The sequence below is a fragment of the Octadecabacter temperatus genome (genome assembly GCF_001187845.1).
In the GTDB taxonomy this organism is placed as follows: Bacteria; Pseudomonadota; Alphaproteobacteria; order Rhodobacterales; family Rhodobacteraceae; genus Octadecabacter; species Octadecabacter temperatus.
Genome location: NZ_CP012160.1, coordinates 334282 through 391069, shown reverse-complemented (window position 1 = coordinate 391069; position 56788 = coordinate 334282). Strand labels below are relative to the sequence as shown.

General features: G+C 55.1%; 57 protein-coding genes and 2 tRNA genes (2 of these 59 running past the window's edge). 21 read left to right on the top strand and 38 right to left on the bottom strand.

Annotation, left to right across the window (positions count from 1 at the left end; translation table 11 throughout):
- Positions 1-898: the 5' portion of a taurine ABC transporter substrate-binding protein gene (locus OSB_RS02085; RefSeq protein WP_049833424.1), read on the bottom strand. Its footprint begins 104 nt before the window's first position; only the first 898 of its 1002 coding nucleotides appear in the window; the start codon lies at positions 896-898; its stop codon lies off the left edge, out of view.
- A gap of 342 nt (positions 899-1240) precedes the next feature.
- Here OSB_RS02085 and OSB_RS02080 point away from each other — a divergent pair, with 342 nt between their 5' ends.
- Entirely contained in the window at positions 1241-2281 is a 1041-nt protein-coding gene (locus OSB_RS02080) for an aromatic ring-hydroxylating dioxygenase subunit alpha (RefSeq protein WP_049833423.1), read from the top strand.
- Between the two features lies 1 nt (position 2282).
- Here OSB_RS02080 and OSB_RS02075 read toward each other — a convergent pair whose 3' ends face one another.
- The 5 genes from OSB_RS02075 to OSB_RS02055 all read right to left on the bottom strand — a co-directional run bounded on the left by OSB_RS02075 (position 2283) and on the right by OSB_RS02055 (position 9079).
- Positions 2283-3389 carry an aminodeoxychorismate synthase component I gene (locus OSB_RS02075; protein ID WP_082166401.1) on the bottom strand — a complete coding sequence of 369 codons (1107 nt, stop codon included), beginning with the start codon at positions 3387-3389 and terminating at the stop codon, positions 2283-2285.
- Positions 3390-3409: 20 nt separating this feature from the next.
- On the bottom strand, positions 3410-3703 hold the full coding sequence (locus OSB_RS02070; protein ID WP_049833421.1) for a Dabb family protein: 294 nt from the start codon (positions 3701-3703) through the stop codon (positions 3410-3412).
- Between the two features lie 96 nt (positions 3704-3799).
- Positions 3800-7108, bottom strand: coding sequence for an error-prone DNA polymerase (locus OSB_RS02065; protein WP_082166400.1), 3309 nt, complete (start codon positions 7106-7108; stop codon positions 3800-3802).
- On the bottom strand, positions 7105-8571 hold the full coding sequence (locus OSB_RS02060; RefSeq protein ID WP_074202174.1) for a Y-family DNA polymerase: 1467 nt from the start codon (positions 8569-8571) through the stop codon (positions 7105-7107). The genes OSB_RS02065 and OSB_RS02060 overlap by 4 nt, the downstream gene beginning before the upstream one ends.
- Complete coding sequence (locus tag OSB_RS02055) at positions 8498-9079, bottom strand: ImuA family protein (RefSeq protein WP_049836005.1); 582 nt, start codon at positions 9077-9079, stop codon at positions 8498-8500. Before OSB_RS02055 ends, OSB_RS02060 begins: the two co-directional genes overlap by 74 nt.
- A 134-nt stretch (positions 9080-9213) precedes the next feature.
- Here OSB_RS02055 and OSB_RS02050 point away from each other — a divergent pair, with 134 nt between their 5' ends.
- Positions 9214-10032, top strand: a complete 819-nt coding sequence (locus OSB_RS02050) for a bifunctional allantoicase/(S)-ureidoglycine aminohydrolase (protein ID WP_049833418.1) — start codon at positions 9214-9216, stop codon at positions 10030-10032.
- Between the two features lie 35 nt (positions 10033-10067).
- Here OSB_RS02050 and bhcR read toward each other — a convergent pair whose 3' ends face one another.
- On the bottom strand, positions 10068-10919 hold the full coding sequence (bhcR, locus tag OSB_RS02045; RefSeq protein ID WP_049833417.1) for an HTH-type transcriptional regulator BhcR: 852 nt from the start codon (positions 10917-10919) through the stop codon (positions 10068-10070).
- A 165-nt stretch (positions 10920-11084) separates the two neighbouring features.
- On the opposite strand from bhcR, the gene bhcB reads away from it, so the two are divergent.
- From bhcB to bhcD, 3 genes are read left to right on the top strand one after another with little or no spacing between them, the layout of a single operon-like run.
- Complete coding sequence (gene bhcB, locus OSB_RS02040) at positions 11085-12035, top strand: beta-hydroxyaspartate dehydratase BhcB (RefSeq protein ID WP_049833416.1); 951 nt, start codon at positions 11085-11087, stop codon at positions 12033-12035.
- Positions 12036-12048: 13 nt separating this feature from the next.
- Complete coding sequence (gene bhcC, locus OSB_RS02035; RefSeq protein ID WP_049833415.1) at positions 12049-13212, top strand: 3-hydroxy-D-aspartate aldolase BhcC; 1164 nt, start codon at positions 12049-12051, stop codon at positions 13210-13212.
- A 9-nt stretch (positions 13213-13221) separates the two neighbouring features.
- Entirely contained in the window at positions 13222-14187 is a 966-nt protein-coding gene (gene bhcD / locus OSB_RS02030) for an iminosuccinate reductase BhcD (protein ID WP_049833414.1), read from the top strand.
- 5 nt (positions 14188-14192) lie between these two features.
- On the opposite strand, the gene OSB_RS02025 is transcribed toward bhcD, so the two are convergent.
- The 4 genes from OSB_RS02025 to puuE form a co-directional block, all read right to left on the bottom strand.
- Positions 14193-16157, bottom strand: a complete 1965-nt coding sequence (locus tag OSB_RS02025; protein ID WP_049833413.1) for a PEP/pyruvate-binding domain-containing protein — start codon at positions 16155-16157, stop codon at positions 14193-14195.
- A 153-nt stretch (positions 16158-16310) separates the two neighbouring features.
- Positions 16311-17621 carry a uracil-xanthine permease family protein gene (locus tag OSB_RS02020; RefSeq protein ID WP_143831164.1) on the bottom strand — a complete coding sequence of 437 codons (1311 nt, stop codon included), beginning with the start codon at positions 17619-17621 and terminating at the stop codon, positions 16311-16313.
- 23 nt (positions 17622-17644) lie between these two features.
- A complete protein-coding gene (locus OSB_RS02015; RefSeq protein WP_049833411.1) occupies positions 17645-18172 on the bottom strand; it encodes an ureidoglycolate lyase in 528 nt (175 codons plus the stop codon).
- Entirely contained in the window at positions 18169-19575 is a 1407-nt protein-coding gene (gene puuE, locus OSB_RS02010; RefSeq protein WP_049833410.1) for an allantoinase PuuE, read from the bottom strand. The genes OSB_RS02015 and puuE overlap by 4 nt, the downstream gene beginning before the upstream one ends.
- Positions 19576-19717: 142 nt before the next feature.
- On the opposite strand from puuE, the gene uraH reads away from it, so the two are divergent.
- Positions 19718-20074, top strand: a complete 357-nt coding sequence (gene uraH / locus OSB_RS02005; RefSeq protein ID WP_049833409.1) for a hydroxyisourate hydrolase — start codon at positions 19718-19720, stop codon at positions 20072-20074.
- On the opposite strand, the gene OSB_RS02000 is transcribed toward uraH, so the two are convergent.
- Positions 20059-20991: a LysR family transcriptional regulator gene (locus OSB_RS02000; RefSeq protein ID WP_049833408.1), complete on the bottom strand. Its 933-nt coding sequence runs from the start codon at positions 20989-20991 to the stop codon at positions 20059-20061. The genes uraH and OSB_RS02000 overlap by 16 nt on opposite strands.
- Before the next feature lie 105 nt (positions 20992-21096).
- On the opposite strand from OSB_RS02000, the gene OSB_RS01995 reads away from it, so the two are divergent.
- The 5 genes from OSB_RS01995 to OSB_RS01975 all read left to right on the top strand — a co-directional run bounded on the left by OSB_RS01995 (position 21097) and on the right by OSB_RS01975 (position 25928).
- Positions 21097-22332, top strand: a complete 1236-nt coding sequence (locus OSB_RS01995) for a urate hydroxylase PuuD (RefSeq protein WP_049833407.1) — start codon at positions 21097-21099, stop codon at positions 22330-22332.
- 107 nt (positions 22333-22439) lie between these two features.
- The gene (locus OSB_RS01990; RefSeq protein ID WP_049833406.1) at positions 22440-23357 is read left to right on the top strand and encodes a metal ABC transporter substrate-binding protein; all 918 of its coding nucleotides are present in this window, start codon (positions 22440-22442) and stop codon (positions 23355-23357) included.
- Positions 23354-24250, top strand: a complete 897-nt coding sequence (locus OSB_RS01985; protein WP_049833405.1) for a manganese/iron ABC transporter ATP-binding protein — start codon at positions 23354-23356, stop codon at positions 24248-24250. The genes OSB_RS01990 and OSB_RS01985 overlap by 4 nt, the downstream gene beginning before the upstream one ends.
- The gene (locus tag OSB_RS01980; RefSeq protein WP_049833404.1) at positions 24247-25098 is read left to right on the top strand and encodes a metal ABC transporter permease; all 852 of its coding nucleotides are present in this window, start codon (positions 24247-24249) and stop codon (positions 25096-25098) included. The genes OSB_RS01985 and OSB_RS01980 overlap by 4 nt, the downstream gene beginning before the upstream one ends.
- A complete protein-coding gene (locus tag OSB_RS01975; RefSeq protein WP_049833403.1) occupies positions 25095-25928 on the top strand; it encodes a metal ABC transporter permease in 834 nt (277 codons plus the stop codon). Before OSB_RS01980 ends, OSB_RS01975 begins: the two co-directional genes overlap by 4 nt.
- Positions 25929-25946: 18 nt before the next feature.
- Here OSB_RS01975 and ccoS read toward each other — a convergent pair whose 3' ends face one another.
- The 9 genes from ccoS to fnrL all read right to left on the bottom strand — a co-directional run bounded on the left by ccoS (position 25947) and on the right by fnrL (position 34543).
- Positions 25947-26087 (bottom strand): cbb3-type cytochrome oxidase assembly protein CcoS, encoded by a 141-nt coding sequence (gene ccoS, locus OSB_RS01970; protein ID WP_049833402.1) that lies wholly within the window; start codon positions 26085-26087, stop codon positions 25947-25949.
- Positions 26084-28201 carry a heavy metal translocating P-type ATPase gene (locus OSB_RS01965; protein ID WP_049833401.1) on the bottom strand — a complete coding sequence of 706 codons (2118 nt, stop codon included), beginning with the start codon at positions 28199-28201 and terminating at the stop codon, positions 26084-26086. The genes ccoS and OSB_RS01965 overlap by 4 nt, the downstream gene beginning before the upstream one ends.
- A complete protein-coding gene (locus OSB_RS01960; RefSeq protein WP_049833400.1) occupies positions 28198-28647 on the bottom strand; it encodes a FixH family protein in 450 nt (149 codons plus the stop codon). Before OSB_RS01960 ends, OSB_RS01965 begins: the two co-directional genes overlap by 4 nt.
- Positions 28647-30053: a cytochrome c oxidase accessory protein CcoG gene (gene ccoG / locus OSB_RS01955; RefSeq protein ID WP_049833399.1), complete on the bottom strand. Its 1407-nt coding sequence runs from the start codon at positions 30051-30053 to the stop codon at positions 28647-28649. The genes OSB_RS01960 and ccoG overlap by 1 nt, the downstream gene beginning before the upstream one ends.
- Positions 30054-30221: 168 nt before the next feature.
- On the bottom strand, positions 30222-31085 hold the full coding sequence (gene ccoP / locus OSB_RS01950; RefSeq protein WP_049833398.1) for a cytochrome-c oxidase, cbb3-type subunit III: 864 nt from the start codon (positions 31083-31085) through the stop codon (positions 30222-30224).
- Entirely contained in the window at positions 31078-31311 is a 234-nt protein-coding gene (locus OSB_RS01945) for a CcoQ/FixQ family Cbb3-type cytochrome c oxidase assembly chaperone (protein WP_049833397.1), read from the bottom strand. The genes ccoP and OSB_RS01945 overlap by 8 nt, the downstream gene beginning before the upstream one ends.
- Before the next feature lie 9 nt (positions 31312-31320).
- Entirely contained in the window at positions 31321-32046 is a 726-nt protein-coding gene (gene ccoO / locus OSB_RS01940) for a cytochrome-c oxidase, cbb3-type subunit II (protein WP_049833396.1), read from the bottom strand.
- 11 nt (positions 32047-32057) lie between these two features.
- Entirely contained in the window at positions 32058-33674 is a 1617-nt protein-coding gene (gene ccoN / locus OSB_RS01935) for a cytochrome-c oxidase, cbb3-type subunit I (RefSeq protein ID WP_049833395.1), read from the bottom strand.
- Between the two features lie 119 nt (positions 33675-33793).
- A complete protein-coding gene (gene fnrL, locus OSB_RS01930; RefSeq protein ID WP_049833394.1) occupies positions 33794-34543 on the bottom strand; it encodes a transcriptional regulator FnrL in 750 nt (249 codons plus the stop codon).
- Positions 34544-34597: 54 nt separating this feature from the next.
- Here fnrL and hemN point away from each other — a divergent pair, with 54 nt between their 5' ends.
- The gene (hemN, locus tag OSB_RS01925) at positions 34598-35953 is read left to right on the top strand and encodes an oxygen-independent coproporphyrinogen III oxidase (RefSeq protein WP_049833393.1); all 1356 of its coding nucleotides are present in this window, start codon (positions 34598-34600) and stop codon (positions 35951-35953) included.
- 64 nt (positions 35954-36017) lie between these two features.
- On the opposite strand, the gene OSB_RS01920 is transcribed toward hemN, so the two are convergent.
- The 12 genes from OSB_RS01920 to OSB_RS16760 form a co-directional block, all read right to left on the bottom strand.
- Positions 36018-38207 carry an NADP-dependent isocitrate dehydrogenase gene (locus OSB_RS01920; RefSeq protein ID WP_049833392.1) on the bottom strand — a complete coding sequence of 730 codons (2190 nt, stop codon included), beginning with the start codon at positions 38205-38207 and terminating at the stop codon, positions 36018-36020.
- A gap of 190 nt (positions 38208-38397) precedes the next feature.
- Positions 38398-38472: transfer RNA gene (locus OSB_RS01915), tRNA-Phe, on the bottom strand.
- A 97-nt stretch (positions 38473-38569) separates the two neighbouring features.
- On the bottom strand, positions 38570-38767 hold the full coding sequence (locus OSB_RS01910; RefSeq protein ID WP_049833391.1) for a DNA gyrase inhibitor YacG: 198 nt from the start codon (positions 38765-38767) through the stop codon (positions 38570-38572).
- Complete coding sequence (locus OSB_RS01905; RefSeq protein WP_049833390.1) at positions 38767-39795, bottom strand: ribonuclease E/G; 1029 nt, start codon at positions 39793-39795, stop codon at positions 38767-38769. Before OSB_RS01905 ends, OSB_RS01910 begins: the two co-directional genes overlap by 1 nt.
- Positions 39792-40361 (bottom strand): Maf family protein, encoded by a 570-nt coding sequence (locus OSB_RS01900; protein WP_049833389.1) that lies wholly within the window; start codon positions 40359-40361, stop codon positions 39792-39794. The genes OSB_RS01905 and OSB_RS01900 overlap by 4 nt, the downstream gene beginning before the upstream one ends.
- 6 nt (positions 40362-40367) lie before the next feature.
- Positions 40368-40586, bottom strand: coding sequence for a translation initiation factor IF-1 (gene infA, locus OSB_RS01895; RefSeq protein WP_008186030.1), 219 nt, complete (start codon positions 40584-40586; stop codon positions 40368-40370).
- 121 nt (positions 40587-40707) lie between these two features.
- Positions 40708-41166 carry an arsenate-mycothiol transferase ArsC gene (locus tag OSB_RS01890; protein ID WP_412457884.1) on the bottom strand — a complete coding sequence of 153 codons (459 nt, stop codon included), beginning with the start codon at positions 41164-41166 and terminating at the stop codon, positions 40708-40710.
- A gap of 2 nt (positions 41167-41168) precedes the next feature.
- Positions 41169-41648 (bottom strand): UPF0262 family protein, encoded by a 480-nt coding sequence (locus OSB_RS01885; protein ID WP_049833387.1) that lies wholly within the window; start codon positions 41646-41648, stop codon positions 41169-41171.
- Between the two features lie 4 nt (positions 41649-41652).
- On the bottom strand, positions 41653-42957 hold the full coding sequence (hisD, locus tag OSB_RS01880; protein WP_049833386.1) for a histidinol dehydrogenase: 1305 nt from the start codon (positions 42955-42957) through the stop codon (positions 41653-41655).
- A 127-nt stretch (positions 42958-43084) separates the two neighbouring features.
- Positions 43085-43561 carry a DUF2948 family protein gene (locus tag OSB_RS01875; RefSeq protein WP_049833385.1) on the bottom strand — a complete coding sequence of 159 codons (477 nt, stop codon included), beginning with the start codon at positions 43559-43561 and terminating at the stop codon, positions 43085-43087.
- Positions 43558-44829 (bottom strand): UDP-N-acetylglucosamine 1-carboxyvinyltransferase, encoded by a 1272-nt coding sequence (murA, locus tag OSB_RS01870; RefSeq protein ID WP_049833384.1) that lies wholly within the window; start codon positions 44827-44829, stop codon positions 43558-43560. Before murA ends, OSB_RS01875 begins: the two co-directional genes overlap by 4 nt.
- A gap of 5 nt (positions 44830-44834) precedes the next feature.
- Positions 44835-44984: a hypothetical protein gene (locus OSB_RS16760; RefSeq protein WP_169750360.1), complete on the bottom strand. Its 150-nt coding sequence runs from the start codon at positions 44982-44984 to the stop codon at positions 44835-44837.
- 86 nt (positions 44985-45070) lie between these two features.
- Between OSB_RS16760 and OSB_RS01865 the strand changes: the two genes are divergently transcribed.
- The 9 genes from OSB_RS01865 to ureG all read left to right on the top strand — a co-directional run bounded on the left by OSB_RS01865 (position 45071) and on the right by ureG (position 50969).
- Positions 45071-45145, top strand: a tRNA-Thr gene (locus tag OSB_RS01865).
- A gap of 378 nt (positions 45146-45523) precedes the next feature.
- The gene (locus OSB_RS01860) at positions 45524-46285 is read left to right on the top strand and encodes an urease accessory protein UreD (protein ID WP_234967335.1); all 762 of its coding nucleotides are present in this window, start codon (positions 45524-45526) and stop codon (positions 46283-46285) included.
- 3 nt (positions 46286-46288) lie between these two features.
- Positions 46289-46591 (top strand): urease subunit gamma, encoded by a 303-nt coding sequence (locus OSB_RS01855; RefSeq protein WP_049833382.1) that lies wholly within the window; start codon positions 46289-46291, stop codon positions 46589-46591.
- Between the two features lie 9 nt (positions 46592-46600).
- Positions 46601-46906 carry an urease subunit beta gene (locus OSB_RS01850; protein ID WP_049833381.1) on the top strand — a complete coding sequence of 102 codons (306 nt, stop codon included), beginning with the start codon at positions 46601-46603 and terminating at the stop codon, positions 46904-46906.
- Positions 46907-48616, top strand: a complete 1710-nt coding sequence (gene ureC / locus OSB_RS01845; RefSeq protein ID WP_049833380.1) for an urease subunit alpha — start codon at positions 46907-46909, stop codon at positions 48614-48616.
- A gap of 10 nt (positions 48617-48626) precedes the next feature.
- Positions 48627-49238, top strand: coding sequence for a hypothetical protein (locus OSB_RS01840; RefSeq protein ID WP_049833379.1), 612 nt, complete (start codon positions 48627-48629; stop codon positions 49236-49238).
- Between the two features lie 9 nt (positions 49239-49247).
- Positions 49248-49715 carry an urease accessory protein UreE gene (locus OSB_RS01835; RefSeq protein ID WP_049833378.1) on the top strand — a complete coding sequence of 156 codons (468 nt, stop codon included), beginning with the start codon at positions 49248-49250 and terminating at the stop codon, positions 49713-49715.
- Positions 49705-50352, top strand: coding sequence for an urease accessory protein UreF (locus OSB_RS01830; protein ID WP_049833377.1), 648 nt, complete (start codon positions 49705-49707; stop codon positions 50350-50352). Before OSB_RS01835 ends, OSB_RS01830 begins: the two co-directional genes overlap by 11 nt.
- Positions 50349-50969 carry an urease accessory protein UreG gene (gene ureG, locus OSB_RS01825; RefSeq protein WP_049833376.1) on the top strand — a complete coding sequence of 207 codons (621 nt, stop codon included), beginning with the start codon at positions 50349-50351 and terminating at the stop codon, positions 50967-50969. Before OSB_RS01830 ends, ureG begins: the two co-directional genes overlap by 4 nt.
- Here ureG and urtE read toward each other — a convergent pair.
- The 5 genes from urtE to urtA all read right to left on the bottom strand — a co-directional run.
- The gene (gene urtE, locus OSB_RS01820; protein ID WP_049833375.1) at positions 50961-51656 is read right to left on the bottom strand and encodes an urea ABC transporter ATP-binding subunit UrtE; all 696 of its coding nucleotides are present in this window, start codon (positions 51654-51656) and stop codon (positions 50961-50963) included. The two genes, ureG and urtE, sit on opposite strands and share 9 nt — an antisense overlap.
- A 3-nt stretch (positions 51657-51659) precedes the next feature.
- A complete protein-coding gene (gene urtD / locus OSB_RS01815) occupies positions 51660-52400 on the bottom strand; it encodes an urea ABC transporter ATP-binding protein UrtD (RefSeq protein WP_049833374.1) in 741 nt (246 codons plus the stop codon).
- Positions 52397-53629 carry an urea ABC transporter permease subunit UrtC gene (gene urtC / locus OSB_RS01810; RefSeq protein WP_049833373.1) on the bottom strand — a complete coding sequence of 411 codons (1233 nt, stop codon included), beginning with the start codon at positions 53627-53629 and terminating at the stop codon, positions 52397-52399. Before urtC ends, urtD begins: the two co-directional genes overlap by 4 nt.
- Positions 53630-53633: 4 nt before the next feature.
- Positions 53634-55583 carry an urea ABC transporter permease subunit UrtB gene (gene urtB, locus OSB_RS01805; RefSeq protein ID WP_049833372.1) on the bottom strand — a complete coding sequence of 650 codons (1950 nt, stop codon included), beginning with the start codon at positions 55581-55583 and terminating at the stop codon, positions 53634-53636.
- Positions 55584-55651: 68 nt separating this feature from the next.
- Positions 55652-56788: the 3' portion of an urea ABC transporter substrate-binding protein gene (gene urtA, locus OSB_RS01800; protein WP_234967388.1), read on the bottom strand. 84 nt of this gene lie beyond the right edge of the window; only the last 1137 of its 1221 coding nucleotides appear in the window; its start codon lies beyond the right edge, outside the window; it ends in the stop codon at positions 55652-55654.

Here is a 56788-nt window from a genome sequence, read left to right as displayed (position 1 = left end):
CCTTAAGGTAAGCCGGAGCAGATGCACCAAGCCAAGCTGCGCCGAGCTGCTCTTCAACAGTTGGGAACACGAATGTCGCCATTGTCGCTGCAGTCGCTTCAGCGTCCATACCAGCGTCTTGTGCGATGACAGGCAACATAGTGTCCATCATGTCACCAGCATTCCACATTGCGTTGGCTTCTGCAGTCACCGCGAGGAACTTGGAAACGGTCTCGCTGTTTTCAGCAACCCATGCTGTTGGTGCGGAAGTTACGTCAAACACAAGAATGCCGAGTGCTGTTTTCTCGTCGCCGGACATCAACGTGTTACCGCTTTCAAGTGCGCGACGCAGCGAACCGCCCCAACCACACATCATGTCGATAGAACCCTGAGCCAGTGCAGCAGCACCGTCTGGTGGTGACATGTCGACAACATCCAAGGAAGACACGTCAACGCCGAAGTGGTCCATCTGGCGCAAGAAGCCATAGTGCGCAGCTGTACCGAGTGGAACAGCAACTTTGGAACCCGCCAGATCGGCTACGGAAGATGCATCAATTTCGAGGTCGGAACGTACAACGCAGTTGTCGTTGTCAGCGTAAGACACAGCAACGTCGAGCATCTGAAGATCTTGACCCGCGGATGTTGCAACTACGAACGGTGGAACGCCTTGGGAAACGGACAGATGAACGTCGCCGGATGCCATAGCAGCGGACATCGCAGTACCGGTGTCGAAAGACACCCAGTTGATTTCCATGCCGAGGGCTTCTTCGTATGTGCCCTGAACTTTTGCGTACTGGAATGGCATTGGCCACTCAAGGAAGTAGCCGACAGTGATTGCGTGGCCGTCTGCCATAGCTGTTGAGCCAGTCAAAGCAGCGACTGCGCTAAGAACGATAGCGCCAGTTGTTTTCTTGAACATTGAGATTCCCCTGTTGGTTGGAGTGTCGCCCGCTTAAGTTGGGTGACTTTATTGTTGTGCCTCACCTTGTGAGACTTGCTTTTCGCGTGATCAGCGTAGGAAGCGAATGGACAACTCGTCAAATGGTTTCTAGAAATTGGCCTTATTCCTGCTCGTATGCTGGCACTATAAATACCGCAGATTTTGCGTGCCGTCGCTAAAAATAAGACGGAACGCAGCAAATCCTCAATGAATTACCCTTTGGGTACGCGTAACCTTATCTATACAGTTAGTTTCGCGGTCAGCTTGATAGTTTGCCCGAATCCTGAATTATTCAGTCTTCGAATTCTCAAAGGACTAACGATGTTTTTAAAGAACGCTTGGTACGTCGCAGCATGGGGCCATGAGGTCACACGCGAGTTGCAGCAGATTACCGTTCTAGGTGAAAACATTTGTGTATTCCGTTCCGAAGCGGGTGAGCTTGTCGGACTTGAGGACGCCTGCCCCCACCGCAAGCTTCCCCTTTCAAAGGGCCGGATCAAAGGCGACACAGTCGAGTGTGGTTATCACGGGCTGACATTCAACTGCGTCGGTCAGTGTGTCTGGGCACCGGGTGCGAGTGGCATTCCGTCAAACGCAAAAGTCCACGCCTATCCACTACATGAAAAATACGGTCTGGTTTGGGTTTGGATGGGTAATCCAGCGCTGGCAGACATCAACGAGATCTTTGAAATCGAGAACTACGGTGACCCCGCTTGGGGCATTAACCGCGGTGCCGCGATGGAGCTGGACTGCAACTACCTGCTGATGTGCGATAACCTATTGGACCCGACCCATGTCGCATGGGTACACCAATCCAGCTTTGCCACCGATGCGACCAAAGACACGCCGCTGCGCGTTTCCAAAACCGATGACGGCGTGATCGTACATCGCTGGATGATGGATCATGAGCCTGCACCGTTTTACAAAAAGGTTGTCGAATTCGAAGGTAATTGTGACCGCCTACAGCACTATGAGGTCCGCTACCCGTCCCACGCGTTGATTAAGGCTGTGTTTACGCCTGCGGGAACTGGTGGCCCTGATGGCCCGCTGCATGAGAAGACGTTCATCATGGACAGCTACAATTTCATGACCCCAACGACCGAGGGCAAGACGCGCTACTATTGGTTCCAATTGCGCAATATCCGCCCAGATGATGAAGCACTTTCGCAGATGATGAGTGAGGACGTGCAGCACGCCTTTGAAGAAGACCGTGACGTTCTGAACGCGGTGCAAAAAGGGATGAGCAACAAGACGTCCCCACACATCGACCTACCGATTGATGGCGGCCAATTGCGGTTCCGACGTCAGTTGCAGGCCATGATCAACGAAGAACAGCAGGTCGACAAACAGATGGCAGAATAGCCTAGCTGAGTTTCGCGAATTGCGCCTTTAGCAGCGCTTCATCGTATTCATCCTGTGCGGTGCTGTCATAGACAACACCACCGCCAACGTTCAGCTGCACAGTTCCATCTTGCCGATACATCAACGTGCGGATCGCGACGCTAAATTCCATCGCGCCGCTCGGGGCAATCCATCCGATGGATCCACAATACGCACCGCGAGCTTGCGTCTCGACTTCGGAAATAATCTCCATCGCACGTACTTTGGGCGCGCCAGTGATCGATCCACACGGAAACAACGCCATGAACAGGTCTTTGATGTTGGTTCCGTCGACCACTTTCGATGTGATCGTTGACGTCATCTGATGCAAAGTCGCGAAACGCTCGACCGCGAACAATTCCGGCACCTTTACGCTGCCGATCTCAGACACACGCGACATGTCGTTGCGCAGCAAATCAACAATCATCAGGTTCTCGGCGCGGTTCTTTTCTGATGCTTTCAAACCATCGCGCAGTGCATCGTCCTCACCCGGTGTGTTCCCACGCGGGGCTGTGCCTTTCATCGGCTTTGTTTTCAGTTCGCCCTTTGCGGACAGCGAGAAAAACAGCTCAGGTGAGCGGGACAACAATGCCACGCCTTCCAGGTCCACCAGCGCACCGTGCGGCACGTTTTGGCGGTGCGTTAGGCTAGCATAAAGTGCGTTAGATGAGGCGGACGAACGTGTGGCAATCGGGAATGTCAGGTTAACCTGATAGATATCGCCCGCACCGATGTAGTCATGAACGACGTCAAAGGCTGTCCCGTACTGCTGCGCGCTCCACTGCGGCTGAAGCGCGTCCAGTTCTGCATGTGTTTCGGTGTTCTCAGCCCTTTGTGACTGCGGCGCATCAAAAACCCCAAAGTGAATTAGCGGGGTTTCGCGGTTCTCGGGCATCAGCTTTTCAAGCTTATGCGACGTTAGATACCCAAACTCGTATGAGACATATCCGGCCAGCCATTTGCCGTCCGCCTGCGCCTGCTGCATGGCGGTGAACGCCGCATCGACCTCATCCGGCGTATCCGCGCGGATGATATCCGCTGGCTGCGAAAACTCCGCTCCATTCCCGTTTGGCCCTTTGTCAAAGACCACTCTTGATGGGCGAACCTGCGTCAAAAGTCAGCTGCGATCCGCATTTCGCGCAAGGGGCGCACGACGGCAATCGCGTCCTGATAGAGTTGATGGGATTTGTAGGCCTGAAGTGCTGCGTCATCGACGAATTCAGCGTAAACGACGACATCGATCTCACCGGACAGAGCGTCCACTTGGCTGTTTTGCACGACCTCAAACGTTGAAGCGTGCGGGATGTCTGCCAGCATGGAAAGCCCGTCAACAATTCGCGCAACGTCTGCCTTGTCCTTGGCACTGAAAAGGACAACGTGGCGAATGAATGATCTGTCTTTCATGGCGAAACCTGTTCTCAAAGGGCATCAATGGTTGGCGCACATGTGGCTTAGATGGATCGTGGTTTCAAGGTGTGAGTGTGTGTTTGAATGCGCGGGTCAGTGAAAGTCCCGACTTGGGAACAGACGCTTTGCCTGATCGCGGGGGTGCATGGCGCGGGCTTGCGGCTTGCGGGGGCGCGGTGTGTCATCGGCTTGGGGTTGTGTTTCGCCAATTGCATCGTCCATCGGGTGGCCAAGCTCGCTTAGGCAATGGGACATGTCCTCGATGTGCTGCGCGATCAGATGAACAACGATGCCTTCACGCTGCAAAAACCCGTGCACGCGCAACAAACGCCCCCCCATCACGGTGCGGCGATATTGTTCATAGACCTTGGGCCACACGATCACATTGGACACACCGGTTTCGTCCTCAAGCGTCAGAAAGACGACACCCGATGCCGTTCCGGGGCGTTGGCGGGTGATGACCAATCCGCAAACCGAGATACGTTTCAGGGGCGCGTTGACCAGTTCCGCATGGGACGTGATTTCACCCATCGACGGGCGCAACAATTCCATCGGATGGGCGCGCAATGACATCCGGATAGAGACATAGTCCTCAACAACTTCCTCGCCCAAGTTCATCGTTGGCAGATTCACCTGTGGTTCAACGATCCCTTCCCCCTCAATAGAATTGTCAAACAACGGCAAAGGATTCGTCCCCTTGATCGCTTTGACATGCCAAAGCGCATCGCGCCGATTAAGGCCTGTGTCACAAAACGCATCCGCCTCGGCCAGCTTTTCTAATGTTGCAGGCGCGATGCCGGCCTGTAGCCATATGCCTTCGGGGTCCGAATACCCGTTCCCACGTGCAGCAACGATCCAATCGGCGTCTTCTTCTCTAAACCCTTTGATCTGGCGAAACCCAAGCCGCAGCGCCAAGGCCCCGTCCATGCGGCGTTCCAGCGTATTGTCCCATGTGCTGTGGTTCACGCTAATCGGGCGCACCTCAACCTGATGTTCACGGGCATCGCGCACGATCTGAGCAGGCGCATAAAATCCCATCGGCTGGGAATTCAGCAAAGCGCAGGCAAAGACCGCCGGATGGTGACATTTCAACCAAGCAGACACATAGGCCAGCATCGCAAAGGCGGCAGCGTGGCTTTCAGGGAACCCGTATTCAGCGAACCCTTCGATTTGACCAAAACACCGTTCTGCCACGTCGAGTGGGTACCCATTGGCGAGCATCCCGTTGATGAATTTATCCCTGAACGTCCCGATGGTGCCCATCCGCCGAAACGACGCCAGTGACCGGCGCAGATGGTCGGCTTCTTCCGGCGTGAACCCTGCCCCGACAACGGCGATCTGCATCGCCTGTTCTTGGAACAGCGGCACCCCAAGCGTCTTTCGCGTGACCTCAGACAATGCACTGCCAAAGGGTTCCGGTTTCTCACGCCCTTGGCGGCGGTTGATATAGGGATGCACCATGCCGCCCTGAATGGGGCCGGGCCGCACGATGGCGACTTCGATTACCAGATCATAAAACTCGCGTGGTTTCATACGTGGCAGGAAATTCATCTGTGCACGACTTTCCACCTGAAACACACCCACTGCATCCGCAACACACAGCATGTCATAGGTCGCAGTATCGGCCTGCGGAACCTTCGCAATCGACAGTGTTTGTTTCTCGTGCTGCTGCAACAAATCAAACGACTTTCGAATACAGCTGAGCATTCCAAGACCCAAAATATCAACCTTCAGAATCCCCAGCGTGTCGATGTCATCCTTGTCCCATTCAATGACCGTGCGATCCTCCATCGCGGCGTTTGAAATCGGACACAATTCATCAAGCCGCCCCTTGGTGATGACAAAGCCGCCGACATGCTGGGACAGATGACGCGGAAATCCGATGACCTCCCCGATAAGACGGATGGTTTGCGCAAGGCGACGATCGGTTGGATCAAGGCCAAGCTCGCGGATACGATCAGGGTCCGCGCCGCCGTTTGATAGCCCCCAAATCTGGCTCGAAAGACCGGCCGTCACATCCTGACTAAGCCCCATCACCTTACCGACCTCGCGGATCGCCGCGCGAGATCGGAAATGGATCACCGTTGCGCACAGCCCAGCGCGATGGCGGCCGTATTTCTCATAGATATGCTGGATGACTTCTTCGCGACGCTCATGCTCAAAGTCGACATCGATGTCAGGCGGCTCACCCCGAAACTCAGACACAAAGCGTTCGACCACCATCGTGATGGTTTCAGGGCTGACGTCCGTGATCCCCAGAAGGTAGCACAAAATGGAGTTCGCCGCCGACCCGCGCCCTTGGCACAGGATGCCTTGGGAGCGCGCGAATTGGACGATGTCATAAACGGTGAGGAAATAGGCCGGAAATTCCAACTTCTCGACCAGTGCCAGTTCCTTTTTCACCTGTGCATGGGCCTTTTCAGTGGCCCCGTTCGGGTAACGTCGCTTTAACCCCTCAGCCGCAAGGCGCGTAAGGCGTTCTTGCGGGGTTTCCGCCTCGGAAATCTCGTCGGGGTATTCATAGGACAGCTCACTCAAGCAAAACGTGCAGCGTGCGGCGATTTCCATTGAGCGACGGATCGCGGCGGGATGGTTGCGGAACAGACGCGCCATATCGCCATGCCCCTTAAGGCGCCGTTCAGCGTTGGGAAGCGCGCGGGTGCCGATCTGATCAATCGTGATGTGTTCGCGCATGCAGGTCAGCACATCGACCAACTGACGACGGCTGCCGCGGTGCATCAAGACATCCCCCACGGCGACCATCGGGGCCGCGATTTTGCGGGCTTGATACGCGCAGGCATCAAAATACGCTTGGTCACTGCCATCATATCGCGGGGCCGCGCCTAGGAACACACAGCTTGGGTAACGCTGCTGGATCGCCTGAATGTGCCGGGTGCCTGCGCTGACATTTCCTTGCGGGAGGGCGATCAGGATCATGCCTTTGCCGTTTTCCAGCAGGTCACTGTGTTGCAGGTGGCAGTCACCCTTTTCGGCGCGTCGTTTGCCCAGTGTTAACAACCGACTGAGCCGTGCGTAGGCGGCGCGATCACAGGGCAGCGCGATCCATTCAACAGGGCTGTCGGTGAGGACCAAACGGCAACCAACAATAAGCTGTGGCACGCGCGCGGCGGTGGGGCGTTCAATCGGGGTGGTCGGTCCGGTTTCTTGCCGCGAGGAAGCGTCAATCTGATGTTGCGAGCGAATGCGGATGGCATCCTCGGCCTCACGCTTCAGCTCTTTCAGGGCGCTATAGGCCCGCACGACCCCTGCCAGTGAATTACGGTCGGTAATGGCGACTGCTGCCAGCTCAAGCTCGGCAGCACGCGCGACCAGTTCTTCGGGATGCGACGCCCCCGTGAGGAAGGTAAAATTCGTGGTGACACTGAGTTCCGCATAGCTCATGGGAATTGCCCCTGCACGAACCAGCCGGGGTTCTGCGGCGTGTAAAACAGCCACAGCCGCCGCCCCTGTTTGGTTTCCACCTTCCAATAGTCCCGCACGCCTGAGCGCCAGTTCACGTCTGTCAACCACCACTCCGGTGCGATCCGTTCTGGGCCCGTGGCGCGTTCCACCCGAAATGACATGCGTCGCCAGCGCAGATGACGCGGTGGCGCAGGGCCTGTTCCCATAATCGGTTCAGGCGGGAAAAGCTGGATTGGACGTTCACGCAGGGCCACCCATGATCCGGTGGGTTCCGAAAACGCGGCGGGCGCGATGATGTGGCTGCGTTCGGGGATGTGGCTGTCTGCGGGCAAGAACCGTTGCACGTTTTCCAACCCGATCCGGTTGCCGATCCGCGAGATCAGATCGTCCAACTTACCGTCGTTACGCCCCTGTGAATGGATCAATTGTTGAACGGGCAGCGGTTCCACGGACGTGGCCACAAGGCGCAATTGGTCAATCCCAAACCCTGCATCAATCGCACCTACGCCGCGTTCAAACAGGGGCAAAATGCGCAAAGGGTCACGCAACGGGCGGGCAAGGCGCACCTCAACCTCTTGGTTCTCTTTGTCGACGCGGCGCATAATCAACGACAGCACCCGCGCACCCATTTCTTGGGCCTTTAGCTTTTCGCAGAGCTTCTCAAGCAGACGACCCGTGCCGGCCATCACGTCGGCCTCTAGCCCGATGGGGTCCGGCAGGGTTAGCCGCACCTGATACCTAGGTGGGTCCGGCAAGGGTGAGACGTGTTCGGCCTGCTCTCCGGTTGCCTGATCCAACCGCAACAAGACCTCTGCGCCAAATCTGCGGGCAACTGTGGCGCGGGGCAACGCCACCAATTCAGCGATGGAACGCACACCAAGGCGTTGCAGGCCAACGCTGCTTTTATCATCCAGACGCAGCGCGGCCACGGGCAGCGGGCCAATGGCATCAAGGGGCTGATCCTGCGGCGCAATCCCCTCGCCGTAATGCGCCAGCGCCCACGCCGCCCCGCGCGTGTCTGCAATGCCGCTGCGCACGGACAGGCCCGCGCGTTTCAGGCGTAGGTGAATGTCGTGCAGCATGCGCGGCTCACCGCCAAACAAATGGGTGGAGCCCGTGACGTCCATGACCAAACCGTCTGCACCATCCAGCCCGACCCACGGGCAATACCGTTTCGCCCAGCGCGCCAAGATGTTCAAAAACTTCTGATCCCCCACGGGGTCCGCCGGGTGGCTTTGCAGATCGCGGCAAAACGCCCGTGCATCTGAAAACCCCATGCCTGCTTGCAGCCCGTGCTGCGCCGCTTGTTGGTTCAGACAATAAACCCGCTCGGTATTGCTTTGTCGTTGGGTCAGCGCAAAGGGCGCATCAACCGGACGCGCCCTGAGAAACCGGTCGCTCGCCAGCCTCGGAAACCACAATGATACGACGCGTCTCGGCATTCCAGCGCAAAGTCCAAGCTGTTAATGTTCCTGATTTGTTCTTAATAATTTCCCAGCGCTGAAGAGTCGAGTCCACTGCATCAAAGATCGGTTCACAACGCCAGCGGGTTTGTGCAGCATTGCTGCCCATTCCATCAGGCAAAATGCACAGGCCTGTCGATTTCCCCGTTTCAGCCGCCAGCTGCAAACGTCGCCCTGCCGTCAGGCCGATTGGCTTGGTCAATTCGATTACGGTCAGGCCAACAGCGCCCGAGCGCAGGGATTCTTCCGCCGTGGCGAGCACCTCAGTTTGATCCTTGCCCTTAGCAAGCAGCAGTTTGTGTGGATTGACATACTGGTTGAACCCTACGGGATTGATTTGATCCGCCAGCCACGCCTCGCGGATCCATAAAACAGACGCCTGCTGCTGGCCTGCCAGTGCAAATGCAAAGCTGAACGCACTTGGCCCGCAGGCCTCATGCACGCGCTTGTTTTGCAGTGGGAAATATGTCGAAAAATCAAAGCTCATGGCGAACGTTATCAAATTGGTCGTGGATTTGAACAGGGGCTCCAAGGTGTACACAATGATTATCAACCTTTTCAAACGAGTGTTGTGGCGCGTTGGGGGCTTGGTGCTACGAAAGAGCCGTTTATGTTAGATGTATGAAAAAGCCCACGTATTACGCCCCGCAGGGTGGCCATCCACCCCAAACACAACTGCTGACCGACCGTGCCATTTTCACGGAGGCCTATGCCGTAATCCCAAAAGGGACGATGCGTGATATTGTGACCAGCAACCTGCCGTTCTGGGACAAAACCCGCGCGTGGATTTTGGCGCGCCCCCTGTCTGGCTTTGCTGAAACGTTCAGCCAATACATTGTCGAAGTCGCGCTTGGTGGCGGATCCGAGAAACCTGACACCGACCCAGAGGCACAGGCGGTGATCTTCGTTGTTGAAGGCGGCGCGACGCTGACGATCGATGGCACAGCGCACACTCTGACCGAGGGCAGCTACGCCTACATTCCCGTCGACACACCGTGGACGTTTAAGAATGACACTGATGCGCCTTGTCGGTTCCATTGGATTCGCAAGGCTTATGAATGGGTTGAGGGGATCGAAGCCCCCCCTGTTTTGGTCACCAACGACAATGACGTAGAGCCGACCTATATGCCTGACACAGACAACGCGTGGGGCACCACGCGGTTTGTGGATCCAAGCGATATGCGCCACGACATGGCCGTCACGATTGTAACATTCCAACCGGGCGGGGTGATCCCTTTCCTTGAAACGCATGTCATGGAGCACGGGCTTTATGTGCTTGAAGGTAAGGCGGTCTATAACCTGAACAACGATTGGGTTGAGGTTGAGGCCGGCGATTTCATGTGGCTACGCGCGTTTTGCCCGCAGGCCTGTTACACAGGCGGCCCCGGCCAGTTCCGTTACCTTCTTTATAAAGACGTGAACCGGCACCCCGGGTTGTAGGCAAATCCTACTAAAAGAAATGAAACAACGTTTTATTAAACCTCTGTTGGCGGCACCCCGCCAAGCGTGCGCGTAAGGGCGTTTGCTTCTGAGCGCACGATCGCACCGATGTCGCTGATGCGATTATCGGTGATGCGCGCGACGGGCCCCGAAATAGACAGGCCACCAATAGCCTCTCCGTAGATGTCAAAAACAGGGGCCGCAATACAACGCATACCGATATTTTTCTCTTCCGCATCAAAGGAATAGCCGCGCGCCCGTGTCTCGGCCAAGTCCGCCGTTAAAGCAGCTGCATCAGTCAAAGTATGCTCAGTAAACTGCTCGATTTTTTGCGCCGCAAGCAAGGCGTTTACCCGTTTCTCGCTCCATAGTGCGAGCAGCGCTTTACCGATGCCGGACGCATACATCGGTGACACCGTACCTGGCGGAAAGAACGCGCGGATCGCATGGTGGGTTTCAGATTGGCTCAGGAATAGAACATTCGCGCCTTTGGCGATGCCAAGGTTCGCTGTTTCTTCAGTTGCTTCCATCAAGCGCCTCAAATGAGGTCGTGCGCGTTCCACCATAGACGAGCGACGCAGGAATTTTGCCCCCGTCAAAAAAGCCCCTGCCCCGACGGACCATACTTGGCGGGTTGGGTTAAACTCTGTGAAGTCATGGGCCTGAAACGTTGTCAAAACACGATAGACCGTCGCGGGTGACTGGCTCAGCGCACTTGAAAGCTCGCTTAACGTGGCCTCTTCCATATCCCCAAGACGCGACAGGATCTGCAAAGCGCGGTCCAACGATTTGATCGTGTTCTGGTCCGTTTTATCAGTCCAAGCTTTAGGCCGCCCACGTGCGCGTGTCGCTGAAGAAATAGGGTTGTCTGACACGGGCCACTCCATTTTTGAAAATCGTTTTCAATATATGAAAAAATCTAGCGCTCTGACAAGACAAGGATTTTTTCCGCCGCGCCCAAACGGAAACCCAAGTTCGAAAAAATTGTTCGATAACTTTCACCACCGTAAAATGAACATGACAACACCAACTGCCAGCCAAGGAGGTTGCCAATGTATATACCGACCTACCAAGACATGCTGGATGCCCACTCCCGAATTGAGCCGCACATCTTGCGCACGCCTATTCGGACATCGCCATTCCTGAATGAGCTAACGGGTGCCGAACTGTTCTTTAAATGTGAAAATTTCCAGACACCGGGTGCGTTTAAGGTGCGCGGTGCGTCCAATGCTGTTTTTGGTTTGGACGATAAGCAAGCCGAGCTTGGGGTCGCGACTCATTCATCTGGCAACCACGCATCGTGCCTGTCTTACGCGGCAATGTTGCGCGGCATTCCGTGCAATGTCGTGATGCCGAATACGGCACCACAAGCCAAGAAAGACACCGTCGCGCGGTATGGTGGCAAAATCACCGAGTGCGCGCCGTCGACCACGTCGCGCGAAGAAATCTTCGCCAAGGTTCAGGCAGCAACGGGTGGTGATTTCGTACATCCCTACAACGACCCGCGCGTGATTGCGGGTCAAGGCACTTGCGCGCGTGAGTTCATGGAACAAACCGATGGTTTGGACATGGTTGTCGCGCCCATCGGTGGTGGTGGTATGATTTCGGGCACCTGCCTGACGTTGTCGAACCAAGCCCCTGAAGTGCAGATCATCGCCGCCGAACCCGAACAGGCCGACGATGCCTATCGCAGTTTCAAAGCAGGACACATCATCGCCGACGATGCACCCAAGACCATCGCAGATGGGCTGCTGGTGCCGCTGAAAGACCTCACATGGCATTTCGTGTCCAAACACGTCACTGACATCCTGACAGCATCCGAAGATGAAATCATCGATGCCATGAAGCTGACGTGGAAGCATCTTCGCGTCGTCATGGAGGCCAGCAGCGCAGTGCCCTTGGCAACGATCCTTAAGAACAAAGAACGGTTCGCAGGTAAGCGGGTCGGTATCATCATCACAGGCGGGAATGTCGATCTCGACAAACTGCCTTGGCTCAAGTGAAGGAAACACGCACATGAACACGCAACCAAACTTCGATGACTTTGAGGTTGGCTATGACATTCCGGCAAAACCGGGAATGGATGAAGCGAACATTCAGACGCCGTGCCTGATCCTTGATCTAGACGCGCTTGAGCGCAATGTTAAGAAAATGGGCGATTACGCTAAGGCCCACGGCATGCGCCACCGTGCCCACGGGAAAATGCACAAATCCGTCGACGTGTTGAAGCTGCAACAAGACATGGGCGCCGCGATTGGCGTGTGCTGTCAAAAGGTGTCCGAGGCCGAAGTGTTCGCACGTGGCGGCATCAAGGACGTGATGGTATCCAACCAAGTGACAGAGCCTGCAAAAATCAAACGCCTTGCTGAAATGCCAAAACATGGTTGCCGCGTGTTGGTTTGTGTCGATGACCCAGAAAACGTGCGGGCCCTTTCGGACGCCGCTGTTGCCGCGGGCACCGAGATTGAAGCGCTCGTCGAGATCGACTGCGGCGCGGGGCGTTGCGGCGTCAGCACAACGCAGGACGTTGTGAACATTGCCAAGCTGATCGATGCGGCGCCAAATCTGAAGTTCGCAGGCATCCAAGCCTATCAAGGTGCGATGCAACACATGGATCTATATGCGGACCGTAAAGAGAAACTCGACATCGCCATCGCGCAGGTCGGCGATGCAGTGCAGGGCCTGAAATCCAACGGGTTGGACTGTGACATCGTTGGTGGTGGGGGCACTGGATCGTACTATTTTGAAAGCGCATCTGACGTTTACAACGAGCTTCAATGCGGGTCCTACGCCTTTATGGATGCGGATTACGGCCGCATTTTGGATAAAAACGGCAAGCGGATTGATGACGGCGAATGGGAGAACGCGCTGTTCATCCTAACCACCGTAATGAGCCACTCAAAAGCCGACAAAGCCATCGTCGACGCAGGCCTAAAGGCCCAATCTGTTGATAGTGGACTGCCAACAATCTACGGGCGCGATGACGTTGAATACCTGAAATGCAGCGACGAACACGGCGTGGTCGGGGACCCGAACCAAGCGCTGAAAGTCAACGACAAGCTAAAGCTGGTCCCAGGGCACTGCGACCCGACCTGCAACGTGCATGATTGGTATGTTGGGGTTCGCAATGGCAAAGTCGAAACCGTTTGGCCCGTATCCGCACGCGGCAAAGCATTTTAAGGAATCCCAATGTATATCGTCCCTGAAGCCGCCATCGCGGACATTCTAACGCGCGATGCGGCGTTTGACGCTGTTGAGAACGTCTTTGCGGCCATGTCGGCAGGCGATGCCTACAATTTCCCAGTCATCCGCGAGGCCATCGGCCATGAAGACGCACTGTATGGGTTCAAAGGTGGGTTTGACGGCAAGGGGATGTCTCTTGGGCTTAAGGCTGGCGGGTACTGGCCCCATAACCTTGCGGAACGCGGGCTGATCAACCACCAGTCCACAGTGTTTCTGTTCGATCCCGACACCGGCAAGGTCGCCGCGATGGTCGGGGGCAACTTGTTGACGGCATTGCGCACCGCTGCCGCGTCTTCGGTTTCGATCAAGCACCTCGCACGCAAAGACAGTAAGGTGATGGGCATGATCGGCGCAGGGCATCAGGCGAAATTCCAACTGCGTGCTGCGTTGGAAACGCACCAGTTCGAGAAAGTCATCGGCTGGAACCGTAATGCTAATGCGCTATCCACGCTTGCCGACGTTGCCGCCGAGTTCGACCTGCCATTTGAGGCCGTATCGCTTGAAGGTATGGTTGAGGCCGATGTTGTTATCTCAATCACCTCCGTGTTCTCGCCCATCTTTGGCGCGGCGCACATCAGCGATGGCACGCATGTCGCCTGCATGGGGACCGACACAATTGGCAAACAAGAAGCCGATACCGATCTGGTGACGAAGGCAACGGTATTTACTGATGAGGTCGCCCAGTCAGTAACGCTGGGCGAGGCACAGCACGCGGTTGGCGCTGGGCTGAAATCCCGCGAAGACATTCATGAGCTTGGCGCTGTTATCAATGGCACGCATAAAGGGCGAACATCTGATACCGAGATTACGTTGTTTGACGGCACTGGAGTTGGCCTGCAGGACCTCGCTGTGTCCGCATCCATCGTCGAAATTGCCAAAGCCAAGGGCATCGGCCTGGAAGTTGATTTCTAATCGACTTACCCAGTCCAAGGACGCGCTTGTTTGATCGCCAACTTTCCGTGGCTGTCAATCTTGAACTCGACGTCCATTGCAAAACTCTCATCCGTTGAACGTCCATAGAGAAACTGGAAATGAGTTTGAATTTTCTTGAGCTGCAACGCGAGCTCCATCAGGTCTTTGTGTCCGATCACGGTGTCATCCGAAGACACCAAACTTGAGCGGCGGATATAGACTGTCTCATAAGGGTGCTGTTTCTCTGGGTCGATATTTTGCAGCAACAGTACCTCTTCTGCCGTTTGCGTACCGTCAGGATTTGTCACCATGTCTTCGCCAACTTGGGCGTTGATGAAATAGCCCTCAAAGGTCGGAAAATAGAAGTTCCGCGTCAGTGCGACGCCATTCACACGTTCATCGTCAAAGTTCGGGTGCACCAGCACGCCCATCGCGGCAGTCAGGTGATCGATGCGGTAGAATTCACGCTCGTTAAAAGCACGAAGGTTCCATAGGCTGGCCCAAACCTGTTTGATCGACTTTTCGATATGCCCTTCATCAAGGCGGTGGGTGTAGGAATCATAGAGCCCTGCCCCAGTAAAACCGACCAAGTCTTCATTGTTGGCACTGGATCGGCAGCGTGGTGTTGTGCCTTCGGGAAAGGCGCGATGCATCGCATCCAGTTTATCACGCATGGGCGTGGTCATTGGCGCCGCTTTGATGTCTTTACGAAATGCTTTCAGTAGATCTTTGCGTTGCTCATCATCCTGGAACGCGGGATCGTTCATCATGACTTGCAACGCATCATAAAGCCCGTTCGCAACCATGAAGTCATGGTAAAACGAGAACGGGACTGCAAAGCCATTTGGCACATACTTTGGATCAATTGCACGGCGCAGTTCGGCGAGATTGGCGGCTTTGGCCCCGAATGCGTCCACTTGCGTCCACGCCAAGTCGTCCAACGCGACGATATCGCGTGGCCCCAAGTTTCGTGGCGGCGTTTGGGTGTTAGCTGGGCGGCGGGTTTCGAGCGCCGCGAGCATTTCAACCGTTGTAACGGGGACTACTTCCAATCGATCCGCGGTCACTGACAGTCTGATTGGTTTGCCGACATGCTCGCTCAACAACGGGCTTTGCGCGGCGTTTCGGAGATACGCATTGGCGATATCATTCTGCTGCGCCCGCAGGTTTACGTGCGACAACGGTGTTTGCGGTGCAGCGCTTATCACCCCCGCAACCAGCGGCAGATCATTGGGCAAAGTTTCATAAATCACGATGTCCGTCGGCGACGGTGGCCGCGGGTCATCACCCGTCATCAATCGCAAAATACCGACCGCCTCACCAAGGTTAAGGGGGTTGTACTCGATCCCGTCAAACAGCTCAGTTGTGGAAACCGTGCGCACGTTGTGGGAAGCGAAATCGTCGGCATCACGGATCAGCAATTGTTCCTGAACATCTCCTGATGGGTGATAGGCCAGCGTGCCTTGGGCAAACTCCATCCTCGCTTCGACCATCTGAAACGCTTGGGCAACATAGGTGGTGCTGACAGGATCCGTTGGCCAGAACTCTAATGCGTACAGACCTTGGCTACCGTCAGGCCGTTGGAAATTGTCATACGCCAGAACCGTCCCCGCTAGAAATTGACGATCTTCCGCGAAATAGGTCACGCGGTTGAACGTGGCGACATCATGTACAAACCCAAGGTGGTCGCGCGCAAAATCAAAGTGCAGTGGATTGCGCGTAGAATTCATGAAATGCAGCGTCGGCACATCCTGATCATAGCCGGAAATCAGGAATTTGACCTCACGCACAGCGAGTATGCCGGGAACATCATCGCGAGCGGCGAATGCCTCGAACATTGTGCGATCCGTTAGAGCTGTAGCAGCTTCAACGGGCGCGATGTTACTCGGTGCTGGTATGTGACGGGCAGGTTCAGGCAACGCAGGAAGACGGATATGTGGATCAAACTTAATGCGTGCGCCGATGCTCATGATCCTGCCTTCTCTCAAAAATCGAGCTCAGGATCAGCGCGAACGCGGCGAATGTCCAATGGTGGTTTTCCTAACCTCGGCAGGACCTTGCCATATCACGCAAAAGGCCCCCGCATCGCTGCGGGGGCCCAATTCGATTTTGCTTACCGTGACTTAGTCTTCGTGTGGCAAAACCAAGTTCAGGATCACAGCCATTACAGCTGTTGGTGCAACAGCGGATGTTGCCAGAACCTTCAGCGTTGCAGGCAGGTACTGAACTGCCGTTGGTACGAGGTTCAGCCCCAAACCGAAGGCAAGTGAGACTGCGATGATAACCATGTTGCGGCGGCTCATCTTCACTTCGGTCAGCATGTTCAGACCAGCAGATGCAACCATTCCGAACATCACGATCACACCGCCGCCGAGAACAGGCAAAGGCATGGAAGCGATGACAGCGCCGATCTTTGGCATCAAGCCACAGATGATCAGGATGATACCACCAATCGTCACAACGTGACGCGACATGATCCCAGTCATGCCCACGATACCAACGTTCTGACTGAAGGACGTGTTTGGCAAGCCACCGAATACGCCTGCAACTGCAGTACCAAGACCGTCAGCGTAAGTCGCACCAGCAATTTCTTCGTCCGTTGCATCACGACCAGCACCTGCTTTTGCAGTCGCGGATGCGTCGCCAACCGTTTCGATCGCAGACACGATGGAAACGATTGTCACCGCAATGACGGCACCAAGGTTGAATTCGAACCCATATGGCAGAGGCTTGATTGGTGTGATCCATGCAGCACCGGATACCGCACCGAAGTTCACCATGCCCAGCGCGTAGGCCAATGCGTAACCCGCTAAAAGACCGACCAGGATTGCGGCATTAGACAACGCGCCCTTGGTGAAGAACTTCAACAGCAACGACACAACAATCACAGTCAACGCAACAGACCAGTGCTTGAGGGAACCAAAGCTTTCAGCCGCCATCTGGAAGTCTGCCGCGCCGCCAGCTGCGTATTTGATCGCAACAGGAATAAGGTAGAGACCAATCGCCAAAATCACGAGGCCCGTCACAAGCGGTGGAAACAAGAAGCGAATGTTTTTAATCACTGCGCCGAGAAGGAAGTGGATGACACCACCGATGATGCAAGCGGTCAAAGCAACGCTTAGACCCATTGTCGCGGCGATGCCGGCAAGGACACCAACGAACGCAAAAGACGTACCCTGCATTATGGGCAAGCGCGCACCGATCGGGCCGATGCCCACAGTTTGAAACAGAGTCGCGATACCCGCAAACAGCATCGCCATTTGGATCAAGTAAATTTGCTCTGGCCCACCGAACGCAAGACCAGCGGCCCCCGCAACGATAATGGATGGTGTCACATTTGAGGCGAACATCGCCAGCACATGTTGAAGACCCAGCGGCACGGCTTGCGCCAATGGCGGCGTGACATTTGGGTCCGAATAAGAAGTATCTGTCATTGTCATTATCCCTTGTTTTTCCCTTAAGTTCTGATTGGCCCGTCTTGTGCGGGCTTTTGGTCGTGTTGTGCGGGCTCGATGATGAATGCTTCGTCGAACCAGTGTTCTTCTAGGTTGTCGCCGGCCCCGATGCGGTCAACGACGGCAAACAGTCCGGGCGCGTGCAGCGGCGTCAGCACCCCATGCCATGTGTTTTTATGATAGTTGATCGCCTGCCCCGACGTCGTTGTGAACGCACGCGGGGTGGCAGGCTTACCGCCAGCGTCATGTGCTACGATAACCAAGAATGGATGCTCGGTCATCGGGATGAATGCTTGGCTGCCATTAGGATGGCGCTCCATCATGTCTAATGTGTACGGCAAGCTACGCGGTTGCGCGTTGAACAGGCTGATGCCCGCCCTGCCGTCCGCAACATCTATTTGCGCGCGATCATGAAACCGTCCGCACAGACCTTGGTTGATGATCTTATCGGCCGTCCCAGTGCAATCCAACACATCGCCAAACGGGGCGAAGGCATCAGCCGTAAGGGGTTCGACGCGAATTTGGTTCATGTGAAATGATCCATCAAACGGTGTTCGGCAATACGTTCAACCTGCGCGCACGCGGTCGCAAATTCAGTTTCGGTATCATGTCCAATGCGGGTGTAGAACGCGGCCAAGATGCTGGCTTTGTCGTTGTCACGCACAGCGATGATGAAAGGGAAACCATGCTTTTCAACGTACTGCGTGTTGAGCGCCTGAAACGTTTCGCGTTCACCGTCCGTCAACGCATCCAACCCAACACCCGCCTGCTCAGACGTGCTTTCAGCGGTAAGGCGACCGGCGGCGGCAAGCCTACCCGCTAAATCAGGGTGCGCGATCAATACGCTGAGGCGTTCATCACGGCTGGCACTGCGGAAAATTCTGCAAAGTGCTGAGTGAACCCCTGTTGCACTGTCGTGAGTAACACCAAGGCCCAGCGCATAGGCGCGTTCCGCGATCCAAGGAGAATGTTCAAAGATGCTACCAAAGGTCGACACAAAGTCAGCCTCTTTCATCTGGCTTGGGCGATCCCAACGTTTGGCCGGGTTTTGCGCGGCCCAATGGTCGGCAATTTCTTCACGGGTCGCGAACCAAACGCCATCAAAGCTATTGGCGTAGGCGATAAAGTCCTGCAGCGCCTGCGCGCGGCCCGGACGCCCCACGAGACGGCAATGAAGACCCAGCGACATCATCCGTCCGCCTTCCGCATAAAGCACGTCGAACGTGGCCTTCAGATAATCGAAAAACTGCGTACCAGAGTTGAACCCCTGTGGCGTGGCAAACCGCATGTCGTTGCAATCAAGCGTGTACGGTACAATTAACTGGTCGTGATCGCCGAATTCTAGCCAGTAGGGAACGTCATCCGCATAACTGTCCGCGATGTATTTAAACCCACCTTCTTCAGCGGCCAGACGGATCGTATTTTCGCTTGAGCGACCCGTGTACCATCCACGTGGGCGGGAGCCCGTCACTTCGGTATGCAACTGTACGGCCTCGGCTATTTGGGCACGTTCGTCGACCTCGGGCATGTCTTTGTGTTCGACCCATTTCAAACCGTGCGACGCGACTTCCCAGCCTGCCTCAAGCATCGCTTTGACCTGCTCGGGTGCACGCGCAAGCGCCGTTGCAACACCGTAAACCGTTACGGGTAAATGGTTCAGGATCCGGTGTAACCGCCAGAAACCTGCGCGCGCACCATATTCGTAAATCGATTCCATGTTTGCATGGCGTTGATCTGGCCATGCAGCCGCACCGACGATTTCGGACAAAAACGCCTCAGACGCGGCGTCCCCGTGGAGGATATTGTTCTCGCCACCTTCTTCATAATTCAGGACAATTTGCACCGCGATACGGGCATCATCCGGCCAATTGGCTGCGGGTGGTGTCGCGCCGTAACCTGTAAGGTCGCGGGGGTAGGCGTTTCTATCTGTCATTCTTGTCCCTAAATCTTAACGATATGGTAACCTAAAATATCCTGCGGCATTTACAGGGAATTCTTGAAAGACTCTTTCGTGACCCGTGTTTGCGTTGCGTGTGAACAACACGCAGATAGGATGATGAAAAAGGAGGCCCTTTATGTCTGGTTATCTGACGACCCATGTTCTCGACACGGCACGCGGCGTTCCCGCGCAAGGAATCAAAATCGCGCTGTATCGCGTGAGCGGCAGTTCCCACACGAAGATCGCTGAGACTGTCACGAACGATGACGGCCGGACTGACAGCCCGATCCTACCCGCCGAAAAATTCAAGACAGGCACCTACGAACTGGTGTTCTTCTGCGGCGCATATCTAGAGGCCAACGGCCAAGCGTCGGGTGACACTAAGTTCCTTGATGAAATCCCACTACGTTTTGGCATGGACGATGCGGCGGCCCATTACCACGTGCCACTTTTGCTATCGCCATTCGGCTATTCAACCTACCGCGGTAGCTGAACGCTTTCTTGGGCGGTGTTCATTGCCGCACCGATCCGCGTGGTCATGAATTCCATGAACAATCGCGTCTTCGGGTCTTGGCGGCGACGGTGTGTGTACAAACACGCCATTTGAATGGGCATCGGTGGCGTCTTTTCCGCAACCGGCACCAAGCGCCCAGCATTCAAATGCTCGGCCACCTCAAACACAGGCTTAAGCGCGATGCCCTCCCCAGCGAGCGCCCAATCTGTTAACACATCGCCATCATCACACTCATAGCGCCCTGACACGCGAAAGCGCTTTGGGCCGTCGGCGGTTTGCAAGCGCCATTGGAATTCCGGCGCACCTGGGTAGCGCAAGTTCAGACAATTGTGTCCATCATCGATGAGCGCCTGACCATCGATGGGGTTGCCGCGTTTGGCGATGTAGTCGGGCGCGGCCACTAAGACACGGGTGCAATCCGCGATCGGCTTAATACGCAGATTGCTGTCCGCTGGTTCCCCGAGAAAGAACGAAATATCGAGGCCTTCGGTCGTGAGGTCGACCTTCCGGTCCGTCAAACGAAGCCGAATATCAATCAACGGATAGTCCCGGACGAATTCCGGCACCAGCGGCGCAAGCAAACGCCGCCCCACGCCCAACGGGGCAGCCACATAAAGTGACCCCTTCGGATTATCCGTGATCCCAGCGACTTGCCCTTCAGCTGCATCAACGGCTTCAAGCACCGCGGTTGCACCCGTATAAAACGCGCGCCCCTGCTCCGTCGCAGTTAGGCTACGAGTGGTGCGTTGAAACAGGCGCACGTTCAGATGTTCTTCAAGCGACGAAATCCGCGAAGACGTAACTGCGGGGGAAATGCGTAAGTCGCGGCCCGCAGAAGACATGCTTCCAAGCTCGTAAACGCGTACGAAGGTGCGGATGTTGTCGAGATAGGACATTGTTTTGCATTTCTTGATAGAGCGACGTGTTACTTCGGAATAGCAAAACAAAGCCGCTAAAGATAGGTTGGACATAACGATAGGACACAAGGACGGAACCGCGCCATGTTTGATGCACTAATTCTTTGGGAATGGACTGCCTTCGCCGTGCGCTGGGTGCATGTCATTACCGCGATGGCATGGATTGGCGCCTCGTTTTATTTCATCGCGCTGGACCTGATGTTGAAGAGCGCTGACGACATGCCAGAAGGCGCGTCCGGTGAGGAATGGGAAGTCCACGGTGGCGGGTTCTATCACACGACCAAGTACCTCGTGGCACCTGCGCGCCTGCCAGAACACCTGACGTGGCACAAATGGCAAAGCTATTCGACGTGGTTGTCCGGTGCTGCGCTTTTGATGATCATCTATTGGGTTGGTGGTGAGCTGTATTTGATCGACGCCGCGAAAGCCGATCTTGCGCTTTGGCAGGGCATCGCCATTTCCGCATTGTCGTTAACGATTGGCTGGCTGCTTTACGATTTCTTGTGCAAATCCAAACTAGGTGAAAGCCCAACGACACTGATGCTGCTGTTGTTCGCCATTCTTGTGGTTATGTCATACGGCTATAATCAAGTTTTCACGGGCCGCGCTGCGATGCTGCACCTTGGTGCATTCACTGCGACGATCATGACAGCAAACGTGTTCTTCATTATCATGCCGAACCAACGCATCGTTGTGAAAGACCTGCAAGACGGCCGCACGCCCGATGCCAAGTACGGTAAAATCGCTAAGCTGCGCAGCACGCACAACAACTATCTTACCTTGCCAGTCATCTTCTTGATGCTGTCCAATCACTACCCCCTGTCGTTCGCGACGCAGTATTCATGGATCATCGCATCGCTGATCTTCCTGACTGGCGTTACGATCCGTCATTACTTCAACACCATGCACAAAACGGGCAAAGGCCCGCATTGGACATGGGCTGTAACGGTGCTGCTGATGATCGTGATTGCATGGCTGTCCACGGCGAACATGTGGGAAAGTTATGAAGACGCCGAAGCACGCGCGCTCACACCATATGAGGAAACATTCGCTCAGGCGGACGGGTTTGAGGATGCCCATGATATCGTCATGGGGCGATGTTCCATGTGCCATTCCCGTGATCCATTTTATTCTGACAGCATGCTTTGGGCACCCAAAGGTGTGCTTCTGGACACCCCTGCTGACATCGCCAGAAACGCACGGGCGATCTATATTCAAGCGGGTGTAAGCCACGCCATGCCCCCTGCGAACGTTACGATGATGTCGAACGAGGACCGCGCCGCGATCGTGCGTTGGTACAAAAACGCGGAAACCTTCTAACCCCCCCCCCCCCCCCCTCCCTTCTTTTATTGCGAATAATTCGCAACTACATTGACTTCCCGTCCGCAGCGCCCATAACTCAGTGGAAATCCATTGGAGTCCCAAGCATGTCGACACGTTCCATCATTATTACTGCGGTTCTTATTTTGGGCTTGGTCGCTGCCGTCATCTTCGGACGCTCAGCACTTAATCCAGCCGCGGAAAACGCCGAATTCAAAGTGGTTACGACCTTCACGGTTATCGCCGACATGGCCCGCAACGTTGCTGGAGATGCTGCCACAGTTGAATCCATCACCCGCGCTGGCGCGGAAATTCACGGATACCAACCAACGCCCCGCGACCTTGTTCGTGCTTCTGGCGCGGACTTGATCCTTTGGAACGGCATGAACCTTGAGCTGTGGTTCGAACAATTCATCGGCAACATCGACGAAGTCCCCTCTGCGACGATTTCTGAAGGGATCGAGACAATGTCGATTGCGGCGGGTAGCTACGAGGGCCTGCCGAACCCCCACGCGTGGATGAGCCTTGATAACGCGCTGGTCTATATCGACAATATTCAGGCTGCCATGTCCGATCATGACCCAGACAATGCAGAAATCTACGCTGCAAACGCGACGGCCTATAAGGCCGAGATTACAGCCGCAATTGCGCCCCTGCGCGAACAGATCCTGTCCGTTCCCGAAAGCGAACGCTGGCTGGTGACCTGCGAAGGGGCGTTCAGCTACCTCGCGCGCGATTTCGGATTGAAAGAAGCCTACCTGTGGCCGATGAACGCGGACCAAACAGGCACGCCGCAACAAGTGCGCAGCGTCATTGATACCGTTCGCGAAAACAACGTGCGTGCAGTGTTCTGTGAAAGCACCGTAAACACAGACCCTGCCGAACAGGTCGCCCGCGAAACTGGCGCAACCTACGGCGGTGTGCTGTATGTGGACTCGCTGTCGTTGGAAGATGGCCCTGTGCCGACCTACCTCGACCTGCTGCGCGTCACGACGGAAACGATCGTTGCGGGGCTGACTGAATGAATTTACCACCCCCAGCCGCGCACCAGACGTCAAAAAACCAAGCCGGGCTTTATGCCGATGGGCTGACCGTCACCTACCGCAATGGTGTGACTGCGTTGAAGGATGCGAGCTTCGCAATCCCACGCGGTACAATCGCGGCGTTGGTTGGGGTGAACGGTGCTGGGAAGTCGACACTTTTCAAAGCAATCATGGGATTCTTACCCGCCGCAGCCGGTGAAATCGGCGTGTTGGGGCAAACCGTTCAACAAGCCATCAAAGCCGGCATTGTCGCCTATGTTCCGCAGGCCGAAGAGGTCGATTGGTCTTTTCCGGTTCTCGTCGAAGATGTCGTGATGATGGGGCGCTACGGGCATATGGGAATGCTACGCCGCCCCAAGGCCGCCGACCATGAAGCCGTTGCAAATGCGTTGGAACGCGTCGGCATGACCGACTTTGCGGACCGCCAAATTGGAGAGCTTTCTGGCGGGCAGCGCAAGCGCGTCTTTCTTGCTCGCGCGCTTGCCCAAAACGGCCAAGTAATCCTTCTGGATGAACCTTTTACAGGCGTTGACGTGCAGACCGAAGAAGCCATCATCACCCTTCTGCGTGAGCTGCGCGACGAGGGTCGCGTCATGCTGGTTTCCACCCATAACCTTGGGTCGGTTCCCGAATTTTGCGACCAAACAGTGCTGGTCAAGGCGACCGTATTGAACTTTGGACCTACCGAAGAAGTCTTTACCAAAGACAATCTTGAGGCCGCGTTTGGGGGCGTGTTGCGCCACTTCGTTTTGGGTGGTGATGATCTGCACGACGATGATGACGAACGCAAAGTTACCATCCTTACGGACGATGAACGCCCGTTCGTTATTTACGACGACAAAACAAAAACCCGCCCAGAGCAGGACGGAAAATGACCTACTGGCTAGAACCCTTCACGTATACGTTCATGCTCAACGCGATGTTCGTGTCCGCGCTTGTCGGGGCCGTCTGCGCATTTTTGTCCTGCTATCTGATGCTGAAGGGATGGTCGCTGATCGGGGACGCGTTGTCCCATTCCATCGTTCCAGGCGTTGCCGGGGCGTATATGCTTGGCCTTCCCTTCGCGCTTGGTGCGTTTCTTTCTGGCGGTCTAGCTGCTTCAGCTATGTTGTTCCTCAACCAACGGACGGGGCTGAAGGAAGACGCCATCATTGGCCTAATCTTCACCAGTTTCTTCGGACTTGGCCTGTTCATGGTTTCCGTCTCCCCTGTCGCGGTCGACGTACAAACCATCATCCTCGGCAACATCCTCGCCATTACGCCATCCGACACGATCCAACTGGCGATCATCGGCATCGTCTGCCTCGCGGTGCTTTTGGTGAAATGGAAAGACCTTATGGTTGCGTTTTTCGATGAGAACCACGCGCGCTCAATCGGATTGCGCCCTGACCGTTTGCGGTTCATGTTCTTCGTCCTGCTTTCCGCAGCCTGCGTTGCCGCGCTACAAACAGTTGGGGCCTTCCTTGTCATCGCGATGGTCATCACACCGGGCGCGACAGCCTATTTGCTGACCGACCGCTTTCCACGACTGCTAGTCATCTCAGTTGCCATTGGATCTCTTTCAAGCTTCGTAGGCGCGTACATTTCCTACTTCCTGAACGGCGCGACGGGTGGCGTCATCATTTGCCTGCAAACGACGCTGTTCGTGCTGGCGTTTTTCTTCGCACCCAAGCACGGGCTTATTGCGAACCGTCGTCGCGCAGCGGAGGCGTTGAGGGCATGAGCGAACTCCTCCTCCCGTTTCAATTCCCTTTTATGCATGGCGCTTTTTACATCGCGCTTCTGATAGGCCCGCCGACGGCATTGCTCAGCTGTTTCCTCGTCCTCAAGGGCTGGTCGTTGATGGGGGACGCGGTTTCACACGCCGTTCTACCTGGCGTGGTTCTGGCCTACATCGTTGGCATTCCGTTGATCATCGGGGCGTTCATTGCCGGTATGGTCTGTTCTCTGCTTACCGGCTACCTCGACGCGAACAGCCGCGTTCGCCAAGACACTGTCATGGGCGTTGTGTTCTCTGGCATGTTTGGTTTTGGGCTGGTTTTGTACACAAAGATCGAGACCAATGTGCATTTGGACCACATCCTGTTCGGCAACATGCTGGGCGTCACCTCGGGAGATCTTTGGACCTCTGGGGTGATTGGCGTGATCGTTTGCGCTGCGCTGCTTATTGGCTGGAAAGACCTGTTGTTGCATGCATTTGATCCTGCCCAAGCACGTGCCATTGGACTGCCCACTAAGCTGCTCCATTACGGCCTGCTGACCATCCTATCGCTCACGATCGTCGCCACGCTAAAGGCTGTCGGCCTCATCCTCGCGATTGGCTTGCTGATTGCACCGGGGGCCATCGCATTTCTCATCACGCGGCAATTCAAGCACATGCTGATCATCGCCGTCGTCGTCTCAACGGCTTCACTGGTTATCGGTGTTTATCTGAGCTTCTTTATCGGTTCTGACCCTGGTCCGACTGTAATCCTAACGCTGACAGCGTTGTTCATCGCGGCTTTTGTTTACCGGACAATCCGCAACAAATCCCGCGAAGCGCAGAGCGTCTAATAAAAACGTTAACAGAACCTAATCATCATCCAGCAAGATACGGGCAGCGTTGCCTTTGTCGTCGTCGTACTGATCGGAACGTACAGTCCAAAGGAAGGCCGTAAGCCCGATTGCACCCAAAATCAGGGAAACGGGGATCAAAATCACAAGCACATTCATCGCACGAACCTCATCCTTTGGGAATTGAGCAACACGGTAATTGACGACACCGACATTGCAAGGGCCGCAGCCAATGGGGTCGCGAAGCCTGCCAAAGCAATTGGAACCGCGATCATGTTGTAGACAGCAGCGATGGCGAAGTTTTGGGTAGACAGCTTGCGGGTCGCTTTAGCGACGGCCAGCACCAGCGGCAGGTCTGCAAATGTCTCACGCAGAGCTACCACATCGGCAGCGTTGCGTGATGCTTCGAGTGCGGAAGACGGTGCGATCGAAGCATGCGCGGACGCCAGCGCGGCAGTGTCATTCAACCCATCACCAACCATCAAGACATTGTGCCCTTGATCGGCCAATGCATTAAGACGCATCAATTTGTCTTCTGGGCGTGCTTGATAGGTTACGGGAAGGGACAGTTGTTCTGCCAATTGGGTTGCAGGTTTCTTTGCATCGCCTGTGATAATCTCGCAAGGGAGGTTCAAACCTTCCAGCGCGTCTTCGACACCTTCCCGAACGTGATCTTGTGCTTCGATTTGAACGGCGTGTGCAGTTCCAACTTTGATACCCAATCCTGTAAAATCAGCACCTAACCATTCGCCTCGGCCAAGCCGTACAGGTTGGCCATCGAATTTGCCTTCAACACCCTGCCCTGCGATTTCTTCGATATCGACAAGTGAGGCTGGCAGAACGTCTGGCAGCCCAACAGTAAGCGCCTTTGACAACGGATGGTGCGATGACTGTGCGAGCGCTTTGGCAATAGATTTCTTAGCGTCACTAAGTCCATCAAGCCCGACGAGCGCGGGCGTGGTGAGCGTTCCGGTTTTATCGAACACGATGTGATCAACCTCGGCCAGACGCTCAAGCGCGGTGGTGTGCTTCACTAGGAAACCTGCGGAAAACAAACGGCTGACAGCAGCGGTTGAGACAGCCGGAACCGCAAGCCCAAGCGCACAGGGACATGTGATGATCAGAACTGCAATCGCAATGTTTAGAGCATGGCGAATATCGCCGGTTGCGAAGGCCCAACCAAGGAACGCGATGAATGAAAGCAGGTGAACGGCAGGCGCGTAAATTTGCGCCGCGCGATCAGCCAATGCGGTGTAGCTGTTGCGGCCATTCTCGGCAGTCTCAATCAGCGAGGCCATGCGGCGCAACGATGTGTCCTCACCCACGGCAGTCGCACGGATTTTGAATGGGCCGCTGAGGTTGATTTCACCAGCTTGCAATGCGTCTCCGCTTTGCACAGAAACAGCGGCACTTTCACCGGTCAAAAGTGCGCGATCCATCAACGCCTTTGGCGATGTCAGAACCCCATCAACTGGGACACGCGCGCCAGATGGGACCAGAATTGCATCCCCGATGTTGAGGCTCATGGTGCTAACGGTTTGGGTTCCGCTCGGTGTGATGCGTTCCGCGGTTTGGACTTCCAGCGCTGTCAGTTCCTTAGCCGCGGACCGTGCCGCAGAGCGAGTCTGGTGATCCATGTAACGGCCGATCAACAGGAAGAACGTAAGCGACAGCGCGGCGTCAAAATATGCGTGCACACCGCCGTTCAAGGTTTCAAACAGCGACATCCCAGCAGCCAGCAAAATCGCCAGCGAAATAGGAACGTCCATGTTCAGGCGTTTCACCCGCAGCGCGGACCACGCATTTTGAAAGAACGGCTGCCCGGAATAAGCGACGACAGGCAAAGCGATCATCGCCGAAATTAAATGGAACAGATCGCGGGTCGCGTCACTTGCGCCGGACCAAACCGCAACCGACAGCAACATGACGTTCATCATGGCAAAACCGGCGACCGCAAGTCGCACCAGCAACGTGCGCCCAATATCGTCACGCGCGGCAGTGAGCGCCTGAAGGTCCAGCGGATAGGCTTCAAAACCTAAATTCGCCAATTCCTTTTCGATTAGGCTCGGGTCAACGGAGCCCTCAACAGTCAACCGTTTCAAAGACAGGTTAACCCGTACCGAACGCACGCCAGAAACCTGACTTAACCCGCGTTCGATTTTGCCGATGCAGGCAGCGCAGTGAATTGTCGGCAGGGAATATTGCACGCCCGGTCCAGCTGCGACCTCTTCTGCGAGTGGAACCGCGGAGCAAGCTGGGCATGCAGAAATCATGACACGACCCGTACGATGATGCGTTGTTCAAACAGTGTGCCATCTGCGGAACGCGCTTTCAGACGCAGGTTCCAGTTGCCATCACCACCTTCAATTACTGCGCGCAGGGCATCACCATCGAAAACAAAGTCAGGAATTTGGTCCTGACCCACGTGGGTTGCACGGCCAAATGTAGCTTGCTCGATTTCGGGCGAGATTGGTGTCCCGTTCTCAAGGATCACCAAAGATAGGTTGTCGCCATCCAGTTCTGCGGTGACGTCCCAACCGAGGGCCTCTTGGGCAGCACGATTCTCGTCAAACACTTGACCAGCGACGTAGGAGTTTTTGACTTCCAAACCAGGGAATGTACGAACCGCTTGATACGCCAATGTGAGGTTTACGGCGATAATGATGCCGAATGCAGCGCCGAAGCCTGCAAGCACATGCCAGCCTTTGATCTCAGTCATTACTGAACCCTTCCGTTGAAGGTCGTAGATTGGCTGGCGCGAATGTCGGCGTCAACGTCTTCGACCCAAAGCCGCAGCGCGGTGGTGTCGGTAGATGAAGCAGGGTCTTGCGGTCTTGCCGTTACATAGACCCGTTGCAGGATGGTCGTATCAGCCGGAACAACCAAGTTGCGCTGGCCACCACGGCCCTCAAGCTCAATCCGTAAAATTTCATCACTGGTGAGGCTGATGTGGAAGACACGATCGTCCCCAGCTTTGTTGCGCAAGCGAACATCGTAAATGTTACGAACGGCACCGTCAGGTTGCAGAACATAGGTCGGGTTGCGCACGGGGCTGACAGTCAGCTCAATATCAGAGCGAACAAACAGCGCATAAAGAAGCGCAAGGCCGATCGCCGACCAGATTGCGGTGTAGATAATTGTGCGTGGGCGCAAAATCTTTTTCAGAAGTGGCGCAGGTGGCTCGCCTGCGCGTTCAGCAGGTTCATCAGACAAGGCGATGTAGTCAATCAAGCCACGCGGCTTGCCGATTTTGTCCATGACATCGTCACAGGCATCAATGCATAACGCGCAAGTGATGCATTCCATCTGCTGCCCATCGCGGATGTCGATACCCATTGGGCAAACGTTCACACAGGCCATGCAATCGATACAATCGCCCGACTTGTTTTCGTGCTTCTTGCCGCGCTCCTCACCGCGCCATTCGCGGTAGGCCACAGTAATCGTATCCGGGTCCATCATGGCGGCCTGAATGCGCGGCCAAGGACACATATAGATACACACTTGCTCTCGCATGAAGCCACCGAACACGAATGTCGTGGCCGTCAAAGCGGCAATCGTCATGTAAGCCGCAGGGTGTGCGGTGAAGTTCAACAGGTTTACGAGAAGCGTTGGTGCGTCAGTGAAGTAGAACACCCAAGCCCCGCCAGTGGCGATGGCGATCAGCAGCCAAGTAAACCACTTCGTCAGGCGCAGGCGCCATTTACGGACATCCCATTTTCCACGGTAAAGACGCACACGTGCGTTTCGATCGCCTTCGATCCAACGTTCAACGAGAATGAAAAGATCGGTCCAAACAGTTTGCGGGCAAGTATAGCCACACCAAACGCGACCAAGGGCCGAGGTAAATAGAAACAGCCCCAAGCCTGCCATAATGAGGAGGCCCGCGACGAAATAGAATTCATGCGGCCAAATTTCGATCCAGAAGAAGTAAAAACGGCGGCTCGCCATATCAACCAGAACCGCTTGGTCAGGAAGATTTGGCCCACGATCCCAACGGATCCATGGTGTGAGGTAATAAATCCCCAATGTGACGGCCATGATCACCCATTTCAGGTTCCGAAACTTTCCGGAGACCCGACGCGGGAAGATCGGTTCTTGTGGGGCGTAAAGTGGGCGGTCTGACATTTACTGATTCCTGTGGCGACACCAGTTTAGTACCGCCGCATACGAACGGCGGCTTTGATCTGCATCAACCAACGCCAACGCCAAAAAAAATTCACTCGAAAGCTTTCGAATGAGATAAGCCACCCAACCTTCGCAGATTGGATGGCCTATATTCAGATAAAGCGCTGGCTACTCGCCGCCACCAAGGGCGTGAACGTAAACAGACACGGCACGGACATCGACATCGCTCAGACGTTGGCCCCATGCAGGCATCACACCGAAGCGTGCGTTGGTTACAGTCTCAGCGAGGGTGTCGCGATCACCGCCGTAAAGCCAAATCGCATCGGCGAGGTTTGGTGCACCAAGCATTTGGTCACCAAGGCCTTCGTCGCCGTGACATGCTGCGCAGTTGTCCAAGAACAATTCGGAACCAACTTGCGCAAGATCCGTGTCAAACTCGGTCGACGACAGGCTTGCGACAAACTCGACAACCGCTTCGATTTCTTCTTCTGCGAAAATATCACCGTAAGCAGGCATCTCGGAATAACGCGCATCAAGATCCGTGTCATTGCGAACACCGTGCGTAATCGTTGCAGAGATGTTTTCGATATCCCCACCCCAGAGCCAATCGTTGTCCAATAGGTTCGGATATCCGACAGCGCCAGCAGCACCAGAACCATGACACTGGCTACATTGCGCGCGGAAGACCGACCCACCACGTGCCACCGCGTAACGATGCAAGTCACTGGACGGCGGAAGGGTCGTAAGATCGGCCGCAACCAACTCAGCAACAAGCGCTTCGTTTTTTGCTTCGTGATCAACGATATCAGCGGCAACTTGCCCACGGGTTGAAAACCCCAACATGCCCTGCGTCGCGCCTGAAATCATCGGCCATGCAGGGTAGGCAATCGTGTAACACATTGCCCAAACGATGCAGGCATAAAGCGTCCAGAGCCACCAACGTGGCAGCGGGTTGTTCAGCTCTTCGATACCGTCCCAGCTATGGCCAGTTGTCTCAACGCCGGTTTCGTCGTCAATTTTGCGTTCAGACATTATCAAGCCCTTTCAATTGGATACTCTTTTTCTCGTCGGCACTCAGGTCGTCTGCGCCGTTTGCCTTTGGTCCATTCTCATTGCGAAACGGAATGAGGCTTGCGTCCTCGCGCGCGTTTTTTTGGCTCGGCAAGAAAGCCCAAGCGGCAGCTCCAAGGAAGAAGCCGAACATTGCCAGCAAGACCCAGCTGTCCGCGAGTTCACGCATAAAGGTGTAGGTTTCCATGCTCTCCCCCTATCGGCTTGCGTCTGGAGTGAAGGTTGAGAAGTCGACCATGGTGCCCAAGACCTGCAAGTAGGCGATCAATGCGTCCATTTCGGTCAATTCCGGTTGGCCGTCAAAGTTGGACACAGCCGCACCTGGATAGCGTTCAAGAAGGCCATCCCAATCGCCGAACGGGTCAACCTGAACCATAAAGTCCGCGCTGGCTTGCTCAATATCCTCGTCAGAGTACGGAACTCCGACAAAACGGTGCGTTCTCAGCAATGCTTCAATGTGCTCACCCTCGATCTCAGTGTTCAAGAGGAAGCCGTATTTCGGCATGATGCTTTCTGGAACAACGGACTGAGGATCCACAAGGTGGTCTACATGCCAAGCATCCGAGTAACGCTGACCGACACGCGCCAAGTCAGGTCCGGTACGTTTGGACCCCCACTGGAACGGATGGTCGTACATGCTTTCGGCCGCCAGTGAGTAGTGACCGTAACGCTCAACTTCGTCGCGCATCGGGCGGATCATCTGGCTGTGGCAAACATAGCAACCTTCGCGCACGTAGATGTCGCGGCCTGTCAGCTCAAGCGGGGTGTACGGGCGAACGCCCTCTACTTCCTCGATTGTGTTTTCAAGCCAGAACAAAGGTGCAATTTCAACAATGCCCCCGATGGTGACCACGACAAGTGAGAATGCGAAAAGCAATGTCGGGCTTTTTTCGAGGATGGCGTGTTTTTCTAAGATACCCATTTGTCGGCTCCTTATTCAGCCGGAACGGCGTTAGATTTGGCGGATGGGAGGGAAACCGTTGCCGGTTTCGCCCCACGAATTGTCATCCACATGTTCCAGCACATAATCAGCGCACCAGAGAGGAACATTACGCCACCCAGACCGCGGACCACATACATCGGAAACTTAGCCGATACGGTGTCTGCGAAGGAGTTGACGAGGAAGCCTTGGTCATCGACCTCGCGCCACATCAAACCTTCCATGATACCAGTGACCCACATGCTTGAGGCGTAAAGAACGATGCCCAGTGTCGCGAGCCAGAAGTGCCAGTTGATTGCGGACATCGAATACATCTTTTCACGGCCCCAAAGTTTTGGTGTCAGGAAGTAGATTGCGCCGAATGTGATCATGCCGTTCCAGCCAAGTGCGCCGGAGTGTACGTGACCAATAGTCCAGTCGGTGTAGTGGCTCAGCGAGTTCACTGCACGGATCGACATCATCGGGCCCTCGAATGTGGACATGCCGTAGAAACCAAGGGACAGAACGAACATCCGCATGATTGGATCGGTGCGCAACTTGTCCCACGCGCCTTGCAGCGTCATCAGACCGTTGATCATACCACCCCAGCTCGGCATCCAAAGGACGATGGAGAACACCATACCAAGCGTAGACGCCCAATCAGGCAACGCGGTGTAGTGCAAGTGGTGTGGACCAGCCCAGATATAAAGGAAGATCAGCGCCCAGAAGTGGATGATCGACAGTTTGTAGGAATAAACCGGACGGCCAGCCTGCTTTGGCACGAAGTAGTACATCATGCCAAGGAAGCCCGCAGTCAGGAAGAAACCAACGGCGTTATGGCCGTACCACCACTGGGTCATTGCGTCTTGCACGCCAGAGAAGACCTGCACAGATTTGCTACCCCAGATGGACACCGGAATGGATAGGTTGTTGACCAAGTGCAGCATCGCCACGGTAATGATGAAGCTCAGGAAGAACCAGTTGGCCACATAGATATGCTTTTCGCGGCGCTTCACGATCGTGCCGAGGTAGACGGCAAGGTAGGTTACCCAAACGATGGTCAGCCAGATATCAACGTACCACTCAGGCTCTGCGTATTCTTTAGATTGCGTGGCACCCATCAGGTAGCCAGTTGCGGCCAACACGATGAACAACTGGTAACCCCAGAAGACGAACCATGCTGTGTTACCACCCCAAAGACGAACAGCGCTTGTGCGCTGAACGACGTAGAAGGACGTCGCGATCAAGGCGTTACCACCAAACGCAAAAATCACCGCACTGGTGTGCAGCGGGCGTAGGCGGCCAAAGTTGCCGAAACCCTGAAGAAATTCGAAGTTCAGTGCGGGAAACGCCAGCTGGAAGGCAATAAATGTACCGACCAAGAACCCTGCGATGCCCCAAAATGCCGTCGCGATAACGCCAGCCCGGATGACCCCGTCAAAATAGACCGCCGAGGGACTGTCAACTTTTGGTGGTTCATCAGTGCGCCGAAGCACCCAGATAAACATACCGGCTGCCACAAGCATAATCAGCAGCGCATGAACCTGATAAGCCAAGTCATGGGCCCAGTTCGTCGCGATAGCGGCAAAGAGCGTGACAAGGCCGAGAATAACGAGCTTCAAATAGTTCATAGAGAATCCCTAACAACGAATTAGAGGCAAAATGCCCCCGATGGTTAGGGTCTTTTAGAACGTGCTTACTTAAGTGCTCTTTGATCTAAATCAAGCAAACGTGAAAATGGCTAGATGCGTTAATAAACGACGCCGCCATCTGCATCGTCGCCCGTCTCTTCTTGCAGGGCGGCCATGTCTTCTACGGTAAAGTGCTTTCTATCCGTGAAACCAATAACGCCGTCTTTCTTAAGCGCGCTAAACTGGCGGCTTACCGTTTCTAACGTCAGGCCAAGGTAGTTTGCGATCTGATCGCGCGTCATATGAAGGTCGATGACATCGCTGCTTCCGTCCAGTCCATGGCTTGAGCGCCGCGCGAGCATTTCAATAAAGGTCGCGATCTTTTCTCGGGCAGTTTTGCGGCCCAGCAACAACATCCAGTCACGTGCCGCATCAAGCTCGTCCAAAGCCAATTCCATTAGGCGCTGGGCAATGTGGGGCGTTTCGTTAACCAATTTCTCAAACCGCGCGCGATCAAAACAGCACAGCGTCACATCAACAGTTGCAGTAACATCAAAATCGATCTGCTCTCTGCCCGGACGGCCAATGAAATCCGATGGGAGCAACAAGCCAACCATTTGGGTACGCCCGTCTTCCATCGTTTTGGATAGGGTCGCAACGCCGGAAACTACGGACGCAACAAACTCAAGAGGTTCGCCACGCCACAAGATAACGTCACCCGCCGCAAAACTCCGGTAGGTTTTCATGCTTTCAAGAAGCAGAAGCTCATCATCATCACAACGCGCACAAACAGCCCGATGCCGGATCGGGCATTGGCTACATTTGATCGGCGCGACCAACGGAATGTTCATTTTCTTAGGTAAGCTCATGATTCTTTGATCTGTATCAAGGCAAATTCGCCTTTTCACATCCTTAGTACGCTCATGAAAAACATTGATCAACTTCGCGCCCACGGACTATTTGACGCAAAGGTGCCGCGCTACACTAGCTACCCGCCTGCAAACCACTTCGAAAACGGCGTTGGTCACGACAAACAGGTAGATTGGCTGAGCGCCGTTTCCGGCGAAGAAGGCATATCCGTTTATATTCACATCCCGTTTTGCAAACGTTTGTGCTGGTTCTGCGCGTGTCGAACCCAAGGTACGAAAACGCTGCGCCCGGTTGATGCATACGTTGAATTTCTACGTTCGGAAATTCGCGCCGTACGTGCCGCCCTACCCAAGGGCGTAAGCATGGCGCGTCTTCATCTGGGTGGTGGGACACCAACAATCTTGTCGGTCAAAACGATGTCTTTGCTTCTAAGCGAGGTTTTTAGTGCTTTCACCAAAACAGATGACTTCGAATTTTCGGTCGAAGTCGATCCGACAGAAGCCTCAGATCAGTTGCTTGAGACACTCGTTAACTTCGGCCTCAATCGGGTTAGCCTTGGCGTGCAAGACTTTGCACCTGTTGTGCAGGACGCGATCGGGCGCTCGCAATCACTTGAACAAACCCACCATGTCATCGATTTCTTGCGTGCGCGTGGCGTGGCGGCCTTTAATCTCGATTTGCTTTACGGCCTGCCCCATCAGACGATGGAAAGCTTCAAGGAAACTTTGGACCACGTCATCGCAATGAAGCCTGATCGATTGGCTATTTACGGATATGCACATGTACCTTGGATGTCTAAACGTCAGGTATTAATAAAATCAGACGACCTGCCAGACAATGAAGTGCGCTTTGAACTCGCGATGCTGGCGCAGAAAACACTGGTCAATCAAGGGTATGATGCCATTGGGATCGATCACTTCGCCCTTCCCACCGACAAACTGGCAATCGCCCAGAACGAAGGCTGCGTACGTCGGAATTTTCAGGGCTACACGGACGATCAGTGCGAAACTTTGATCGGGTTTGGTGCTTCGGCGATCTCAAAGTTCAAACAGGGTTTTCTACAAAACGCAGTCGCGACCTCGGCCTATCAAGACCGGATCAACCAAAACCAAATGGCCGCCCATAAAGGGTATAAACTCACCGTCTGTGACGGGGTTATTTCCAAGGTTGTTGAAGACCTTTTATGTCGCTTCGCTTTGGACAACAGTGCCTTGAACGCTGAATTCCCAGAACAGGCCACGTTTATTCGCGCGATCAGCGTGATGCTCATGCAGCGCTATTCGGACGCGTTCCATATCAGCAAGAATGGTCTTCAAATGAACGGTTGGGCGAAGCCATTGGTGCGTATCATTGCCAATTCCGTTGATACGTTTTCCAGCACCGAAGTCGCGCATTCATCAGCCATCTAATTCGGAAACAAAAAAGGCCGCGCGTCCCGTAAGGAAGCACGGCCCTTTCTAGTTCATTCGCCCATTAGCCAATAATGCTGTTAAACGTCTTAGACGGGCGCATCACCGCGTCAGTTTTGGCAGCATCCGTTTTGTAATATCCACCCAATTCAACCGCTGGTCCTTGAACTACTGCAAGCTCGGCAAGGATTGCGGCCTCGTTGCCTGCAAGCGCTTCAGCAACTGGGGCAAAGTGTGCGGCAAGTGCTGCATCATCCGATTGCGCGGCCAATGCTTCTGCCCAGTAACGTGCGAACCAGTAGTGGCTATCGCGGTTGTCTGGTTCACCAACTTTACGGGATGGTGAACGACTGTGATCCAAAATGCCTTGGGTCGCAGTATCAACCGCTTGGCCCAGAACGCGGGCTTGCTCGTTGCCCTTTGCGTTTGCAAGGAACTGCAGGCTTTCACCCAACGCGCAGAATTCGCCAAGGCTGTCCCAACGCAGGTGGTTTTCTTCGACCAACTGCTGAACGTGCTTTGGTGCAGAACCACCAGCGCCAGTTTCAAACAAACCGCCACCGTTCATCAGCTTAACGATCGACAGCATCTTCGCTGACGTCGCCAATTCAAGGATCGGGAACAGGTCAGTCAGGTAGTCGCGCAGAACGTTGCCTGTGATCGCGATTGAGTTGTTACCCGCTGTGATCGTTTCAAAGGATGCGCGTGTCGCTTCGCGCGGTGCCATGATGGTGAACTTGTCTGCAACGCCTTTGGCCTCAAGGATCGGCGTAACATATTTGATAAGTTCAGCATCGTGCGCACGGTTCGCGTCGAGCCAGAAAATCGCTTCACAGCCTTCCGCCTTCTGGCGATCAATCGCAAGGTTCACCCAGTCTTCAATCGGTGCTTTGCGTGCAGACGCGGAACGCCAGATGTCGTTCGCTTCAACCTTATGCTCGTGCAGAACAGTTCCGTCATCAAGGATCATCTTAACGGTGCCGGCTTCTGGCATTTCAAACGTCGTCGGGTGCGAGCCGTACTCTTCCGCTTTTTGCGCCATCAGACCGATGTTCTGAACAGTGCCAGCAGTAGCCGGGTTCAGCTTGCCGTTTTCTTTGAAGAACTTGATCGTTTCATCATAAACGGGTGCGTATGAGTTGTCAGGAATGACGCAGTTGCTGTCACCTTCTTTGCCATCTGGGCCCCAACCCTTACCGCCAGCGCGGATAAGTGCAGGCATGGATGCATCGATAATGACGTCGGATGAAACGTGCAGGTTGGTGATGCCTTTGTCGGAATCAACCATGTACATCGGTGGGCGGGATGCCATGCAGGCATCGATATCAGCTTTGATCGCTGCATTGCCTTCAACACGTGCAAGCAAATCGCCGAGACCCGCGTTCGGGTTCACACCCAGATCAGCCAAGGCCGCGCCATGCTTTTCAAACACGGGCGCGAGGAAGGCTTTCACTGCGTGACCAAAGATGATCGGGTCAGAAACCTTCATCATCGTCGCCTTCATGTGCAACGAGAACAGCGTGCCTTCGGCTTTGGTTTCTTCGATCTGCTCGGCAAGAAACGCGTTCAGTGCTTTCGCGCTCATGAATGTTGCGTCAACCACCGTGCCAGCTGGGTAAGTGAGACCCTCTTTCAACACTGTCTCGCCTGATGCGGTTTCCAGAACGATCTTGGCAGTCGTTTCTTTAGCAAGTGTCGCAGACACCTCGTTTGAGAAGAAATCGTTGCCAGCCATAGAGGAGACTTTGGTTTTGCTGTCAGCCGCCCAGTCACCCATGCGGTGTGGGTTGTTTTGGGCGAAGCTTTTAACAGCCTTTGCAGCACGACGGTCAGAGTTACCTTCGCGAAGCACAGGGTTCACAGCGGAACCTTTCATGCCATCGTAGCGTGCCTGCACGTCTTTTTCTGCGTCAGTCGTTGGTGCGTCAGGGTAGTCAGGAACGTTAAATCCGTTTGCCTGAAGTTCCGCGATTGCCGCTTTCAACTGTGGAACAGATGCAGAGATGTTCGGCAGCTTGATGACGTTGGCTTCTGGTGTCTTAACCAAGCGGCCCAGCTCGGCCAGATCGTCGGCCTGAAACTGTTCTTTGGTCAGGTTCTCAGGGAAAGTCGCCAAAACGCGGCCTGCAAGGCTGATGTCTTTTGTTCCAACGGAAACGCCCGCAGCGGCTGCGAATTTCTGAATGATCGGCAGGAAAGATGCAGAGGCCAATTCAGGCGCTTCGTCCACCTTGGTGTAGATGATATCGGACATGGGATTCCCCTTTGGATTGGATTTGAGCGCTTCATAGCTGAACGTGTCGGAAAGGTCGACAGTATACCATCGCATACGGCGCAGGAGTGACAATTCGCCTCTACGACTGGAACGAGTGCCATCAACGCTCGAAAACGGCAGCCAACAAAGCCGCGCTCAAGCAAAAGGAAATACAATTCAGGAAAAGTAGTGGTGCCCAGGGGCGGAATCGAACCACCGACACGAGGATTTTCAATCCACTGCTCTACCCCTGAGCTACCCGGGCACGGAAAGGGGCGAACCCCTTGGGTGAGGGCGTTTTAGGCGGGGTGCAAGGGACTGTCCAGACCCTTCTTTCAAATCGATGAAATCACTTGGGTGAGTTAGGACGGGCGTGGCAATTCTGGATCTTGTTTCGCCTTCTCCAGCGCGTCTTCCAGCTCATCGATATCATCGGGATCATTGCTTGGAATCGCGTAGCCGCCACCGAGCCATTTTGCCAAATCAACATCCGCGCACCGCTTTGAGCAAAATGGGCGGAACGCTGGGTTCGTGTCTTTATCGCAGATCGGACACGCCATTAGACAAGCCCAAGTGGGGTTGGCAGTCGTTCACGTTTGCGCTGCAGTTCAAAGTGGCCAAGCGGCGTCCAACCGACGAGCGCGGTATCAATGGTGTCTTCACGAAACGCACCACGTAGGGTGGATTCGATTTGTTTACGGTGTGCTTTGGACATTGGCGCTAAATCAATCACGATCTGCCCACCAAGCCCGCGCAGGCGAAGCGCGCGTGGCAATGCCTTACAGGCAGCCAAGTTCGCCTTCAGCGTCGATGCTGGCGACGTGTCCCCACCCGTGTTCACGTCAACGGCGACAAGCGCGCGCGTAGGTTCGACGTACATAAACGCAGATGCTTCTAGGCTAACACGCGGGCTGGAAAGCGTTGCCATTTGATCCAGCACGCCTTGGTCTTCGAAACCACCAGTCTCAGTTACAATAGTCGCAGGCTCGACCCATTCACGCCATGCAAGGGCGTGCGGGCCATCGCCATCAGTCAGCGCCTCGGCGACACCGTCTTTATCAGCCATTATGGCGTTCGCCATAGCGTCCATTGCGGCAATGTCTTCAATGATGTCCTCATCGGACCCGCCTTCGCAGGACGAACGCAGGATCAGGCCGAAACCTTCGCTCACGCCTTCTTCATGGGCGCATGCCAAGACACGTTCGCGCACGTCGTCATCTTTGATGGACCGGCTGACATTGATGCCAAGCTTTCCGGGCGTCACGATGGCGTAGCGGGATTTGAACAGCACACGATCCGTCACGGGAATCGCTTTCCCGCCATCCGCATAGCCCGTGACTTGCACCAAAATCGCCTGCCCCGGTGCAAGACCTTTACCTTGACGCAAGAACGCCGTCTCACCCTCAGGTAGTTTCAGCATCATGCCGCCCTGCCCTTTTAGCGGACGATCACAAATCGCACGAAAAATCGCGCCGGGGCGCGGTGCTTCGTCGTCATCGATCATCAAGTCTTGGAGTTTTCCATCAACCAATAACGCGGCAGCCTCGCGGCCAGCGACGTGGTCCAGAACGATCATGCGTCCTTTCATTTCCAAATCTCCAATCCTGATGATTGCAATAGGTTCGCAGTTTCGGCCAACGGCAGCCCGACCACAGCGGAATAAGATCCGGCAATCCACGGAATGAACGCGCTGGCTGGCCCTTGGATTGCATAGCCACCTGCCTTGCCGCGCCAGTCATCCGTTGCGATGTAGCCCACAATTTCGGCGTCACTCAGCCGTTTCATCTTAACGTCTGTCACCACGTCTTTCACGCGCACGCCGTTCGGAGTCTTCACCGAAATCGCTGTGATCACCTTATGGCGTCGGCCAGACATAAGGCGCAGAAATACTTCCGCCTCTGCCGCATCAGCGGGCTTGCCTAGAATACGTCGCCCAACCGCAACTGTGGTGTCGGCACATAGCACGACTTCATCGTCCGCGCAGGTCGACGCTTCTGCCTTTTGGCGCGCCATACGCCGCACATAATCGCGCGGCTTTTCGGCGCCAATCGGGTCTTCGTTGATATCAGGTGCACGTACGTCATCTGGCGTCAGCCCAAGCTGCGCCAACAGCTCCAACCGCCGTGGGGAACCGGAGCCTAGAACCAACCTCATGGTCGATTATTTAAAGCGGTAGTTGATCCGACCCTTGGTCAAATCATACGGGGTCATTTCGACCTGTACTTTGTCGCCTGCCAGAACACGAATGCGGTTTTTCCGCATCTTGCCTGCCGTGTGCGCGATGATCGTATGGCCGTTTTCCAGCTCGACCAGGAATGTCGCGTTCGGCAAGAGTTCTTTTACGACGCCTGGAAATTCGAGCAGTTCTTCCTTGGCCATGTTCTCTCCATTAGAAACGTCCGCGATAATGCGGACAGCGGGTAAATGCGCCCTAAGCGGCGCAGTTTCAAGGGATAATCTATTAAAGCCGCCCAGTGGTGGCTGTTTTAACGCGCTAAAGTTAGCTTGCGGTCGTTCCTTGGCCGAAGCGTTCAATCAACTTTGCACGAATTTGATCTCGCGCTTGGCGGTAATAGACAAGACGGTCCTCGCGGCTTTCGCCCAGCCCAGTCGGGTCCATAATCGGCCAGTATTCGACTTCTAAATGGGAATGGCGGGTCAATTCCAGCGCGCGACGTTGGCTCGCGGGTGAAAGAGCAACAATCAGATCAAAGGAGGACAAGTCATCCCCCCATTGCTCCATCTCGTCGAAAGAACGGCTGCGATGACGCGACAACTCTATGCCCATCTCCTCGCAAACTGACACGGCAAAACCGTCGATATCCAAGTCAGACTTCACACCAGCGGATTGCAGATAAATATCTGTTCCATATAGCTTTTTCGACAACCCTTCTGCCATTGGCGACCGCACGGAATTGTGGTCACAACAAAACAGAATGGATTGTGGAAGCTCGCTCAAAATCAACCTCCGAAGTGCAAGACGCATATAAGGGTGAACAGGCGTCTCGCAGTATCGTAATCCACTTCGGCTTTGCCATCGAGACGTTCCTGCAAAATGCGCGCGCCTTCATCGTGGATGCCACGCCGCGCCATATCAATTGTCTCGATCTGGCTGGGTGCTGCGGTTTTCACGGCGTCAAAGTAGCTTTCGCAAATCTGGAAGTAATCTTTAACCACTTGGCGAAACGGCCCAAGCGACAGATGAAACTCGCCAGCAGCCTCGCCCTTTTCTGTCACAATTTCAAACACGAGCCGTTTTTGGCGAATCGACAGCCCAAGACGGTATGGGCCAACCGGAGGGGACTTTCCGTCACGATCCGGCAAAACAAACGAGTTGTCTTCCAGCAGATCGAACATTGCGACCCTGCGTTCCTGTTCAATCTCGGCGGTCGGCGGCGGCAGCGCGCTGTCGTCCAGATCAATATGAATAATCTTCGCCAAAACCTTAGTCCCTATTCAACTTATCAAGCCGCGCACGCACGCTCAGCCCATGTGCCTGCAAACTTTCCGAAATGGCAAGCCGTTCCGCAGCGGGACCAATCGCATTCAATGCCTCTGGCGTCATCCGCGCAAGCGTTGTTCGTTTCAAGAAATCCATCACCGAAAGCCCGCTTGAGAACCGAGCAGACCGCGCAGTCGGTAGAACGTGGTTCGGCCCACCAACGTAATCACCGATCGCTTCGGGCGTCCAAGCCCCAATGAAAATCGCCCCCGCATGGGTGACTTTCGCAGCCAAATCGTCGGCATCTTCAACGCAAAGTTCCAAGTGCTCAGGCGCGATTCTGTCTGATAAAACAACCGCTTCATCCATATTTTGAACCGTGATGATCGCCCCGAAATCACGCCAACTCGGGCCGGCAACAGCGCGGCGCTCCAACGTTTGCAGTCGCACTTCAACGGCGTCTGCCACGGCCAACCCGAATGCGGCGTCATCCGTGATCAAAATGGACTGTGCGCTTTCGTCATGTTCTGCCTGAGACAGCAAATCCAACGCGATCCAGTCGGGATCATTGTTCTTATCCGCGATCACCAAAATTTCAGACGGCCCCGCGATCATGTCGATCCCGACCTTGCCAAAAACGCGCCGTTTGGCCGCAGCCACGAATGCATTGCCCGGCCCCGTGATCTTATCAACTGGCGCAATCGTTTCTGTGCCATATGCCAACGCGGCCACCGCTTGCGCACCACCGATACGGTAAACTTCATCTACACCGGAAATACGCGCCGCCAGCAGGACAAGTGGGTTCACCGCACCGTCTGGCGTCGGAACAACCATCGCCAAGCGTCCCACACCGGCAACTTTCGCTGGAATCGCATTCATCAAAACAGAACTCGGATAGGTCGCAATCCCACCGGGAACATACAGCCCCGCCGCTGAAACCGCCGTCCAACGCCAGCCAAGCGACGCGCCCGCATCATCTTCCCAAAACTCATCCTGAGGCATTTGCCGCGCGTGGTACGCACGAATACGCTCCGCCGCGAGTTCGAGTGCTTCGCGATCTTCTGCACTGACCTGAGCGCAATATTCATCAATCTCAGCCGAAGAAAACCGCAACCCTGCTGCATCCAACTCAAGACGATCAAACTTAGCCGTTAGTTCCAGCACCGCCGCGTCCCCGCGCGCCCGAACATCTGCAATAATATCTGCGACGACGGCGTCCACATCAGGGCTATCTTCACGCTTCGCCCCAAGCAACGCCTGAAACGAGACCTCAAATCCATCATCCGTTGTGCTCAAAAACTGCGGCATAACTCAGTTATCCTATTTGCAAACATCTCTCGCTCAGCGGCTTTCATGTTTGTCTTTGTCTCATAAATATCCCAGGGGAGTCGCCTTGGCGACGGGGGCTGGCCCCCTCCCCGCTCGCGGCACGCGTTTACTCCGGATGTTCTGGTTTCGCTTTTGACGGTGCCACATAGGGCCTCGTCACATCTTTCAACACAACCTCAAGCGCTTCGACCTCAACACGGATGGCACCATCACCTGCCAAGGTCAGCATCACATGGCCACCACCATCTTCACCCGCCTCAAACGTCACAGCCAGTACTGACAAAATCATGTCGCTGTCACGTGCATCCACACCTTGGGTCTGCACACGCACAACGTCTTCAACTGCCAATACGGACTGCACCCGCTCGTATGCACGCTTGCGGGTCTCTGCGTGGCTTGCGTCTTCCCAGCGGAAACGGTTCAACAACAACCCGAAACGGCGCGCATTGCGGTCCCACTTCATTTCAGAACCCGGAAAAACCGCGTCCTGAATAAAGCCAGACAACACGCCCAGATCTTCGACGTCGAGCGCCTTTAGGCGTAGCGGCTTTTCCGCGCCTTCTTCGAAGGTTGCGTCACTCACCGTCCTGCGACCCGTTCAATGTCTGCGCCAACTTTGCCAAGCTTGCCCGCAACGTCCTCATACCCGCGATCAAGGTGGTAAACGCGGTTCACTTGCGTTTCACCTTCTGCACGAAGACCCGCCAAAATCAGGGACACAGACGCCCGAAGGTCAGTCGCCATAACAGGTGCACCCTTCATCTTATCAACGCCCGTTACCGTGGCCGTGCCGCCGTGTACTTCAATGTTTGCACCCATTCGTTCCAGCTCTGGCGCATGCATAAAGCGGTTCTCGAAAATCTTTTCTTCCAGCACGGACGTGCCTTCGGCAAAGCAAAGCATCGCCATCATCTGCGCCTGCAAATCTGTTGGGAACCCTGGAAATGGCTCAGTTGTCACATCCACTGCCTTCGGGCGATCACCCTTTAGCTTCACTTTCAGACCGGTCTTAGTTTCTTCCACGGACACGCCCGCCGCATCCAGCTTTTCACAAAACGCGCCAACCAATGACAGTTTGCCACCAAGGCACTCAACTTCACCACCCGCAATGACAGGGGCAAGCATGTAAGTACCAAGTTCAATGCGGTCTGTAACAACAGGGTGCGTCGCACCGTGCAGACGATCAACGCCTTGGATTGTGATGCTCGGTGTTCCGTCACCTTCAATCTGTGCGCCCATTTTGCGCAGGCAGTCCGCCAAATCGACGATCTCAGGCTCACGCGCGGCGTTGTTGATGACGGTCGTGCCTTTGGCCAGTGTCGCGGCCATCATGATGTTCTCGGTTGCACCAACTGAGGCGAATGGGAAATCAATCACAGCGCCTTTAAGCTTACCACCATCCGCTTTCGCGTGAAGGTAGCCGTCTTTCAAATCAATCTGAGCGCCCATCTTGGCCAGACCATCCGTGTGAATATCCATCGGACGCGCACCAATCGCGCAACCACCCGGAAGCGATACAATTGCATGGCCTTCACGCGCCAAAAGCGGCCCAAGCACAAGGTTGGACGCGCGCATCTTACGCACGATGTCGTAGTCCGCGGTGGTGTTGATCGAACCGTGACAAGACATGGTTTGAACCTTGCCGTCTTGCAGCGAAGAAATCTCTGCGCCCAAAGATTCCAGAAGCAACGTCATCGTTTTGATGTCGCTTAGGCGTGGGGTGTTCGTCAGCGTTAACGGTTCATCACTGAGCAACGTGGCTGGCATCAGTGTCAACGCCGCGTTCTTTGCGCCCGCGATTTCAATTTGCCCTGACAGCGACTTGCCGCCTCGTACTACGATGGAATCCATGCCTGTTACTCTTTCTCACTGGGGGCTTTTTCGCCCGCTTCTTTTGACGCTTTCGCGCGTGCTTGCACCTTACGACGTCCAAGGTTTGCCTTCAACGCGGCCTTTAGCCGGTCTTCGCGCGTTTGGGGTGTCTTGGATGGCGATTTGTTGTTCATGGGAACCTGTTACCTGAACGCGTAAAAACCGTCCAGTCAGGGCTTGCGGAAACACCAATTTACGTCTACTTCGCGCTCCATCGGTTGCTGCTGTAGCTCAGTGGTAGAGCGCGTCATTGGTAATGACGAGGTCGGGAGTTCAATTCTCCCTAGCAGCACCATTATCCCCCAAGTCTTTGATGCGTTCGACACAATGAACGCGCGCAAGCATTCTCGCAGCGCTTTCAACCGCCATTCACGCAAGCAGCCGGCAATCAAATGCGCTACATTAACTGATCGATTCAGGGTTTTAGCGTAGCCAAACAGCAGTTTTATTTCTGCGTACTTTTTAATCCAATGCTGCAGTTTTCGCCCAATTATTAATCACGATACCTTGAGGCTCGACTCAAATACCTACAGTCCTTTCTGGTAGCGCGAGTCCATGATGGATTGCAGCGTGGTCTTAGCGGCGGGAACTGAACATCAACCAATCTACTCCAATAACTTTGCGCACGGCGGCGGCTGCGCAACCTCGTTCAGTCGGGGCAGCTTCCGTTAGCGTGGCTTCGGACGGCACGCGTTCGCGCATCAAGGCGTTGCGCCAATCGGGTTCTCTGCGGTTGGTTTTCCCACGCTCCCTCACGACCGATGTCGAAGCAGTTATCGTCAACACATCCGGCGGAATAACGGGTGGTGATCGCTTTGATCTTGATTTGGCCGCGGCAGAAAACGCGTCGCTTACGATCACAACGCAGGCAGCTGAACGGGCCTACCGCGCGCAACCCGATGAAGTTGGAAAACTAACCACGACGCTTAAGGTCGGTAACGGCGCTCAACTTCGCTGGTTCCCACAAGAGCTTATTCTGTTTGAGCGCTGCAACCTTCAACGCCGTTTGGATATCGAACTCGCCCCATCCGCACGCTTGCTTATGGTCGAACCGGTCGTCTTTGGTCGCGCCGCGATGGGCGAAACATTGCAAGACGTGCGTTTTCACGACCGCATCAAGATCATGAGAAATAGCATTCCGGTCTATGTCGATGGCATCGATCTTGTTGGCGATGCAGACACCAAATTGAACAGTGCAGCAATTGCTGGCGGTGCGGGTGCGATGTGCAGTGTCGTCATGGTTTCGCCTGATGCGGCGCAACAGTTGGACAAAACCCGAGGCATGCTGCCCGACACTGCCGGTGCGAGCCTGTTGGGTGACGACATCCTCGTGATCCGCATGCTTGCCGCCGACAGCTATGAACTTCGCCGAACTCTTATCCCCGTACTTGAACACTTGAACCAATCCCCTCTCCCCGTGTCATGGAGGCTTTAAGCCATGCAACTTACCCCGCGAGAAAAAGACAAACTCCTCATCGCTATGGCCGCCGAGGTCGCCCGCAAACGTTTGGCGCGCGGCGTTAAGCTAAACCATCCTGAAGCGATTGCCCTAATCACAGACACCGTGGTTGAGGGCGCGCGCGACGGGCGCTCTGTCGCGGATATGATGGAAGCGGGCGGTTTAGTCGTCACCCGCGATCAATGCATGGAAGGCATCCCCGAGATGATACACGACGTGCAAGTCGAAGCGACCTTTCCAGACGGCACCAAGCTCGTCACCGTCCACAACCCGATTAGGTAGGAGAACGCCATGATCCCCGGAGAGCTTTTCCCAGCCGATACGCCGTTGACCCTGAATGAGGGTGCAGAGGCGATCACGCTTAACGTAGCCAACACCGGCGACCGCCCTGTGCAGGTCGGCAGTCATTACCATTTCGCGGAAACCAACCCAGCGTTGGATTTTGATCGAACTGCGGCCCGCGGCATGCGTTTAGACATCGCAGCTGGAACCGCCGTGCGGTTTGAACCAGGCCAGCGTCGCGACGTGCAACTGATCCCCTTTGGGGGCGATCGTAAAATCTTTGGTTTCAACCAAGAAATAATGGGAGACCTATAGATGCCTCGTGAAATCCCCCGCGCTCAATATGCCGCCATGTTCGGCCCCACTACAGGTGACAAAGTTCGTCTGGCTGATACCGATCTGATCATCGAAGTTGAACGCGACCTCACCACCTACGGTGAAGAGGTGAAGTTCGGCGGCGGCAAGGTGATCCGCGACGGAATGGGCCAATCCCAAGTCACCCGCGCTGGTGGTGCTGTGGATACGGTCATCACCAATGCGCTGATCGTGGACCATTCTGGCATCTACAAAGCGGACGTTGCGCTGAAAGACGGCCTCATCCACGCCATCGGCAAAGCTGGCAACCCCGACACGCAATCCGGTGTCGATATTATCATCGGACCAGGGACAGAGATTATCGCAGGTGAAGGCCGCATTCTGACGGCGGGCGGTGTCGACAGCCACATCCACTTTATTTGCCCACAACAGATGGAAGACTCCCTGCATTCCGGTGTCACCACTTGTTTTGGCGGCGGCACTGGGCCCGCGCACGGGACATTGGCCACGACCTGCACGCCGGGCCCTTGGCATATCGGGCGGATGTTGCAGTCCTTTGACGGGATCACCATGAACATCGGCCTGTCCGGCAAAGGCAACGCCAGCCAACCAGACGCCCTGGTTGAGATGGTTCAAGCCGGTGCTTGTGCGCTGAAACTGCACGAAGACTGGGGCACCACCCCTGCCGCGATTGATTGCTGCCTTGGCGTTGCCGATGATCTTGATGTGCAGGTGATGATCCACACGGACACGCTAAATGAATCCGGCTTTGTCGAACACACCGTTGGCGCCATGAAAGGCCGCACGATCCACGCTTTCCATACTGAAGGCGCAGGCGGCGGCCATGCCCCAGACATCATCAAGATTTGCGGGCATGACAATGTCATACCAAGTTCGACCAACCCAACGCGCCCCTTCACGGTGAACACGTTGGAAGAACACCTCGATATGTTGATGGTGTGCCACCACCTCGACAAATCGATCCCCGAAGACATCGCGTTCGCCGAAAGCCGTATTCGCCGTGAAACCATCGCAGCCGAAGACATCTTGCACGACATCGGTGCGTTTTCGATCATCGCGTCTGACAGTCAGGCTATGGGTCGCGTCGGAGAAGTCTTGATCCGCACATGGCAAACCGCCGACAAAATGAAAAAGCAACGCGGCGCATTGACAGACGAAACGGGTGACAACGACAACATGCGCGTGCGCCGCTACATCGCGAAGTACACGATCAACCCCGCCATCGCGCAGGGTGTGGGACATGTGATCGGTGATATCTCTGTCGGAAAACGTGCTGATCTCGTGCTTTGGGACACGGCATTCTTTGGGGTGAAACCCGAAATGGTACTGATGGCGGGTTCGATTGTTGTGGCGCAAATGGGTGACCCGAATGCGTCTATTCCGACGCCACAACCCGTCTATACTCGGCCGATGTTTGGCCAGTATGGCAGCGCGCAACAACATACCTCAGTCAGCTTTGTATCCGGTGTTGCACAAGACGCAGGCCTGCGTGAGACTCTTGGCCTCGCAAAGCAGACCGTCGCGGTGAAGAACACACGAACCATCGGTAAGTCAGACATGGTGCTGAACGACGCGACGCCTAGTGTTGAAGTCGATCCAGAAACCTATGAGGTTCGCGCGGACGGCGAATTGCTCACCTGCCAACCAGCGGATGTGCTACCCATGGCGCAACGTTACTTTATGTTCTGAGAGGTCAAAAATGATCCAAGTTTCAAAACCCCTTTGCATGACCTTTCTCGCAAGCCTTTTGCTGACCCCAATCGGTGCAATCGCGCAATCCAGTTGCCCAACAGCGGCAATGCTGGACGGGGATGGCATACGTTTTGACCAAGACAACGGTGACTACGAAATTCACAGCATGGCGTCCAACGGGGCGGTTCAGCAAACCACTTTCTATGACGGCGATGAAAGTCTCAACTACGTGGTTCATGGCATTCACGTGCTTCAGCTGAGTTCAATCGAGAATGGGCGGGTCATCCCAGATTCACTTTGGCAATTTGTTTTTGAGATGCCGATTGCCGACATGCCCGCCCCTATCGCGGGTGGATCATGGTCAGCGCGGACGACACAAATCCAAATGGGCGAAACACAGGTTGAAAACGTGCGTCACCGTTGGGGGGCTTTGACCAGCGTCCAGTTTGGCAATTGTACGTTGGACGCGATCCCAGTGACCGCAAAATACACCAACAGTGACTACAACCACACCGAAGAAATGCTTTATTTTCCAGATCTCGAGACAGCCATCCTGACAGCCTACTCCGATCCCGACGGCAGGGACGATTACACTTTCGTTTCTGTTCGGGCTGAATGAGGCGCGCGAATGGCTGACTTAACTGCACAAACTGTCAAACGGCATGCACATGCCACGGCTCCGTTTGGCCGTTGTACGTTAACCTATGACGACCGGTTCTTACGTCGCAAGATGTTGACGACAGATGACGGCGGGAAGTTCCTTGTTGATCTTGAAAGTACCACGTCCTTGAACCAAGGGGACGCGTTCGTGCTTTCCGACGGACAATTGGTTGAGGTTTTGGCCGCTGACGAAAACCTGCTACGCATCACAGGCAACTTGACCCAGCTGGCGTGGCACATTGGCAATCGCCACACGCCCTGCCAGATTGAGCCAGATCACTTACTGATACAGGCTGATCCCGTCATCGGTCACATGCTTGAGCACCTCGGCGCGACCGTGCAGCCAGTTGTCCAGCCCTTCACACCCGAAGGCGGCGCGTACGGGCACGGGCGCACCCACAGTCATGAACATGTAGCGACAGCACATGACCACTAACGGCGATATCCTTACTTTGGCGCAATGGCTCTCCCCCAGTTTTCCTGTCGGGGCGTTCGCCTATTCCCATGGTCTTGAAATGGCGATTGCGGACGGCGTAATCGGCACCGCTGGCGAAATGCAGGATTGGCTTACGGATGTGCTGCGCAATGGAAGTGGACGCAACGACTGTATCTTGTTGCGGGCCGCTTACGGCTGTGCAGATCGTGAGGCATTGGACATGGTCAATGCACATGGCGTCGCCAATTCATCCTCTGCCGAGCGACGAATGGAAAGCGAGCGGCAGGGTGCGGCGTTCACCAAAACCGTAGCCGACATTTGGGATGTCGACGCGCCTGAGCACTTGTTTCCGGTCGCCGTTGGTGCAGCGGCTGCACGTTTGAACCTTGACCCGACATTGACGGCGTCGATGTATCTGCACGCCTTTGTCAGCAACTTGGTGTCCGCATCCGTTCGCGCCGTCCCACTCGGGCAAACCGAAGGCCAAGCCGTGCTTGCAGCCCTTGCGCCCGTATGCACCGAAATCGCAGACGACACGGCACTTTCCAGTCTTGATGACTTACAAAGCACCGCGTTCTTGTCGGACATCGCAGCAATGCGACATGAAACTTTGCAGCCTAGGATTTTTCGCTCATGACACAGAACAATGGTCCATTGCGCATTGGTATTGGCGGACCGGTTGGCGCTGGCAAAACAACACTGACGGCGGCATTGGCGCGTGCTTTGCACCCCAAGCTTTCGATTGGGGTCATCACCAATGACATCTACACGCAAGAAGACGCAGAAGCCTTGATGCGGATGCAAATCTTGCCACAAGATCGGGTTATTGGTGTCGAAACGGGTGGCTGCCCCCACACCGCAATCCGCGAAGACGCGTCTATCAATCTGGCGGCCATCGCCGAAATGCGAACCCGCCACGACGATCTGGAAGTTGCGATGATCGAAAGCGGCGGGGACAATTTATCCGCGACGTTCAGTCCCGAGTTGGCCGACCTCACGATCTATGTGATCGACGTAGCCGCCGGCGAAGAAATTCCGCGCAAGGGTGGGCCTGCAATCACCAAGTCGGACATTCTTGTGATCAATAAAACCGACCTCGCGCCGCATGTTGGCGCGTCTTTGGACGTGATGGAGCGCGACGCGAAACGTATACGCGGCGATCGTCCCTTCGTGTTTTGCTCACTGCGCAATGATCAAGGGGTCAACGATGTGCTGCAGTTGATCTCAAACATCGGCGGACTGACGCTAGACTGACACGAGGCCCAGCAGTTTTTCTCGCTCAACATCCTTGGACGGCGCATCGAGCGTAACCGAACCGCGGTTCATCGTTACGAACTGATCCCCAAGTTCAAACGCGAAATCGAAGAACTGCTCGACCAACACGATCGCGATCTCACCTTGATCGCGCAGCTTTGCAATCACGTCACCGATGTGTTGGATGATGTTGGGCTGGATACCTTCCGTGGGTTCATCAAGCAGCAGCACAGACGGTTTGGTGATCAATGCCCGCGCAATTGCGAGTTGCTGTTGCTGTCCCCCGGAAAGATCGCCCCCGCGCCGCGCAGACATTTCATGCAACACTGGGAACAGCTCGTAGATGTGATCGGGAACGTTGTGAGCGCGCCCATCAAGACAGGCAAACCCAGTTTCTAGGTTTTCAGTCACGGTCATCATCGGGAACACTTCGCGACCTTGTGGGACATAGGCGATCCCTGCCCTAGCTGCGTTGACAGCCGAGTGTTTCTCAATCAGCGAACCGTTCAACGCAATCGACCCTGACGCGATCGGGTGGCGGCCCGCGATGGCTTTCAAAAGCGATGTTTTGCCAACCCCGTTTGTCCCCATCACAGCGGTGATTTCACCTTTTTTCGCGGTCAGATTGATCCCGTTCAAGATTTGGCTTTGTCCGTATTTCAACGTTAGGTCTGTGACATCCAACATGCTTTAGCGCCCCAAATAGACGTCAACGACGTCCTTGTTTTTCGTTACGTGATCCAAACTGCCCTCGGCCAGAACCGAGCCTTCGTGAAGAACTGTGACCTTGCAGTTCAAGCGGCGCACGAATTCCATATCGTGCTCAACCACGACCACGGCGCGGGTCTTGGCGGCGCGCACCAACAAGTCGGTCGTGTGTTCGCGTTCCGCCGGTGTCATCCCTGCGGCGGGTTCATCGACAAGCAACAGACGCGGATCCTGCGCAAGCAGCATTCCGATCTCGAGCCACTGTTTCTGACCGTGGCTCAGCGCGCCTGATTGCTGGTCCAACGCATCCGTTAGGCCGATTTCATCGCTTATCTCACGAACGCGGGCCTCACGGTTCGTGGCCTTTCCGCCGAACAAAACATCCAACGGTCCGCGCTTGTTGCGCAGTGCCATAACAATGTTTTCATGAACGGTCTGAGCTTCAAACACGGTTGGCTTTTGAAACTTGCGCCCGACACCCGCTTGGGCGATCTGGCTTTCGGTCATGCCTAACAACGACACCGATTTTTCGCCAAAGATGACCCGCCCTTCATCAGGGCGCGTTTTACCCGTGACGATATCCATGAACGTGGTTTTGCCTGCCCCATTGGGGCCAATTACGGCACGCAGTTCAGGTTCCGCAATTTGGATTGACAGATTGTTGATCGCGCGAAACCCATCGAAGGTGACTGAAACGCCGGAAACTTCCAAAAGCGTGCTCATGATGGCTCTCCTTCTTTGTCGCGCCATGCACCTTGATCGGGGCCGAAATCACCCTGCCTTTCAGGGTCCTTCTTCTTGGCAATGGCATCAAACACACCACCGATACCTTTAGGGAAGAACAGCGTGACCAATACAAAGGACAGACCAAGCAAGACCAGCCACCAATCAGTCCACTTAATCACATAGAACCCGAGGTTGATGTTGGGGGCGGAACCGCCGGTAAACCATGACGACAACAGCGACACCAAGGCCGCACCAATCACCGCACCATAAAGCCGACCGCGCCCACCAATCGCCACCCAGACCGCCAGATAAATAGATGCGATAGGTGCAATTTCCGCGGGGTTGATGATGCCCGCTTGGGGGTAATACAGCGCGCCTGCGATGCCCGAAACCATCGCCGTGAGAGTAAAGACGAACAGCTTGTACTGCTCAACATGGTAGCCAAGGAAACGCACGCGCGCTTCGTTGTCGCGGATTGCGCGAATGACCGATCCGAACTTACCTGAGACGACATAGGCGAACAAAACATAACCCAATCCCAGTGCCAGCGCCGAAGCCCAGAAGAACCAAAGCGAGACGATATCCTGTCCGCGATCCTCAAGGCCCGGAATATTCTGCAAACCTGACAGCCCGTTGTTTCCGCGCAGTCCCGTGTCGTTTTGGAACAAATAGAGCGACAGCGCCAAGGTCATCGCTTGTGTCAGGATCGAAAGGTAGACGCCTGTGACGCGGCTGCGAAAGGCCAACCAACCGAAAACGAAGGCCAGCAAGCCTGGCACCAACACAACGGCAAGCAGCTGCAGCGGTAAGCTGTGCGAAAACATCCATATCGCAGGAAAGTCCGAGCTTCCGACAACGCCGAAAATCTGGCTCCCGATTGCGTCTGTGACCTCCTGCGGCGTGGGGGGCAATACTGATGCCTGCAGGGATGTCTGTACGATGGCTTCGGTGCGGGCATACATCAACCACATGCCGATAGCGTAGCCACCGATGCCGAAGAACGCGAAATGGCCAAGGCTAAGGATGCCGCAGTATCCCCAAACCACGTCCATCGCGATGGCGACCAGACAAAGGCAAAGCGTCTTGCCGAGGGTCTTGAGGAACGAAGTCGAGATTAAGCCAAAGCCAGTTGCTTCGCTCAGCACGGTTACGGACACCGTGAATACCGACAGCGCCAAAAGGAACCAAAGGATTGACGGGTTACGAGCGATCAATGTGTTTTTCATGTCCTCAATCCCCCGCCGCGCGACCCTTAAGGGCGACAATGCCCTTGGGTCGGAATTGAATGAACAGAATTACGAACAAGATCATATAGGTCTGCGCCGCCAAGGTGTTGGAAGGGTTAAACCACTCAATCCCCTTTTGCGTGAACCCGATCAACGATGCCCCCGCAAGGGTGCCCCAAACGTTACCAACGCCGCCGACAACAACCGTCATGAAGGACTGGACGATGTAATCAGCGCCCATTTCCGAGGTCACCTTGGCATAAAGCCCGATGGCGACCCCCGCGATGCCCGCAATGCCAGACCCAAGCCCGAACGTCAGCATGTTGATGCGGTCAGGGTTGATACCCATGCTTGCCGCCATGCCGGGGTTTTGCGTCACAGCGCGGACTTCTAGGCCCAATCGTGTGCGTTTTAATATGAACAGGATGAGGCCCAAGAACAGCAACGCGAGGACGAAAATCGCGATGCGAATGTAGCTGATCTGGATCACGTCATTCACGACCCAAGCCCCAGCCAACCAATCCGGCGATGTCAGCGGACGCGCCTGCGTCCCGAAGATGTTCTTCGCCAATTGCTGCAACACAATCGCGATGCCGAACGTCGCCAGAAGCGTTTCAAGCGGACGGTGGTATAGATGACGGATGACCAATCGCTCCATTGCTACACCAGCGGCGAAGGTAACGGCAAATGCCGCGGGCAACGCGATGATGATAGACAACGTATAGTCCGGAACGATTTGCTGAACGACGTAGCCGGTATAGGCGCCCATCATAATGAACTCGCCGTGCGCCATGTTGATAACGCCCATGACGCCAAACGTGATCGCAAGGCCAATCGCCGCGAGAAAGTAGATCGATGCCAGCGACAATCCATCAAGCGTCAGATCGAGGGTTTCCCCAACTGCTAGTTGCGTCGAAATCGCGTCCTGTGCCTGTTTGGCCGCGCCAGTGATCGTTGCATCGGGTTCGACATAGGCAAGATAAAAGGTGTGTGCAGCCATAGCTGCAACCTGCGCATCCGGTGTGACAAATGGCGGTGCATCCCCGCGGTCGGCCAAGGTTTGATAGGCGGCAACCCGTGCCCCATCGGTATCAAGGGTCGAAACATCAACTCCGGCCACATGCCCATCCACAACCTGCGCCGTTAGAACGGTCACGATATCTTCGGGTGCGACTGTCGCATCCGCGAGGTCCGCATCAACCAGCAACTGGTATGCTTCATCTTCCGTCAGGTCCTCGCCAATCTCGAGGATACGGGCAACGTTGATTTCGTTAGGGATTGAGCTTGCAACGAATTGGCGGGTCGTCAGAATTTGACTCACGACGCCGCGCACTTCTACGCTTACGTCACCAGAAAGATCGTTGATGGCTGCGACCCTTGCGCTTGGGTCTTCATCAAATTGCGCCGTCAGCTGCCGTTCCAGCTGCTGTTTACGCGCGAGGATTTCTGCATCCGGCTCTCCATCGATGCTCGCCCTTAGTGGCTCGAGTTGATCGCCGGACGGGTCGCGACCAATGGCGTCGAGAGCAGATTGGCGGCGTGTAATATCAGGATCGGACAACAGAAACTGAACCAAAGCGCTGCTGATCACGCGGCGCACGCCTGCATTGGGTTTGGCTTGGCTAAATCCGTCATCATCGGCAACGGTCGTGACCTCTGCGGTGTCCAGATCGGTAAGGATCAAACCATCCCCGTCTTCTACAGCGCGGAAAAACAAACCGTCGGCGTCGCGCTGCCAAATCTCTTTGGCGCGCCATCCTTCTAGGAAATCAGGAATGCCAGTGGCCGATGAAGCGACCAAGGCTGCAATCACATCATCCACCGTACGGCGCGAAGGTTTCGCGACAGCTTCAGCGTTGTCTTGCAGGACATCTTGCAGGGATTGCGCTTGGACGGATTGGCCAAAAACCAGCACCAAACAAAGCGATAGGCACGCGAAGAGAAGGCGCAGCATTGGGTATTCTTTCTTTGAAAATAGTTGAGGTGGGCAAGGCACGTGCCCTGCCCACCTCGGAATGCATCTTAGTAGTTAGATGTCAGCTGAACGCATGTTTCAGTTTCAGTGTTGTACATGCCGCAACCGAGGTCTTTCCAATCAGAAGTTAGAACCGCAGATTCTGGCAAGAAGTCTGTCCATGCATCGCCCGGAACTTCGCTTGTCTGGCTGATGATGTCGAACTGACCGTCCGCTGTGATTTCACCAATCAGAACTGGCTTAGACAGGTGATGGTTTGGCAACATAACGGCTGTGCCGCCTGTCAGGTTCGGGAACTCCTGACCGTACATTGCTGTGCGAACTGCGTCGACATCGACGGTACCCGCAGCTTCAGCGGCGTTCACCCACATGTTGAAACCGATGTAGTGGGCTTCCATTGGGTCGTTTGTGACGCGTGTGTCGTCGCCAGTGTAGGCTTGCCAATCAGCGATGAACTGCGTGTTCGCTTCGGTGTCTGCAGACATGAAGTAGTTCCATGCAGCCAAGTGACCAACCAATTCGGATGTGTCAAAGCCAGACAGCTCTTCTTCACCAACTGAGAAGGCGACAACTGGGATGTCGTCAGCGGAAACGCCGGCAGCAGCCAATTCTTTGTAGAAACCTACGTTCGCGTCACCGTTGATTGTGGAGATAACGCCAACTTGGTTGCCGTTAGCACCGAGCGCCACAACGTCACCAACAATCGTTGCCCAGTCAGAGTGACCGAATGGTGTGTAGTTCACGAAGATATTCTCAGGCGCGATACCTTTTTCGATCAGGTAGCTTTCGAGAATGTTGTTGGTCGTACGTGGGTAAACATAGTCAGTTCCCAACAGCGCGAACTGTTCAACACCAAGCTCTTCAAGGAAGTAGTCAACCGCTGGGATCGCCTGCTGGTTTGGCGCAGCTCCTGTGTAGAACACGTTACGTGAAGACTCTTCGCCTTCGTACTGGACTGGGTAGAACAGAAGGCCGTTCAGCTCTTCGATCACAGGCAAAACAGATTTACGGGAAACAGACGTCCAGTTACCAAAAATTACATCAACTTCGTGAACTGTCAGCAGCTCACGTGCTTTTTCAGCGAACAGCGGCCAATCGGATGCAGGGTCAACAACGACCGCTTCCAACTCACAGCCAAGCACGCCGCCAGCTTCGTTTTGTGTGGCGACAAGCATTTGCATCGT

Bases quoted from the DNA above. Each gene is read 5' to 3' on its own strand.
- OSB_RS02080 (WP_049833423.1), top strand. From the start codon at position 1,241: ATGTTTTTAAAGAACGCTTGGTACGTCGCAGCATGGGGCCATGAGGTC.
- OSB_RS02070 (WP_049833421.1), bottom strand. From the start codon at position 3,703: ATGAAAGACAGATCATTCATTCGCCACGTTGTCCTTTTCAGTGCCAAG.
- OSB_RS02065 (WP_082166400.1), bottom strand. From the start codon at position 7,108: ATGAGCTATGCGGAACTCAGTGTCACCACGAATTTTACCTTCCTCACG.
- OSB_RS02060 (WP_074202174.1), bottom strand. From the start codon at position 8,571: ATGCCGAGACGCGTCGTATCATTGTGGTTTCCGAGGCTGGCGAGCGAC.
- OSB_RS02055 (WP_049836005.1), bottom strand. From the start codon at position 9,079: ATGAGCTTTGATTTTTCGACATATTTCCCACTGCAAAACAAGCGCGTG.
- OSB_RS02050 (WP_049833418.1), top strand. From the start codon at position 9,214: ATGAAAAAGCCCACGTATTACGCCCCGCAGGGTGGCCATCCACCCCAA.
- bhcR (WP_049833417.1), bottom strand. From the start codon at position 10,919: ATGGAGTGGCCCGTGTCAGACAACCCTATTTCTTCAGCGACACGCGCA.
- bhcB (WP_049833416.1), top strand. From the start codon at position 11,085: ATGTATATACCGACCTACCAAGACATGCTGGATGCCCACTCCCGAATT.
- bhcC (WP_049833415.1), top strand. From the start codon at position 12,049: ATGAACACGCAACCAAACTTCGATGACTTTGAGGTTGGCTATGACATT.
- bhcD (WP_049833414.1), top strand. From the start codon at position 13,222: ATGTATATCGTCCCTGAAGCCGCCATCGCGGACATTCTAACGCGCGAT.
- OSB_RS02025 (WP_049833413.1), bottom strand. From the start codon at position 16,157: ATGAGCATCGGCGCACGCATTAAGTTTGATCCACATATCCGTCTTCCT.
- OSB_RS02020 (WP_143831164.1), bottom strand. From the start codon at position 17,621: ATGACAGATACTTCTTATTCGGACCCAAATGTCACGCCGCCATTGGCG.
- OSB_RS02015 (WP_049833411.1), bottom strand. From the start codon at position 18,172: ATGAACCAAATTCGCGTCGAACCCCTTACGGCTGATGCCTTCGCCCCG.
- puuE (WP_049833410.1), bottom strand. From the start codon at position 19,575: ATGACAGATAGAAACGCCTACCCCCGCGACCTTACAGGTTACGGCGCG.
- uraH (WP_049833409.1), top strand. From the start codon at position 19,718: ATGTCTGGTTATCTGACGACCCATGTTCTCGACACGGCACGCGGCGTT.
- OSB_RS02000 (WP_049833408.1), bottom strand. From the start codon at position 20,991: ATGTCCTATCTCGACAACATCCGCACCTTCGTACGCGTTTACGAGCTT.
- OSB_RS01995 (WP_049833407.1), top strand. From the start codon at position 21,097: ATGTTTGATGCACTAATTCTTTGGGAATGGACTGCCTTCGCCGTGCGC.
- OSB_RS01990 (WP_049833406.1), top strand. From the start codon at position 22,440: ATGTCGACACGTTCCATCATTATTACTGCGGTTCTTATTTTGGGCTTG.
- OSB_RS01985 (WP_049833405.1), top strand. From the start codon at position 23,354: ATGAATTTACCACCCCCAGCCGCGCACCAGACGTCAAAAAACCAAGCC.
- OSB_RS01980 (WP_049833404.1), top strand. From the start codon at position 24,247: ATGACCTACTGGCTAGAACCCTTCACGTATACGTTCATGCTCAACGCG.
- OSB_RS01975 (WP_049833403.1), top strand. From the start codon at position 25,095: ATGAGCGAACTCCTCCTCCCGTTTCAATTCCCTTTTATGCATGGCGCT.
- ccoS (WP_049833402.1), bottom strand. From the start codon at position 26,087: ATGAATGTGCTTGTGATTTTGATCCCCGTTTCCCTGATTTTGGGTGCA.
- OSB_RS01965 (WP_049833401.1), bottom strand. From the start codon at position 28,201: ATGATTTCTGCATGCCCAGCTTGCTCCGCGGTTCCACTCGCAGAAGAG.
- OSB_RS01960 (WP_049833400.1), bottom strand. From the start codon at position 28,647: ATGACTGAGATCAAAGGCTGGCATGTGCTTGCAGGCTTCGGCGCTGCA.
- ccoG (WP_049833399.1), bottom strand. From the start codon at position 30,053: ATGTCAGACCGCCCACTTTACGCCCCACAAGAACCGATCTTCCCGCGT.
- ccoP (WP_049833398.1), bottom strand. From the start codon at position 31,085: ATGTCTGAACGCAAAATTGACGACGAAACCGGCGTTGAGACAACTGGC.
- OSB_RS01945 (WP_049833397.1), bottom strand. From the start codon at position 31,311: ATGGAAACCTACACCTTTATGCGTGAACTCGCGGACAGCTGGGTCTTG.
- ccoO (WP_049833396.1), bottom strand. From the start codon at position 32,046: ATGGGTATCTTAGAAAAACACGCCATCCTCGAAAAAAGCCCGACATTG.
- ccoN (WP_049833395.1), bottom strand. From the start codon at position 33,674: ATGAACTATTTGAAGCTCGTTATTCTCGGCCTTGTCACGCTCTTTGCC.
- fnrL (WP_049833394.1), bottom strand. From the start codon at position 34,543: ATGAGCTTACCTAAGAAAATGAACATTCCGTTGGTCGCGCCGATCAAA.
- hemN (WP_049833393.1), top strand. From the start codon at position 34,598: ATGAAAAACATTGATCAACTTCGCGCCCACGGACTATTTGACGCAAAG.
- OSB_RS01920 (WP_049833392.1), bottom strand. From the start codon at position 38,207: ATGTCCGATATCATCTACACCAAGGTGGACGAAGCGCCTGAATTGGCC.
- OSB_RS01910 (WP_049833391.1), bottom strand. From the start codon at position 38,767: ATGGCGTGTCCGATCTGCGATAAAGACACGAACCCAGCGTTCCGCCCA.
- OSB_RS01905 (WP_049833390.1), bottom strand. From the start codon at position 39,795: ATGAAAGGACGCATGATCGTTCTGGACCACGTCGCTGGCCGCGAGGCT.
- OSB_RS01900 (WP_049833389.1), bottom strand. From the start codon at position 40,361: ATGAGGTTGGTTCTAGGCTCCGGTTCCCCACGGCGGTTGGAGCTGTTG.
- infA (WP_008186030.1), bottom strand. From the start codon at position 40,586: ATGGCCAAGGAAGAACTGCTCGAATTTCCAGGCGTCGTAAAAGAACTC.
- hisD (WP_049833386.1), bottom strand. From the start codon at position 42,957: ATGCCGCAGTTTTTGAGCACAACGGATGATGGATTTGAGGTCTCGTTT.
- murA (WP_049833384.1), bottom strand. From the start codon at position 44,829: ATGGATTCCATCGTAGTACGAGGCGGCAAGTCGCTGTCAGGGCAAATT.
- OSB_RS16760 (WP_169750360.1), bottom strand. From the start codon at position 44,984: ATGAACAACAAATCGCCATCCAAGACACCCCAAACGCGCGAAGACCGG.
- OSB_RS01855 (WP_049833382.1), top strand. From the start codon at position 46,289: ATGCAACTTACCCCGCGAGAAAAAGACAAACTCCTCATCGCTATGGCC.
- OSB_RS01850 (WP_049833381.1), top strand. From the start codon at position 46,601: ATGATCCCCGGAGAGCTTTTCCCAGCCGATACGCCGTTGACCCTGAAT.
- ureC (WP_049833380.1), top strand. From the start codon at position 46,907: ATGCCTCGTGAAATCCCCCGCGCTCAATATGCCGCCATGTTCGGCCCC.
- OSB_RS01840 (WP_049833379.1), top strand. From the start codon at position 48,627: ATGATCCAAGTTTCAAAACCCCTTTGCATGACCTTTCTCGCAAGCCTT.
- OSB_RS01835 (WP_049833378.1), top strand. From the start codon at position 49,248: ATGGCTGACTTAACTGCACAAACTGTCAAACGGCATGCACATGCCACG.
- OSB_RS01830 (WP_049833377.1), top strand. From the start codon at position 49,705: ATGACCACTAACGGCGATATCCTTACTTTGGCGCAATGGCTCTCCCCC.
- ureG (WP_049833376.1), top strand. From the start codon at position 50,349: ATGACACAGAACAATGGTCCATTGCGCATTGGTATTGGCGGACCGGTT.
- urtE (WP_049833375.1), bottom strand. From the start codon at position 51,656: ATGTTGGATGTCACAGACCTAACGTTGAAATACGGACAAAGCCAAATC.
- urtD (WP_049833374.1), bottom strand. From the start codon at position 52,400: ATGAGCACGCTTTTGGAAGTTTCCGGCGTTTCAGTCACCTTCGATGGG.
- urtC (WP_049833373.1), bottom strand. From the start codon at position 53,629: ATGAAAAACACATTGATCGCTCGTAACCCGTCAATCCTTTGGTTCCTT.
- urtB (WP_049833372.1), bottom strand. From the start codon at position 55,583: ATGCTGCGCCTTCTCTTCGCGTGCCTATCGCTTTGTTTGGTGCTGGTT.